55 protein-coding genes (2 of these 55 cut by a window edge) are annotated in these 55220 nt (G+C 70.8%); 29 read left to right on the plus strand and 26 right to left on the minus strand.

Features of this window, described 5'->3' with window-relative positions; genetic code table 11:
* Positions 1–323: the start of an oxidoreductase gene (locus AB0M63_RS23525; RefSeq protein ID WP_366020745.1), read on the minus strand. 541 nt of this gene lie to the left of the window's left edge; only the first 323 of its 864 coding nucleotides appear in the window; it begins with the start codon at positions 321–323; its stop codon lies beyond the left edge, outside the window.
* A gap of 137 nt (positions 324–460) precedes the next feature.
* Here AB0M63_RS23525 and AB0M63_RS23530 point away from each other — a divergent pair, with 137 nt between their 5' ends.
* Positions 461–1354 (plus strand): helix-turn-helix transcriptional regulator, encoded by an 894-nt coding sequence (locus AB0M63_RS23530; RefSeq protein ID WP_366020746.1) that lies wholly within the window; start codon positions 461–463, stop codon positions 1352–1354.
* Positions 1355–1379: 25 nt separating this feature from the next.
* On the opposite strand, the gene AB0M63_RS23535 is transcribed toward AB0M63_RS23530, so the two are convergent.
* Together AB0M63_RS23535 and AB0M63_RS23540 are read right to left on the minus strand one after the other, a co-directional pair.
* Complete coding sequence (locus AB0M63_RS23535) at positions 1380–1757, minus strand: toxin Doc (RefSeq protein WP_355911208.1); 378 nt, start codon at positions 1755–1757, stop codon at positions 1380–1382.
* A gap of 3 nt (positions 1758–1760) precedes the next feature.
* A complete protein-coding gene (locus tag AB0M63_RS23540) occupies positions 1761–2006 on the minus strand; it encodes a hypothetical protein (RefSeq protein WP_355911205.1) in 246 nt (81 codons plus the stop codon).
* A gap of 137 nt (positions 2007–2143) precedes the next feature.
* Between AB0M63_RS23540 and AB0M63_RS23545 the strand changes: the two genes are divergently transcribed.
* Positions 2144–2641 (plus strand): methylated-DNA--[protein]-cysteine S-methyltransferase, encoded by a 498-nt coding sequence (locus AB0M63_RS23545; protein ID WP_366020747.1) that lies wholly within the window; start codon positions 2144–2146, stop codon positions 2639–2641.
* Between the two features lie 29 nt (positions 2642–2670).
* Positions 2671–3360, plus strand: a complete 690-nt coding sequence (locus tag AB0M63_RS23550; RefSeq protein ID WP_366020748.1) for a 2OG-Fe(II) oxygenase — start codon at positions 2671–2673, stop codon at positions 3358–3360.
* Here the strand turns inward: AB0M63_RS23550 and AB0M63_RS23555 are convergent.
* Together AB0M63_RS23555 and AB0M63_RS23560 are read right to left on the minus strand one after the other, a co-directional pair.
* Positions 3357–3968 carry a hemerythrin domain-containing protein gene (locus AB0M63_RS23555; RefSeq protein ID WP_366020749.1) on the minus strand — a complete coding sequence of 204 codons (612 nt, stop codon included), beginning with the start codon at positions 3966–3968 and terminating at the stop codon, positions 3357–3359. The two genes, AB0M63_RS23550 and AB0M63_RS23555, sit on opposite strands and share 4 nt — an antisense overlap.
* Positions 3965–5578, minus strand: a complete 1614-nt coding sequence (locus AB0M63_RS23560) for a DHA2 family efflux MFS transporter permease subunit (RefSeq protein WP_355911192.1) — start codon at positions 5576–5578, stop codon at positions 3965–3967. The genes AB0M63_RS23555 and AB0M63_RS23560 overlap by 4 nt, the downstream gene beginning before the upstream one ends.
* A gap of 168 nt (positions 5579–5746) precedes the next feature.
* On the opposite strand from AB0M63_RS23560, the gene sigJ reads away from it, so the two are divergent.
* On the plus strand, positions 5747–6676 hold the full coding sequence (gene sigJ / locus AB0M63_RS23565) for an RNA polymerase sigma factor SigJ (RefSeq protein WP_366020750.1): 930 nt from the start codon (positions 5747–5749) through the stop codon (positions 6674–6676).
* Positions 6673–8139, plus strand: coding sequence for a cytochrome bc complex cytochrome b subunit (locus tag AB0M63_RS23570; protein WP_366020751.1), 1467 nt, complete (start codon positions 6673–6675; stop codon positions 8137–8139). Before sigJ ends, AB0M63_RS23570 begins: the two co-directional genes overlap by 4 nt.
* A 6-nt stretch (positions 8140–8145) precedes the next feature.
* Here the strand turns inward: AB0M63_RS23570 and AB0M63_RS23575 are convergent, their stop codons facing one another.
* Together AB0M63_RS23575 and AB0M63_RS23580 are read right to left on the minus strand one after the other, a co-directional pair.
* The gene (locus AB0M63_RS23575) at positions 8146–8601 is read right to left on the minus strand and encodes a hypothetical protein (protein WP_366020752.1); all 456 of its coding nucleotides are present in this window, start codon (positions 8599–8601) and stop codon (positions 8146–8148) included.
* A gap of 7 nt (positions 8602–8608) precedes the next feature.
* The gene (locus AB0M63_RS23580) at positions 8609–10852 is read right to left on the minus strand and encodes a glycoside hydrolase family 9 protein (protein ID WP_366020753.1); all 2244 of its coding nucleotides are present in this window, start codon (positions 10850–10852) and stop codon (positions 8609–8611) included.
* 310 nt (positions 10853–11162) lie between these two features.
* On the opposite strand from AB0M63_RS23580, the gene AB0M63_RS23585 reads away from it, so the two are divergent.
* Complete coding sequence (locus AB0M63_RS23585; RefSeq protein ID WP_366020755.1) at positions 11163–11903, plus strand: alpha/beta hydrolase; 741 nt, start codon at positions 11163–11165, stop codon at positions 11901–11903.
* Between the two features lie 48 nt (positions 11904–11951).
* Here AB0M63_RS23585 and AB0M63_RS23590 read toward each other — a convergent pair whose 3' ends face one another.
* Positions 11952–15050, minus strand: a complete 3099-nt coding sequence (locus AB0M63_RS23590) for a glycoside hydrolase family 2 TIM barrel-domain containing protein (protein WP_366020756.1) — start codon at positions 15048–15050, stop codon at positions 11952–11954.
* 256 nt (positions 15051–15306) lie between these two features.
* Here AB0M63_RS23590 and AB0M63_RS23595 point away from each other — a divergent pair, with 256 nt between their 5' ends.
* Positions 15307–17682 carry a SpoIIE family protein phosphatase gene (locus tag AB0M63_RS23595; protein ID WP_355911174.1) on the plus strand — a complete coding sequence of 792 codons (2376 nt, stop codon included), beginning with the start codon at positions 15307–15309 and terminating at the stop codon, positions 17680–17682.
* A gap of 21 nt (positions 17683–17703) precedes the next feature.
* On the opposite strand, the gene AB0M63_RS23600 is transcribed toward AB0M63_RS23595, so the two are convergent.
* Positions 17704–18255, minus strand: a complete 552-nt coding sequence (locus tag AB0M63_RS23600; RefSeq protein ID WP_355911171.1) for an RNA polymerase sigma factor — start codon at positions 18253–18255, stop codon at positions 17704–17706.
* Positions 18256–18301: 46 nt separating this feature from the next.
* Between AB0M63_RS23600 and AB0M63_RS23605 the strand changes: the two genes are divergently transcribed.
* The 4 genes from AB0M63_RS23605 (at position 18302) to AB0M63_RS23620 (ending at position 22342) form a co-directional block, all read left to right on the plus strand.
* The gene (locus AB0M63_RS23605) at positions 18302–19672 is read left to right on the plus strand and encodes a serine/threonine-protein kinase (protein WP_366020757.1); all 1371 of its coding nucleotides are present in this window, start codon (positions 18302–18304) and stop codon (positions 19670–19672) included.
* 124 nt (positions 19673–19796) lie between these two features.
* On the plus strand, positions 19797–20510 hold the full coding sequence (locus AB0M63_RS23610) for a DUF4232 domain-containing protein (protein ID WP_366020758.1): 714 nt from the start codon (positions 19797–19799) through the stop codon (positions 20508–20510).
* Between the two features lie 70 nt (positions 20511–20580).
* Positions 20581–21831 carry an arsenic transporter gene (locus tag AB0M63_RS23615; RefSeq protein WP_366021015.1) on the plus strand — a complete coding sequence of 417 codons (1251 nt, stop codon included), beginning with the start codon at positions 20581–20583 and terminating at the stop codon, positions 21829–21831.
* A 16-nt stretch (positions 21832–21847) separates the two neighbouring features.
* On the plus strand, positions 21848–22342 hold the full coding sequence (locus AB0M63_RS23620; RefSeq protein WP_366020759.1) for a universal stress protein: 495 nt from the start codon (positions 21848–21850) through the stop codon (positions 22340–22342).
* Between the two features lie 2 nt (positions 22343–22344).
* Here AB0M63_RS23620 and AB0M63_RS23625 read toward each other — a convergent pair whose 3' ends face one another.
* On the minus strand, positions 22345–24141 hold the full coding sequence (locus AB0M63_RS23625) for a ricin-type beta-trefoil lectin domain protein (RefSeq protein ID WP_366020760.1): 1797 nt from the start codon (positions 24139–24141) through the stop codon (positions 22345–22347).
* A 577-nt stretch (positions 24142–24718) separates the two neighbouring features.
* Here AB0M63_RS23625 and AB0M63_RS23630 point away from each other — a divergent pair.
* Entirely contained in the window at positions 24719–25498 is a 780-nt protein-coding gene (locus AB0M63_RS23630; protein WP_355911157.1) for a phytanoyl-CoA dioxygenase family protein, read from the plus strand.
* 7 nt (positions 25499–25505) lie between these two features.
* Here the strand turns inward: AB0M63_RS23630 and AB0M63_RS23635 are convergent, their stop codons facing one another.
* Entirely contained in the window at positions 25506–26477 is a 972-nt protein-coding gene (locus AB0M63_RS23635; RefSeq protein ID WP_366020761.1) for an aldo/keto reductase, read from the minus strand.
* A 258-nt stretch (positions 26478–26735) separates the two neighbouring features.
* Here AB0M63_RS23635 and AB0M63_RS23640 point away from each other — a divergent pair, with 258 nt between their 5' ends.
* The 6 genes from AB0M63_RS23640 (at position 26736) to AB0M63_RS23665 (ending at position 33804) form a co-directional block, all read left to right on the plus strand.
* Positions 26736–27701 (plus strand): endo alpha-1,4 polygalactosaminidase, encoded by a 966-nt coding sequence (locus tag AB0M63_RS23640; protein ID WP_366020762.1) that lies wholly within the window; start codon positions 26736–26738, stop codon positions 27699–27701.
* A gap of 10 nt (positions 27702–27711) precedes the next feature.
* The gene (locus tag AB0M63_RS23645; protein WP_366020763.1) at positions 27712–29007 is read left to right on the plus strand and encodes an ABC transporter substrate-binding protein; all 1296 of its coding nucleotides are present in this window, start codon (positions 27712–27714) and stop codon (positions 29005–29007) included.
* A gap of 24 nt (positions 29008–29031) precedes the next feature.
* Entirely contained in the window at positions 29032–29979 is a 948-nt protein-coding gene (locus AB0M63_RS23650) for a sugar ABC transporter permease (protein ID WP_366020764.1), read from the plus strand.
* The gene (locus AB0M63_RS23655; protein WP_366020765.1) at positions 29976–30794 is read left to right on the plus strand and encodes a carbohydrate ABC transporter permease; all 819 of its coding nucleotides are present in this window, start codon (positions 29976–29978) and stop codon (positions 30792–30794) included. The genes AB0M63_RS23650 and AB0M63_RS23655 overlap by 4 nt, the downstream gene beginning before the upstream one ends.
* A gap of 38 nt (positions 30795–30832) precedes the next feature.
* The gene (locus AB0M63_RS23660; protein WP_366020766.1) at positions 30833–32143 is read left to right on the plus strand and encodes an alpha-glucosidase/alpha-galactosidase; all 1311 of its coding nucleotides are present in this window, start codon (positions 30833–30835) and stop codon (positions 32141–32143) included.
* An 806-nt stretch (positions 32144–32949) separates the two neighbouring features.
* On the plus strand, positions 32950–33804 hold the full coding sequence (locus tag AB0M63_RS23665) for a hypothetical protein (RefSeq protein WP_366020767.1): 855 nt from the start codon (positions 32950–32952) through the stop codon (positions 33802–33804).
* On the opposite strand, the gene AB0M63_RS23670 is transcribed toward AB0M63_RS23665, so the two are convergent.
* Both AB0M63_RS23670 and AB0M63_RS23675 read right to left on the minus strand, forming a co-directional pair.
* Positions 33801–34331, minus strand: a complete 531-nt coding sequence (locus tag AB0M63_RS23670; protein WP_355911133.1) for a flavoprotein — start codon at positions 34329–34331, stop codon at positions 33801–33803. The genes AB0M63_RS23665 and AB0M63_RS23670 overlap by 4 nt on opposite strands.
* Positions 34332–34340: 9 nt before the next feature.
* On the minus strand, positions 34341–34799 hold the full coding sequence (locus tag AB0M63_RS23675) for a nuclear transport factor 2 family protein (RefSeq protein ID WP_366020768.1): 459 nt from the start codon (positions 34797–34799) through the stop codon (positions 34341–34343).
* A 98-nt stretch (positions 34800–34897) separates the two neighbouring features.
* On the opposite strand from AB0M63_RS23675, the gene AB0M63_RS23680 reads away from it, so the two are divergent.
* Positions 34898–35449 carry a TetR/AcrR family transcriptional regulator gene (locus AB0M63_RS23680; RefSeq protein WP_366020769.1) on the plus strand — a complete coding sequence of 184 codons (552 nt, stop codon included), beginning with the start codon at positions 34898–34900 and terminating at the stop codon, positions 35447–35449.
* A 2-nt stretch (positions 35450–35451) separates the two neighbouring features.
* Here AB0M63_RS23680 and AB0M63_RS23685 read toward each other — a convergent pair whose 3' ends face one another.
* Positions 35452–36126 (minus strand): NAD(P)H-dependent oxidoreductase, encoded by a 675-nt coding sequence (locus tag AB0M63_RS23685; RefSeq protein WP_366020770.1) that lies wholly within the window; start codon positions 36124–36126, stop codon positions 35452–35454.
* Between the two features lie 68 nt (positions 36127–36194).
* Between AB0M63_RS23685 and AB0M63_RS23690 the strand changes: the two genes are divergently transcribed.
* A complete protein-coding gene (locus AB0M63_RS23690; RefSeq protein WP_366020771.1) occupies positions 36195–37103 on the plus strand; it encodes a sigma-70 family RNA polymerase sigma factor in 909 nt (302 codons plus the stop codon).
* Here AB0M63_RS23690 and AB0M63_RS23695 read toward each other — a convergent pair.
* Together AB0M63_RS23695 and AB0M63_RS23700 are read right to left on the minus strand one after the other, a co-directional pair.
* Positions 37078–37284 carry a ferredoxin gene (locus AB0M63_RS23695; protein WP_355911118.1) on the minus strand — a complete coding sequence of 69 codons (207 nt, stop codon included), beginning with the start codon at positions 37282–37284 and terminating at the stop codon, positions 37078–37080. The genes AB0M63_RS23690 and AB0M63_RS23695 overlap by 26 nt on opposite strands.
* A 13-nt stretch (positions 37285–37297) precedes the next feature.
* Positions 37298–38521 (minus strand): cytochrome P450, encoded by a 1224-nt coding sequence (locus tag AB0M63_RS23700; protein WP_366020772.1) that lies wholly within the window; start codon positions 38519–38521, stop codon positions 37298–37300.
* Positions 38522–38902: 381 nt separating this feature from the next.
* Here AB0M63_RS23700 and AB0M63_RS23705 point away from each other — a divergent pair, with 381 nt between their 5' ends.
* Entirely contained in the window at positions 38903–39352 is a 450-nt protein-coding gene (locus tag AB0M63_RS23705) for a nitroreductase family deazaflavin-dependent oxidoreductase (RefSeq protein WP_366020773.1), read from the plus strand.
* A gap of 78 nt (positions 39353–39430) precedes the next feature.
* Here AB0M63_RS23705 and AB0M63_RS23710 read toward each other — a convergent pair whose 3' ends face one another.
* The gene (locus AB0M63_RS23710) at positions 39431–40414 is read right to left on the minus strand and encodes a cation diffusion facilitator family transporter (protein WP_366020774.1); all 984 of its coding nucleotides are present in this window, start codon (positions 40412–40414) and stop codon (positions 39431–39433) included.
* Between the two features lie 105 nt (positions 40415–40519).
* On the opposite strand from AB0M63_RS23710, the gene AB0M63_RS23715 reads away from it, so the two are divergent.
* Complete coding sequence (locus AB0M63_RS23715) at positions 40520–40822, plus strand: DUF4235 domain-containing protein (protein WP_355911106.1); 303 nt, start codon at positions 40520–40522, stop codon at positions 40820–40822.
* Between the two features lie 6 nt (positions 40823–40828).
* Here the strand turns inward: AB0M63_RS23715 and AB0M63_RS23720 are convergent, their stop codons facing one another.
* Positions 40829–41221: a VOC family protein gene (locus tag AB0M63_RS23720; RefSeq protein ID WP_355911103.1), complete on the minus strand. Its 393-nt coding sequence runs from the start codon at positions 41219–41221 to the stop codon at positions 40829–40831.
* Between the two features lie 171 nt (positions 41222–41392).
* Here AB0M63_RS23720 and AB0M63_RS23725 point away from each other — a divergent pair, with 171 nt between their 5' ends.
* Positions 41393–42832, plus strand: coding sequence for a VCBS repeat-containing protein (locus AB0M63_RS23725; protein WP_366020775.1), 1440 nt, complete (start codon positions 41393–41395; stop codon positions 42830–42832).
* A 7-nt stretch (positions 42833–42839) separates the two neighbouring features.
* Here the strand turns inward: AB0M63_RS23725 and AB0M63_RS23730 are convergent, their stop codons facing one another.
* Positions 42840–43304, minus strand: coding sequence for a pyridoxamine 5'-phosphate oxidase family protein (locus AB0M63_RS23730; RefSeq protein WP_355911097.1), 465 nt, complete (start codon positions 43302–43304; stop codon positions 42840–42842).
* A 16-nt stretch (positions 43305–43320) separates the two neighbouring features.
* Positions 43321–44040 carry a TetR/AcrR family transcriptional regulator gene (locus AB0M63_RS23735; protein WP_366020776.1) on the minus strand — a complete coding sequence of 240 codons (720 nt, stop codon included), beginning with the start codon at positions 44038–44040 and terminating at the stop codon, positions 43321–43323.
* 134 nt (positions 44041–44174) lie between these two features.
* Between AB0M63_RS23735 and AB0M63_RS23740 the strand changes: the two genes are divergently transcribed.
* The 4 genes from AB0M63_RS23740 to AB0M63_RS23755 all read left to right on the plus strand — a co-directional run bounded on the left by AB0M63_RS23740 (position 44175) and on the right by AB0M63_RS23755 (position 49539).
* Positions 44175–45665 (plus strand): APC family permease, encoded by a 1491-nt coding sequence (locus AB0M63_RS23740; RefSeq protein WP_355911090.1) that lies wholly within the window; start codon positions 44175–44177, stop codon positions 45663–45665.
* 19 nt (positions 45666–45684) lie between these two features.
* Positions 45685–47316: an amidohydrolase gene (locus AB0M63_RS23745; protein ID WP_366020777.1), complete on the plus strand. Its 1632-nt coding sequence runs from the start codon at positions 45685–45687 to the stop codon at positions 47314–47316.
* 178 nt (positions 47317–47494) lie between these two features.
* Entirely contained in the window at positions 47495–48526 is a 1032-nt protein-coding gene (locus tag AB0M63_RS23750; RefSeq protein ID WP_355911082.1) for a 7-epi-alpha-eudesmol synthase, read from the plus strand.
* Between the two features lie 167 nt (positions 48527–48693).
* Positions 48694–49539: an alpha/beta hydrolase gene (locus AB0M63_RS23755; protein ID WP_355911079.1), complete on the plus strand. Its 846-nt coding sequence runs from the start codon at positions 48694–48696 to the stop codon at positions 49537–49539.
* A 77-nt stretch (positions 49540–49616) separates the two neighbouring features.
* Here AB0M63_RS23755 and AB0M63_RS23760 read toward each other — a convergent pair whose 3' ends face one another.
* Genes AB0M63_RS23760 through AB0M63_RS23780 form a run of 5 tightly spaced genes read right to left on the minus strand, consistent with a single transcriptional unit; the run spans position 49617 to position 53943 of the window.
* A complete protein-coding gene (locus tag AB0M63_RS23760; protein WP_355911076.1) occupies positions 49617–50870 on the minus strand; it encodes a cytochrome P450 in 1254 nt (417 codons plus the stop codon).
* Positions 50867–51472: an ATP/GTP-binding protein gene (locus AB0M63_RS23765; protein WP_355911073.1), complete on the minus strand. Its 606-nt coding sequence runs from the start codon at positions 51470–51472 to the stop codon at positions 50867–50869. Before AB0M63_RS23765 ends, AB0M63_RS23760 begins: the two co-directional genes overlap by 4 nt.
* The gene (locus tag AB0M63_RS23770) at positions 51453–51824 is read right to left on the minus strand and encodes a DUF742 domain-containing protein (RefSeq protein ID WP_355911070.1); all 372 of its coding nucleotides are present in this window, start codon (positions 51822–51824) and stop codon (positions 51453–51455) included. Before AB0M63_RS23770 ends, AB0M63_RS23765 begins: the two co-directional genes overlap by 20 nt.
* Complete coding sequence (locus AB0M63_RS23775; protein WP_019057749.1) at positions 51821–52231, minus strand: roadblock/LC7 domain-containing protein; 411 nt, start codon at positions 52229–52231, stop codon at positions 51821–51823. Before AB0M63_RS23775 ends, AB0M63_RS23770 begins: the two co-directional genes overlap by 4 nt.
* Positions 52228–53943, minus strand: a complete 1716-nt coding sequence (locus AB0M63_RS23780; RefSeq protein WP_366020778.1) for an ATP-binding protein — start codon at positions 53941–53943, stop codon at positions 52228–52230. The genes AB0M63_RS23775 and AB0M63_RS23780 overlap by 4 nt, the downstream gene beginning before the upstream one ends.
* A 256-nt stretch (positions 53944–54199) precedes the next feature.
* On the opposite strand from AB0M63_RS23780, the gene AB0M63_RS23785 reads away from it, so the two are divergent.
* Both AB0M63_RS23785 and AB0M63_RS23790 read left to right on the plus strand, forming a co-directional pair.
* On the plus strand, positions 54200–54562 hold the full coding sequence (locus AB0M63_RS23785) for a DUF1304 domain-containing protein (protein WP_355911344.1): 363 nt from the start codon (positions 54200–54202) through the stop codon (positions 54560–54562).
* Positions 54559–55122: a TetR/AcrR family transcriptional regulator gene (locus tag AB0M63_RS23790; protein WP_317771495.1), complete on the plus strand. Its 564-nt coding sequence runs from the start codon at positions 54559–54561 to the stop codon at positions 55120–55122. Before AB0M63_RS23785 ends, AB0M63_RS23790 begins: the two co-directional genes overlap by 4 nt.
* A 7-nt stretch (positions 55123–55129) precedes the next feature.
* Here the strand turns inward: AB0M63_RS23790 and AB0M63_RS23795 are convergent, their stop codons facing one another.
* Positions 55130–55220 carry the final stretch of a hypothetical protein gene (locus AB0M63_RS23795; protein WP_366020779.1) on the minus strand. 737 nt of this gene lie beyond the right edge of the window, so 91 of the gene's 828 nt are visible here — the last part of the coding sequence; its start codon lies beyond the right edge, outside the window — the gene reads right to left on this strand; its stop codon occupies positions 55130–55132.

Below are 55220 nucleotides of genomic sequence, written 5' to 3' on the forward strand. Positions count from 1 at the left end.
TCCTCCGGGTGCCGGGACATGATCCAACTGCCGTCGGGGCCACGCCGGGCGCCGACCTTGGTCACCAGGTGCAGGTCGGTGGGGTAGGGGTGGAGGGCCTCCCTGATGATCTCGTTGACGACGACGGGGCCGTAGAAGTCGCTGGTGTCGATGTGGGTGATGCCCCGCTCGACGGCCTCCCGCAGGACGGCCACGGCTTCGGCGCGGTCCTTGGGTGGTCCGAAGGCGTGGGGGCCGGCCAGTTGCATGGCGCCGTATCCCATGCGGGTGATGGTGAGGTCGTCGGCGAGGGTGAGGGTGCCGCCGGAAACGGTGTCGGCCATGAGGGCGCGCCTTTCGATGGGTGTGTGGGGTCCTGTCAGCGACTCTGCGCCCGGCCCGGCCGGACAGGCAGTACCCGGATGTTCCTGGGAGTGACAGGGACACCCACCTGCGCGGATTCGGATCTACGGTGGTGGGTGTGGACAGCAAGAACGCGCTCGGCGAGTATCTGCGGGCCCGCCGTGAGCGGGTCCGCCCCGAGGACGTGGGCCTGAGCGGCGGCGGCCTGCGCAGAGTCCCCGGGCTGCGCCGGGAGGAGGTCGCCCTGCTGGCCGGCATCAGCTCGGACTACTACCTGCGCCTGGAGCAGGGCCGGGACCGCAATCCGTCGGTGCAGGTGCTGGAGGCGCTGGCCCGGGTGCTGCGCCTGGACGCCTCCGCGACCACCCACCTGCTGAGCCTGGCGCAGCCGGAGCGGCCGGCCGTGTCGCGCAGGCGGGCCAGGCGGACCGAGGCGGTGCCGGCGAGCGTCCGTGAGCTGCTGGACACCTGGCCGGGTCATCCCTCGTATGTGCAGAACCGGTTCACGGACTGCCTTGCCTCGAACGCGCTGTGCCGGGCGCTGTCCCCGAACTACCGGCCGGGCGTGAACCTGCTGCGGGCGGTGTTCCTCGATCCGGCCGAGCGCGAACTGCGGCGCGACTGGGAGGAGTTGACCGCCGAGGGCGTGGCGACCCTGCGCGGCCACATCGGACCCGACGTGGACGATCCGCGGCTGGTCGAGCTGGTGGGTGAGCTCTCCGTGCGCAGTGACCGTTTCCGGCTGCTGTGGAGCCGGCACGAGGTACGTCCGATGCTCGGCCGGACCAGCCTCCTCCGTCACCCGCTGGTCGGCGACTTCGAGCTGCGGTCGAACAAGTTCGAGATCCCGGGCACGGACGGGCTGAACGTGGTCGTCTTCCACGCCGAACCGGCCAGCCGCAGCGCGGAGTTGCTGGGTCTGCTGGGCAGCCTCGCCGCGTCCGGCGACACCCCGCGCGAGCAGAGCCCCCGGACGCGGGAGGAGGCCGCCCGCCTCGACGAGGAGGGATAGGTCTCCCCGAAAGACCGTCAGGCCGTCAGATCTGCCAGGACCGCAGCCGGTCGGCCGCGCCGTACACATCCGTCTTGCCGGAGATCAGGTCGCGGGTGAGGTCGACGAGGGCGCCGTAGGGCGGATCGATGCCGACGCCGCTGACGAACATGTAGGCGACCGCGGTGGCACAGGCGAACCGGGCGTTGGCCGAGGGCAGGGGCTTGAGCAGGGCGAGGGTGTGCAGCAGGGCGGTGGCCCGCCAGGCCGGGTCGGAGTCGACGCCGAGGCGGGGCGGATCGACCCGATGCCGGGCGACGGCTGCCACTAACGCGGAGAAGTCGTTGATGGTGGGCTGGTCCGGGAGGACTTCCTCATGGCGCTGGAGCAGCCAGGGCACGTCGATATGGATGGCGGCGGGCATACGTCAGGCGACCCGCCCCTCGCCCTTGGCCGACGGTTCGTCGTCGGGAAACGCGGCGGCAAATTCGTCGGCGTGTGTCGCGAAGAACCGGCGGAAGGCCTCCGCGCCCTCCTGAAGCGCCCGGTGCCGAGCGATGTCGGCCGCCGCCGCCTCCCGCACGAGCGCCTTCATCGACGTACCGCGCTCCTTGGCGATCTGCCGCAGGTCCTCTAGCTCGCGCTCGCTGAACTCCACGTTGAGAGCTGGCATGCGAACACGGTACCGCTCGGGTACTCACCCGTAAATACTGCCAGGTCAAGAGGCATTCCCCTCGGTACCAAGAGGGTTCCAACACCATGTCCGAATCCCGCCGGACCCGGCCGCCTTTCCGGAGCAGACTCGACCGCATGACCACCATCCAGACAGTCATCGACAGTCCACTGGGCGAGCTGCTCCTGACCGGCGAGACCTCGGCGCACGGCACCACACTCACCTCCCTGTCCATGCCGGACCACCCTGCCCTCGGTGCCGGCCCGCGACACGACGACCCGGCCTTCGCCGAGGCCGCCCGCCAACTGTCCGCGTACTTCGCCGGACACCTCACCCGCTTCCAACTCCCGCTCGCCGCCGAGGGAACGGAGTTCCAGCAGCGGGTGTGGCAGGCGCTGGACGAGATCCCGTACGGCACCACGACGACGTACGGCGTGCTCGCCGGGCGGCTCGGGGTGCCGCGCGGCGAGGTCCGGGCGGTGGGCGCGGCGATCGGGGCCAACCCGCTGCTGCTGGTGCGTCCGTGCCATCGGGTGATCGGCGCGGACGGCTCGATGCGCGGGTACGCCGGCGGGGTCGAGCGCAAGGTGCGGCTGCTGACGCACGAGGGCGCGTTGCAGCCGATGCTCGGCTGATGGCCGTCCGGGGCAAGGAGGGAGTAGTCATGGATCGCACCAACTGGTCTGCTGTGGCAGCAGAGTTGGACCTGTACGGCAGCGCGCCGACCGAGCGGTTGCTGACACCGGCCCAGTGCCGCGAGCTGGCCGCGCTGTACGAGAAGCCGGAGCTGTTCCGCACCACGGTCGACATGGCCCGGCACCGGTTCGGCTCCGGCGAGTACCGCTACTTCACGCACGACCTGCCCGCACCGGTCGCCGCCCTGCGCGCCGCGCTCTACCCGCGCCTGCTGCCGATCGCCCGGGACTGGGCGGCCCGGCTCGACCGCCAGGCCCCCTGGCCGGACTCGCTGGAGGAGTGGCTGGAGCGCTGCCACCGCGCCGGGCAGGACCGCTCGGCGCAGATCCTGCTGCGCTACGGCCAGGGCGACTGGAACGCGCTGCACCGCGATGTGTTCGGCGAGCTGGTCTTCCCGCTCCAGGTGGTGATCGGCCTGGACGAGTACGGCACCGACTACACGGGCGGCGAGTTCCTGATGGTCGAGCAGCGGCCCCGGGCCCAGTCCCGGGGCACCGCGACCCCGCTACGGCAGGGCCACGGGCTGGTGTTCACCACCCGGGACCGACCGGTACGGACGAAGCGCGGCTGGTCGGCCGGGGCGATGCGGCACGGGGTGAGCACCGTACGCTCCGGCCGACGACACGCGTTGGGGCTGGTGTTCCACGACGCCGCCTAGCGGACGGCCCACAGCCCCCGGCGCCGGTAACTCCCCTCCCAGAACAGCCGGTTGAGCACCCGCACCGGCGGCGGGAACGCCCCCAGGAACCGGTCCCGGTCCGCCGTCGGTACCCCGTCGACGAGCCACGGCACGAACACCGCGGCCCCGCGCAGCCCTTGGGTCTCCCGCAGCCGCCCGGTGAAGGCCGCCCAGTCCGCGTCGGTCAGCACCTCCCCCATCAGGGGCAGCGCGCTGTCCTCCTCGTGCTTGAGGTGATCGTCGAGGGTGGCCCGCAACGCCCGTACGAGATCGGGGAGTTCGGACGCCCGATCGGCGAGCGCGGCGTCCACCGCGGCCAACAGCGGGTCGATACGGGCGTGCTCCGCCTCCATGTCGTCGAGCATCCCGAGGTCTCGCGAACGCCCCGCGATGCGCGTACGGACGCGTGGCCACAGGTCGCTGTCCTCGGCGGTGTGGTGGATGTGCAGTTGGTGCTTGAAGTTCTCCCACCCGGCGTGGACGGGAGCGGTGTGCGCCCGGTTCTCGGCGACCGCCGCGGCGAGCCGTTCCAGGTCGCGCCGGAAGGCGTCGTGTGAGGCGTACATGGGCGTGAAGTCGATGGTCATCGTGCGGCTTCCTCCAGTTCGGGCTCGGACATGGGCAGCGCGTGCGGGTTGGCGGACGGCCCTTGGTGTCGTCGTACGGCGAGACAGGCGAGCGCGCCGGTCAGCAGTACGGCGGCGGAGACGTACACGGCGGGCCCCATGGCGTCGACGAAGCCGTGGCCGAAGACCTGGCCGGCGAGGGCGCGCATCCGCTCGGCGATGTCGTGCGGGACACCGGACGGCGGGCCGCCCTGCTGCCCGGCACCGATGTCGGACTCCGACTTGGCGAAGCCGGAGACGAACGACTGCCGGTAGGCGGCGGGGAGTTGACCGGCCCGGGCCTGCGCCTGGTCGGTGAGGGAGGTGGCGAGCCGGGCCTGCAGCACCGCGCCGATGACCGCGCCCGCGAGCACCGAACCGACCTGGCGGAGCGCGTTGGTGACCCCGGAGGCGGCACCGGCGAGCCGGGGCGGGACGTTGCGCATGACCTCGGTGGCCATGGGGGCGAAGGTGCAGCCGACGCCCAGACCCGTGAGGAACAGCGGGAGGGCGATGGCCGGCCAGTGCGTGCCGACGTCCGCGACGCCGACGACCCAGACCAGTCCGCCCGCCCAGGCGAGCAGTCCGCCCATCAGGATGAACTTGCCGCCGACCTTGTCCGCGAGGGCTCCGGCGGGCCCGGCCATGACGAACGAGCCGAGCGCCACGGGCAGCAGGACCAGACCCGCCTTCTGGGCGCTGAAGCCGAGCACGGACTGGAGGTAGATCGTCAGCGTCAGGAACATCCCGACCACGCCGAACGACACGGTGACGCCGACGAAGTTGATCAGACTGAAGTTGCGGTCCCGGAAGAGCGAGAAGGGGACCAGGGGTTCGCCGTCCTGCTGGCCGCGCTCGTGCAGCAGGAAGGCGGCGAAGAGAGCGGCGGCCGTCCCGAACAGGGTCCAGATCCCGGCGTTCCAGTCGTACCGCTGCCCCTCCGTCAGTCCGAAGGCCAGGCAGAACAGGGCAGTTGAGGCGAGGGTGACCCCGAGGGTGTCGAAGCGGCGCCGCACCGTGCGTCGGGTGCCCGGGATGATCGCCATGGTCAGCACGAGCACCAGGGCGCCGATCGGCAGGTTGACGAAGAAGATCCAGCGCCAGGACAGATGGGTGATCAGCACCCCGCCGAGGATCGGACCGAGTGCGCCGGACACCCCCGCCACGGCGCCCCAGATGCCCATCGCCACGCCGCGCCGGTCGGCCGGGAACACCTCGGCGATGATCGACAGGGTCTGCGGCATCAGCAGCGCCGCGCCCAGCCCCTGCACCGCGCGGAACCCGATGAGCTGCGCCGGGTCCTGCGCGAGGCCGCAGGCGAGGCTGGCCAGGGTGAAGAGGGTGACTCCGGCGGCGAACAGATTGCGTTTGCCGCGCAGGTCGCCGAGGCGTCCGCCGGTGATCAGCAGAACGGCCAGCGCCAGGGTGTAGGCGTTGACGATCCACAGGATCTCGTCGAGGGACGCGTCGAGGTCTGCTCCGAGCTGTGGGATCGCGATGTTCACGATCGTCAGGTCGAGGAGGGTCATGAAGAACCCGAGCGAGAGCGTGACGAGGATCGCCCAGGGGTTGCCGTGCCACTTCTTGAACACGATGTCGGTCTCCTTGCGTAGGACTCGCGTTCAAGAGGGCGGTGCGACCGGCCGGTGTGACACCGCGCCCATTCGCCGAGACGTACGTCACATTCCGCCCGTCGGCTGTCACATTCCGGCCCCCGCCGCCCCTCGCAGTAGTGAGCACGCCACTGGGGAGGCGCACCTATGTCCGAGATCGCTGTCACCGAAGAGGCGACCGATGTCTTCATGGACCATCGGGAGCTGTTGTTCGGCCTCATCTACAACATGCTGGGCAGCGTCGCCGACACCGACGACGTCCTCCAGGAGACCTGGCTGTCCTGGACGGCCCGCGCCCGGCGCGCCCCGCTCGACAGCGTCGCCAACCCGCGCGCCTATCTCGTCCGCATCGCCGTCAACCACGCGCTCCAGCGCCGCGCGACGGTCAACCGCCGCCGCGAGACCTACGTCGGCCCGTGGCTGCCGGAACCGCTGGTCGACCAGGCCGACGACACCGAGGACCCGGCCCTGCGCGCCGAGTCCGTGTCACTGGCCATGCTGGTCGTCCTGGAGTCGCTGAGCCCGCTGGAGCGGGCGGTCTTCGTCCTCAACGAGGTCTTCGGGTACGCCCACACCGAGATCGCGGACGTCATCGACCGCACCCCGGCCGCCGTACGACAGCTCGCGCACCGGGCGCGGGCCCATGTGCACGCGCGGCGGCCGCTGTACGAGGCGCATCCGCGGGTACGGCGGGAGGCGACCGAGCGGTTCGTGCGGGCCGCCGTCGGCGGGGACATCGCCTCGCTGATGGAGATCCTCGCGCCGGACGTCACGGTGTGGACGGACAGCGGCGGCAAGCGCAGGCCGGCCGGACTGCGCCCGGTGCACGGCCGGGACAAGGCCGTCCGCCTCATCAACTCCTTTGCGGCCAGGCACCGTCCGCAGGACCTGGAGCTGCGGTTCCGGCGGGTCAACGGCGACGACGCGGCGGTGCTGTTCGAGGGCGACTCGCCGTACGCGGTGATGGTCATGGACCTCACGCCCGAGGGCGACCAGGTGTCCGGGGTGTACATCGTGACCAACCCCGAGAAGCTCACGCACGTGCACAAGGACGAGGACGAGGAGGAAGAGGCATGACCGCCACTCCCGAAGTCTCGCGGGGCGAGCGCGTCGCCGACTGGTTCGACGGCCGGCTCGGCATCTACTCCCTCGGCAAGCAGTACCTGCGCAAGGTGTTCCCGGACCACTGGTCGTTCCTGCTCGGCGAGATCTGCCTGTACAGCTTCGTGGTGCTGATCCTCACCGGCGTGTATCTCACCCTGTTCTTCCATCCGTCGATGAACGAGGTGACGTACCACGGGAGTTACGTCCCCCTGAACGGCATCCGGATGTCCGACGCGTACGCCTCGACGCTGCACCTCAGCTTCGACGTGCGTGGTGGGCTGTTGATCCGGCAGTTGCACCACTGGGCGGCGCTGGTGTTCATCGCCGCGATGCTGACGCACATGATGCGGCACTTCTTCACGGGCTCGTTCCGCAAGCCGCGCGAGATCAACTGGCTGTTCGGCTGGACCCTGTTGTTCCTCGGCCTGTTCGAGGGCCTCTTCGGCTACTCACTGCCGGACGACCTGCTGTCGGGCACGGGGATGCGCTTCGTCGACGGCGCCCTGCTCTCGGTCCCGATCGTCGGAACGTATCTGTCGATGTTCCTGTTCGGCGGCGAGTACCCCGGCCACGACATCGTGTCCCGCTTCTACTCGCTCCACGTACTACTCATCCCCGGCATCATGGCGGCCCTCGTGGTCGTCCACGTCCTCCTGGTCGTCTACCACAAGCACACCCAGTTCGCGGGCCCCGGCCGTACCGAACGCAACGTGGTGGGCGCCCCGTTCATGCCGGTCTACCTCGCGAAGGCGGGCGGCTTCTTCTTCCTGGTCTTCGGCACCCTCACCCTCGTCGCGGCGGTGGCGTCGATCAACCCCGTCTGGTCCTACGGCCCCTACCGCGCCGACCAGGTCTCCACGGGCGCCCAGCCCGACTGGTACCTGGGCTTCGCGGAGGGCCTGGTCCGTGTCATGCCGGGCTGGGAAGTCACGCTGTGGGGCCACACGTTGGTGCTGGGGGTGCTGATCCCGATCGTCGTCTTTCCCCTCCTGCTGGTCTTCATCGGCGTGTACCCGTTCCTGGAGTCCTGGCGGACGGGCGACAAACACGAACACCACCTCCTGGACCGCCCCCGCAACCGCCCCACCCGCACAGGCATCGGCGTGGCCTGGATCAGCCTCTACCTCGTCCTCCTGGCCGGCGGCGGCAACGACATCGTGGCGACCCGCCTCCACCTGTCCATCAACACGGTGACGTGGGCGGTGCGGGTGGCCGTGTTCGCCGTCCCCGCACTCGCCTTCGTGATCACCCGCCGCATCTGCCTCGGCCTCCAACTCCGCGACACGGACCTGGTGTTGCACGGCCGCGAGACCGGCGTGATCAAACGCCTGCCGCACGGCGAGTACGTAGAGGTGCACGAGCCACTCGACCAGGCCGAACTGCACACCCTGACCGCACACAAACGGCCGAGGGAGCTGGTCGAGCGCGAGCCCTGACGGCCGCTACCAGGCGGGCCGCGGATCCCGGAGGTGCTCCGGGGTCTGCCGGGGCAACTCGCGGCCCTGGTCCGTCCGTAGGAGATATCCCGGGTCGGGCGGGAACTCGTCGGTGGGCGGGGCCGGTTCGTGGAATCGGCGGGTGTGCGGCAGGAGTGTCTCGACCAGCTTTCCGTCGTGGAACATCCACAGGCCGAAGCAGTCGTCGTCCTGGTCGTGGATCAGGACCTGCACGCTCTCCGGATAGGGCCACGGAAGCGATTCCAGATGCTTCAGCAGCCCTTCCCTCGGGCGCATGCGCTCGAACTCCACGGCCCAGCCGACTCCGAACGACGTACCCCACTGGCTCTGGATCGGCACGAAGCGGCCCCGCCAGGTGCGCTCCGGATCGTCCCGGGTCAGCGGCTCCATCACCTCGTGCGCGTGGAGGGCCAGCACGACGACCTCGGCGAATCTGCTCATCCACGGATCATCCCTGATCCGCCACGAACGAAGCCATCCACGCCAGCGCCGCGTTCCAGTTCACCGCCGTCTCGTTCGTCGACCAGGACTGGATGTCGTCGATGTAGCAGAACTGGCCGACGCAGCCGGTGAGTTTGCTCTGTGCGTACGGGTCCTGGATGGAGGAGTTGGCGCCTCCGGCAAGGGTGCCCGGGGGTGGGTTCGGAAGGTTCGGGTCGAGTTTGTGGGCGTACCAACGGCTGTGTTCGTTGTGAGAGTTGGCCTCGCCGTAGCCGGTGACGTACGACATGTTGAGGGCGTTGCGGCCGAGGATGTAGTCCATGCTCTGGAGTGCGCCGTCGCGGTATTTCGTGGCGCCGGTGAGGTCGTACGCGGTGGCGACGACGTGGGCGTTGTTGAGGATCTGGCTGTTGGAGCCCCAGTCGTAGAGGTTGCCGGGCGGCGCGTACGGCATGCCGTAGGGCTGGGTACGGAGGGTGGCCAGGTAGGTGTCCGCGGCTTCGGTCACCGAGCGGCGGATGCGGTCCCTGCCGGGCAGCCTGCTGGGGACGGTCGCGAGGTCGAGGCGGGCCGGTGCCGCCGTGCGGGCCCAGTCGAAGCCGAGGCTGCCGAAGACGTCCGCCGTGTTGAGCGGGGAATTGACGACGTGGTCCGCGAACTGCCGTTCCCCCGTGGTGAGATACAGCTCGGCGGCGGCCCAGTAGAACCCGTCGGTCGCGTTGTCGTCGGGGTACGCGCCACCGCCGATGCCGTCGTTCGGGTCCGGGTACACCGTGGGGTGGGCCAGCGCCGCCGCCCACGCCTTCCGCGCCGCCTTCAGCGCCTTCGCCGCGAACTCGCGGTCGTAGGGCCGGTACAGGCGGGACGCCTGCGCCGCCGTCGCGGCAAGATTGAGCGTTGCCTGGGTGGTCGGCGCGTGCAGCTCACGCTTCTGGGGGTCCTGGCTCGGCAGCAACGGGAGCCCGGTCCACTGCTCGTCGTGGACCTTGTCGTGCGCCATACCGGCCAGCGGCTGCCCGTCCGGGACCTGCATCTTCAACAGGAACTCCAGTTCCCAGCGGGCCTCGTCGAGCACATCCGGGACCTTGTTGCCGCTCTCCGGGATGGCGAGCGTCCCGTCGCGCAGCTTGCCCGGCTGTCCGGTGCGGGCCAGCAGTGAGCGCTCGTAGGTGCTCAGCAACTCCCAGGTGGAGATACCGCCGTTGATGACGTACTTGCCGTGGTCCCCCGCGTCGTACCAGCCGCCGGTGACGTCAAGTGTGTAATCGCACAGGCCGGGTTGGCAGGGTACGTTCGCGTCGCCCTGGTTGGGGGCGACGTTGAGGTGACCGGCCGGGCGGGCGTAGCCGGGGCGCAGGTCCTCGCGTATCGCGATGCCGCTGCGCTGTGTGTAGTAGTACTTCAGCGAGTCGAGCCGCAACCGCTCGTAGGCGGCGGCCCCGATGTCGAAGGGACGGCTGGTCTCCCCGTCGGCCACCAGCGTGAAGCCCTCGCCGCTCCCCCGGTAGGAGCCGAAGTCGATCGACTGCACGTTCTGCCCGGAGGCCACGTCGGTGCCGCGCGGCACGGTCCGCCCGTGTGCGACCACCGCACCGGCCGCGTTCTTCAACTGCCAGGGCAGCACGGCCGTCGAGCCGGTCACCAGCGTGGCGTTCTTCGGGCCGCCCGGCAGATAGGCGACCTGGTTCACCCGCACACGCGGTCCGGTGTCCGGCTGGTACACCTCCGGCGGCACCCCGCCGAGCAGTGACACGTCGTCCATGCAGAAGTGCCAGGCCGTGCTGGAGCCGCCGAGTTGGAAGGCGACCTGCCCCTGCGTGGTGTCGACGGGCGAAGTGAACGTGTACGCATAGGAGTTGCCGGACACGCTCAGCTCGGGACTGATCTCGTAGTAGGTGTCGTACGGCGACACGGACAGCCCGACGATCGCCCGCGCCACCTGCCCCTCGGGCGAACCGGACGCCGTGAAGGCGAACTTGTACGACTCGCCCTTCACCAGCGTGATGTCGTTCTGGCCGACGGCGGCGTCCCAGCGGTTGGTCGTTCCGCCCGGCACGTCAGCGCAGAGCTGCCCGTCGGACAGGCCGGCGGTGACATTGCTCGTCGTCCACCAGGGTTCGGTGGTGGTGTCGAAAGTGCCGTTCCTGATCTGCTCGACCTCGTCGGCCCCGGCCGGGCCGGCGGGCAGGGTGGTGAGCGCGGCCGCGAGGAGGACCGTGGCGGCGAGCAGGGTCGTTCTGCGTCGTTTCACGTCTGGGCTCCTCGGGACGTGGGGGCATGTGGTGGGAGCGCTCCCAGGTGCGGACGGTGGCCATGCTGTTCGAGACATGACATTCCGTCAACGGTCCTGACCGGACAGAGTTGCGGCGGCTCGGTGGCGCTCCGCGAAAACCCGTTGGCGGGCCCCGGCGGCCGCAGCTATCCTTCCGGAGGCCGTGCGAGAGAAAGAGGAGGTGGTACCCGTGAACACAGAATCGACATGGGTGCTCTCCTCCGGGGTCACGGTCGGACGCTAGGTCGTCCGGGAGCGCCGTACAGCAGCTCTCCCGAAAGGCACGACCATGCAGTTCACTTCTGAACGGCGTATCGACGACGGCGTCCTCGAACGCGACTTCACCCTCGACGAGATCCCCGGCACCCTCTGGACGCCCGAATCCGCGTCCGCGTCCGCACCGGTGCCGCTGATCCTCCTCGGCCACCCTCCCCTCGGGCTGCGCAGGATGTACCCCCGGCTGGTGGGCCGAGCCCTGCACTCCGCGGCGGAGGGCTTCGCCACGGCCACCATTGAGCTGCCCGGAAGCGGCGACCGGCCCCGCTGGCCCGTCATCGAGCAGGCCCGCGCCGACCTGCGCCGGGCGATGGAGGCCGGCGAGCCGGTCGGCGAGGACATCGTCGAAGCCCTCGTCCACCCGCTGGTCGACAAGGCGGTCCCGGAATGGCAAGCCGCCCTGGACGCCCTCCTCGCACTGCCCGAGATCGGCGGCCCGGTCGGGTACTCGGGCGGAGTGATCTCCATCGGCATCCGGCTCGCGCTGGTCGAGCCGCGCATCGCGGCCGCCGGTCTCTTCGCCGGGAGCCTCGTGCCGCGCAGCATGTTCGAGGAGGCCCGGCAGATCACCATTCCCCTGCACGTCCTGTTGCAGTGGGACGACGAGGGGAACGACCGGCAGGCGGCCCTGGACCTGTTCGACGCCTTCGGCTCCAAGGAGAAGTCCCTGCACGCCAACATGGGCGGGCACACCGGCGTCCCGCAGTTCGCGGGTGACAGCGCGGGCCAGTTCTTCAGCCGACACCTGAAGTAGGGGGAACGGGGGAGGCACCGGCCCACGCGGCCGGTGCCTCCCGCCACGCTATCCGGCCGGAGCCTCCAACTTGCCGATCCGCACCGCCCCTTGGGCCGTCCCCGGATGTGCGCTCGTCAGCGTGAGGCGCACCCGCGATCCGCGCACGGCGTCGAAGGTGATGACGGTCGGGGCGTCCGAGGTCGTGGCCCAGTCGACGGCCGTCCCCTCGACCGGCACCCACACCCGGCCGTCCCACACCGCGACCGTCACCGCCGAGGGCAGGCTGTGCAGGGCGTCCACGGTGAACGACACCTCCACCCGGTCGAAGGAGCGCGTCCTCCCCCAGTCCACCGACACCCAGTCCTTCGCGCGGGCACCACTGAAGGCGGGCAGCAGGGCCGTGGCCGACTTGGCGAAGGCGTTGGACCAGCCGGTGGCCGGGTCGCCGTCGAGCATGGCGGCGGGGAGCGTGTCGGGGCGCCCCGAGTAACTGGCGTCGGCGTACGGGTAGTTCGGCGGCCCCGGGTGGTCGGCCGCGAAGTCCGGCGCCGGAGTCGCAGCCGTCGATCGGGCCGGGGTCGTCCGTACGGTCACCGTGCCGGTCCGCAGTCCCGGCGCCCGCGCGGTCACCTTCAGCGCGCCCGACTTCGTACGGGACCGTACGATCGCAAGTGCCTTGCCGTGGAAGGCGGTTCGGGTGCTCGACTGATAGCGCTCGGCGCTCTCCTCCCGCCCGTTGTCCAGTCCGGCCAGGGACCCGCCCTTCACCTCGAAGGCGATCAGATGCTCGGCGTCGGGCACCACCACGCCATGGGCGTCGACCACGTCCGCGGTCACGAACACCAGTGAACGCCCGTCCGCCGCAAGGGAGTCGCGGTCGGCCGTGAGGCGCACGGAGTGGGCCTCCCCCGCCGTGCGCAGCACGTCCGTCGTCACCTTCTTGCCGCCGCTGCTCGCGACGGCCTTCAACTCGCCTGGCTCGTAGGGGACTTGCCAGGTCAGGTGGAGTTTGCCCGCGCTGCCGTTCGGGCTGGTGTAACTGCCCGGGTAGGGGCCGGTGGTGAAGGTCTTGTCGTCGCCGGTGGCCTCGGTGGTCTCCAGGTAGGTGCGGCCGTCGGTGGTCTTCTTGGTGTCGAACGTCCGCGTGCCGAGGGACTTTCCGTTGAGAAACAGCTCGACGCTGTCGACGTTGGCGTAGGCCCAGACCTCGACCGTGTCCCCCGGCTCGTGGTTCCAGCTCATCGGCACCAGGTGAACCATCGGCTCGTCGATCCACTGGCTGCGGAAGAGGTGGTACATGTCCTTCGGGAAGCCGGCCGTGTCGACCGCGCCGAAGAAGGACGCCTTGACCGGGAAGACGTCGTAGGGCGTGGGCTCGCCGATGTAGTCAATACCCGACCAGAGGAACTGTCCCGCGAACCACTTCCGGTCCCGGTCCTTCTTGTGGCCGTACTCGCCGCTCATCGTCCAGGAGGCGAGGTTGTTGTCGTACGAGGAGGTGTCCCGTCTGCCCGGGGTGTAATTCTCGCCGGTGTTGAGGTGCTCCGGCTCCTGGTAGGCGCCGCGCGTGGAGGTCTCCGAGGAGGACTCCGACTCGAAGAGGAAGAGGTTCGGATAGGCCGCGTGCAGGGCGTCGACCGACTTGGCGGTGTTGTAGTTGAGGCCGAGTCCGTCGAGCTTGGCGAGCATGAGGTCGGCGGCGGAGCCCTTGGCGGGTACGCCGTGGTATTTGTTCGACCCGATGACCACCGGCCGGGTGTCGTCCGCCGCCTTGATGGCGCCGATGATGCGGTCGGCCATGGCCAGTCCGGCGGTGGAGGTGGAGTCGGGGATCTCGTTGCCGATGGACCACAGCACCACGGCGGGCGAGTTGCGAGCGGCGAGGACCATCTCGGTGGCGTCCCGCTCGCACCAGTCGTCGAAGAACCGGTGGTAGTCGTAGGTCGTCTTGCCGGTGTGCCAGCAGTCGAAGGCCTCGACCATCATCACGATGCCCAACTCCTCGCAGGCCTGGACGATCTGCGGCGAGGGCGGGTTGTGGGAGGTGCGGAAGGCGTTGACGCCCATCGACTTCATGATGCTCAACTGCCTGCGGACCGCGTCGAGGCTGATCGCGGAGCCGAGGGCGCCCTGGTCGTGGTGGAGGTCGACGCCCTTGATCTTGGTGGGGGTGCCGTTGAGGGAGAAGCCCTCGTCCGGGTCGAAGCGGTAGGTGCGGATGCCGAAGGTGGTGCGGTGGGTGTCGACGGTCCGGCCGGCCACGCGCAGTTCGGTCTCCAGGGTGTAGCGGTGGCCGGGAGTGTCGATGTCCCACAACTTCGGCTCGGGGACGATGAGTTCATGGGTCTCGGTGGCGCGGTCGGCGACGGTGACGGTGGTGGTGGCGCGGGCCGCCGTCCGGCCGCCGGGGTCGACGACCCGCGATCGGATCTCGACCTCGCTCGGGGTGCCCGACTCGTTCAGCACGGACGTCCGCACGCTTACGACGGCCCGTTCCGCGGTGATGTCCGGGGTCGTGACGTAAGTCCCCCAGCGCTCGACGTGGACCGGTTCGGTGATCACCAGCCGGGCCTCGCGGTAGATGCCGCTGCCCGAGTACCAGCGGCTGCTGGGGAGCTGGTTCTGGACCTTCACCGCGATGACGTTCTCCGTGCTGCCGTCGGTGTGCACCAGGTCGGTGAGGTCGAGGGCGAAGCCGGTGTAGCCGTAGGGGTGGCGGCCCACCTCGGTGCCGTTGCAGTGGACGTAGGAGTCCATGTAGACGCCGTCGAACTCCACCGAGATCCGCTTGCCCGCGAAGGCCGGCGGCAGGGTGAAGGCGATGCGGTACCAGCCGAGGCCACCGGGGAAGAACCCGGTGCCGCTGGTCGTGCCGTAGGCCGTGGTGGGGGTCTGTTCGATGCTCCAGTCGTGCGGGACCGCGACCTGGCGCCAGGCCGAGTCGTCGTAGTCCGGTGCGGCGGCGTCCGCGTAGACGCCGGTCGGGTCGGTGATCCCGCCAGGATTGACCAGCGCGAAGCGCCAGCCGTCCCGGAGCGCGACCGTGTGGCGGCCGGTCGTGCCCGCCGCGGTCCCGGCGGCGCGTGCGGCCGGGGCGGCCAGGAGCGAAGCGGCCGTCGGCGCGGCCGTAGAGGCGATCAAAACCGATCTGCGAGTGACCGTCATGGCGGCTCTCCCTCATCAGGGCCCAGAAGTACTCACAACTGATCGTGACCGAACAGATTCTGACGGAGTGCCACGCCGGGCCGTCAAGGGTGCGGCGGCGGTCGGCCGTCCCGCGGGGTACTTCGACCGGAATTCGCCCTTGACCACCACTGCCCCCGGCTCTGGGGGTTTTCGTCCGCGCGGGACCGTGACGCACTAGGCTGGAACACAAGTGACGTGTTTGTTCACTGTGAGTGTGCGCGATGGAGTGGCGACGATGAGACCGGTGTACCCGTTCGACGATGCCGCGACGGCGCGGGTTGTCATCGACGACGCGGGCACTCTGGTGGAGTGGAACGACGGGGCCCGGCGCCTCCTCGGCCACACCGCCGACGAGGTCGTGGGCCGACCGGCCGTGCGGCTGCTGGCCGACGGCGCCGGGGCCCTGCCGGACATCACCGGCGCCCGCTGGGACGGCACCGTTACTTTGCGCCACCGCGACGGCAGCTCGGTGTCCGTGTGGCTGCTGGCCCACCACCAGCACCCCCCGGAAGGCGGCCCGGGCCGGTGGCTCGTCGTGACGCCGTTGGAGGGCGGCGGCCCGGACTCCGACGAGGACCCCCTCGCCACCGCGGCGCTGACCCAGTCGCCGTGTGCCATCGCGGTCTACGACGAGCGGCTGCGGTTGAGCCGGGTCAATGACGCCATGGGCGAGGTGATCGGCCTGCCCGAGGAGCGCATCCAGGGCCTGCGGGTCACCGAGATCGGCGGCAAGGCGCAGAGCGAGGACCTGGAGCGGTACATGCTCCAGGTGCTGACCTCGGGCACCGCCCAGGACTTCCAGATCTACATGCGCACCGGCGGCGAGGACGCCGCGCACGCCTGGCTCGCCCGGATGGCGCCGCTCACCGACGCCGAGGGCCGGGTGCGGGGCGTGTGCTTGGCCGCGCACGACTTCACCGAGAACTACCTGGCGCGCGAGCGGCTGCAGATCGTCAACGAGGCGAGCGTGCGCATCGGCAGCACCCTCGACGTCACCCGTACGGCCCAGGAGCTGGCGGATGTCTGTGTGCCGGCGCTGGCCGACTTCGTCAGCATCGACCTGCTGGACCCGCAGGAGCACGGCGGCGAGCTGCCGACGGCGATCACCGCACCGGTCAGACTGCGCCGGACCGCCCACCGGTCGTGGCAGCAGGGCAACCCCGAGGCCGTCGTCAAACCCGGCCAGTTCGACCTGTACCCCGAGCAGTCCCCGCAGGCCGACGCGCTGGTCGCGGGCCGTGCCCTCGTCGCCTCGGGCCGGGACCTCGAACTCTGGCTCGCCTGGGACCGGACGCGTACCAAGCGGGTCCACGAGTACGGCATCCACTCCTCGATGGCCGTACCGATCCAGGCCCGCGGTGTCACCCTCGGCGTGGCAGTCCTCACCCGGTACCGGCGCATCGACCCGTTCACCGACGACGACGTCCTCCTGGCCCAGGAGGTCACGGGCCGCGCCGCCGTCTGTATCGACAACGCCCGCCGCTTCTCCCGCGAACGTGAGACGGCGCTCGCCCTCCAGCGCAGCCTGCTCCCCCGCAAACTGCCGCGCACGGCCGCCCTGGAGGCGTCCTCGCGCTATCTGCCGGCGGCCCGCGCCGGGGTCGGCGGCGACTGGTTCGACGTGATCCCGCTGTCCGGGATGCGGGTCGCCATGGTCGTCGGGGACGTCGTGGGCCACGGCATCCAGGCCTCCGCGACCATGGGCCGGCTGCGCACCGCCGTCCGTACCCTCGCCGACATCGACCTGGCCCCCGACGAACTGCTGACCCACCTCGACGACCTGGTCGTACGGCTGTCCGCGGAGGCCGGCAACGACGGCAGCCCGGGCGAGGTCGGCGCGACCTGTCTGTACGCGGTGTACGACCCGGTGTCCCGGCGCTGCACACTGGCCCGGGCCGGGCATCCGCCGCCGGTCATGCTCCGGCCGGGCGGCCCGCCCGAGCACGTCGACCTGCCCGCGGGACCGCCGCTGGGCCTGGGCGGACTGCCCTTCGAGTCGGCCGAGCTGGAGCTGCCGGAGGGCACCGTGCTCGCGCTGTACACCGACGGGCTGGTCGAGAACCGCGAGCGGGACCTCGACGACAGTCACCGGCTGCTGTTCGACGCCCTGTACGCACCCTCGGACTCGATGGGCGAGACCTGCGACCGGATCCTGCACGCCGTGCTCCCGCCGGGCGGCGCGGCCGACGACGTGGCCCTGCTGCTGGCCCGTACCCAGGGGCTGCCCCCCGAGCAGGTCGCGACCTGGGACATCCCCGCCGACCCCTCGCTCGTCGCCCCGATCCGCAAGCAGGTCGTCGAGCAGCTCGACACCTGGAACCTCAGCGAGGCCGGGTTCACCGCCGAGCTGGTGGTGAGCGAGCTGGTCACCAACGCCATCCGGTACGGCGCGCACCCCATCCGGCTGCGGCTCATCCATGACGCGGAGACGCTGATCTGCGAGGTGTCCGACACCAACCACACGGCCCCGCACCTGCGCCGCGCCAAGACCTGGGACGAGGGCGGGCGCGGACTGCTGCTGGTCGCCCAGCTCACCCAGCGCTGGGGCAGCCGGCACACGACCGACGGCAAGACGATCTGGGCCGAGCTGTCCCTCTTCGACCAGGACTGATTCGACCAGGACCGAGCCGGGTCAGGAGGCGTCGGTCAGCCAGGGCCTGACCTGGCGGCGGGCCTCGTGCAGCCGGGACTTGAGCGTGCCGAGCGGGATGCCGATGCGCTCGGCGACATCGGCGTATTCGAGCTGGCAGATGTCCCGGTACACCAGCGGCGCGACCAGGTGCGGATGCTCCCGCTCAAGGCGCTCCAGCGCCTCAAGGAGGTCGATCTTCGACCCGGCGATGACACTCGTGGTGCGCGGGTCGACCTGCTGCGTCACGTCGATCACCGCGGGCTGCTCGGCGGCCCGCCGCTTCAGCTCGCGGTACTTCTGCCGGGAGCCGTTGGCGACCACCGTGTACAGCCAGGTGCTGAACAGGCTGCGGCCCTCGAACGTGCCGATCTTCCGGGCGACTTGCAGCAGGACGTCCTGGGCCGCCTCCTCGGCGTCCTCACGGCACGGCAGGAACCGCGCGCACCGCCGTACGACCTCCGGCTGGATCACCCGCAGCAGCGTGTCCAGGGCGGCCGGGTCACCCGCCGCGGCAAGTCGGGCCAGGTCCTCGGTCGGCGCCGTTTCGCGCACGGGCTCCACTCCTCCGCCTCGATCTACGAGCAGGCATGATAGTCCCATGCACTCCGTCGAACAGATCGGCCGCTACCGCCTCGAACGCCGCCTCGGCAGCGGCGCGTTCGGCACGGTCTGGCTCGCCCACGACGACGAGCTCGAGGCCCCGGTCGCGGTGAAGGTCCTCGCCGAGAACTGGGCGCACCGTCTCGACGTCCGGGAGCGCTTCCTGTCCGAGGCCCGGCTGCTGCGCAGGGCCGGTTCGAACCGGGTGGTGCAGGTCTACGACATCGGTGAGCTGCCCGACGGACGGCCGTACTTCGTGATGGAGTACGCCGACGGCGGCACCCTCGCCGACGTCCTCGCCGCGGGCCCGCTGCCCGTCGGCGAGGCGCTGCGGCTGACCGCGCTGGCCGCCCGGGGCGCCGCCGCGCTGCACGAGGCGGGGATCGTGCACCGGGACATCAAGCCGACCAATGTTCTGCTGCGCACCGCCCCGGACGGCACCGGCCGGATCCTGCTCGCCGACCTGGGACTGGCCAAGAGCCTGGCGCACGCCTCGGGCCTCACCCTGGCCGCGGGTTCGGCGGGCTACCAGCCGCCGGAGCAGGCGCAGGCCGGCTCGGGCATCGACGAGCGCGCCGACGTGTACAGCCTGGGCGCGGTCGGCTACGAGCTGGTCACCGGCACGGTCGCGGGGGCACCCGGTCAGGTCGTACGGCCGGACCGGCTGCGACCGGACGTGCCCCCGGAGGTCCAGCGGGCCCTGCTGCGCGCGCTGGAGCCGGACCGGGAGCGGCGCTGGCCGACGGCGCGGGCGTTCGCGGAGGAGCTGGAGCGGCTGGCCGCCGAGCTCACGGTGCGCAAGCCTCGGAGTCGGCACCGGGGCGTCGCGCTGATGGCGGGTCTGTTCGTCGTCGTGGCCGCCGGGACGGCCGTGGCGGTGCTCAACCTGCCGTCGTCGTCCGGGAGTTCGGACCTGCGGGTGAAGGACAGCACCGGGCGGGTGGTGGCCGAGGTGCCCGCCGCGTGGGGCCGTCAGTTGCGCGACTCGGGCTGGGATCCGCACGCGATCGGGCTGACGGCCGGGAACGAGCCGGGGCTGGCCGTCGCCGACGACCTCGCGAAGTGGCCGGACCTGTCGGCGGACGTGAACGGCGTGTTCATCGGCCTGAGCGAGCACGGCAGCGTGACGACCGAGGTGGACGGCATCGCCCACTCCGGCTGCCACTACGACGGCAGCCGCGCCTATTCGAGTGCGAGCTGGCGTGGCACGATCCGCACCTGGAGCGACTGCGCGAGCGGCACGGGCACTCTGTCGGAGACCGCGCTCCGCATGGTCGGCGGCTCGGCGCAGCCCCAGGTGTACGTCCAGATACGGCAGCACAGCGGTGACGCGACCGCGCGCATACTCCGCTCGCTCCGGGTCACCTGATCACTGTCGGCATCACCGTCGGAAAAAAATCCACTGATCCCGCGAACCTTTCGGCACGCACGCGCATCGGACCTCTGTGACGGCGCGCGAGGCGCTGCGCGGTTCACTTCCAGGAGTGTCGAAGATGGTCAACACGTCTCAGTCCCTGCGCCGGGCGGCCCTGCTCGTGAGCGCGGTCGCCGTCCTGGGCCTGACGACCGCCTGTGGCAACGGCAGCGGTACGGCGAGCAGCCCGCAGACCGAGTCGGGTACGGCGGCGCCCGCGGGCGGCGACGCCTCGGCCGACGGGTCCGGCACGCCGGTCACCTCGTCGAGCGGCACCGACACCGCCACCGGCTCGGACTCGACCTCGTCCGGTTCCGCCTCATCCCCCTCTGCCTCCTCGGCGAGTTCCGGTGGCAGCGGCGTCACCAGCAGCAGCCGGTGCCACACCTCCGAGCTGAAGGCGAAGGTGGGCGGCAACGACCCCGGCGCCGGGCAGGAGAACTTCCCGATCGTGCTCACCAACAGCTCCGGCCGTACGTGCACGGTGCGCGGCTTTCCCGGCGCCGCGTTCGTGAACGCCTCGGGCACCCAGTTGGGCCCGGACCCCCAGCGCGAGTCGGGCAGCACGGCCACCACGGTCACGCTGAAGCCGGGGCAGAGCGCCTGGGCGGGTCTGACCTTCTCCAACCCGGAGATCAGCGGCGCGAAGACGGCCACCCCCACCACGCTGGTGGTGACGCCGCCCGACGAGAAGGATCCGCTGAAGGTTGCGTGGACGGCCGGCGCGGTGCCCGTGTCGGGCAACTCGTCCTCGGTGCGCCTGTCGGTGTTCAGCGCGGGCACGGGCGCCTGATCGCGGACTTGTCCGCGCAGCCTGGTTTCATGGGGCGGGCACCACTGCTCGCGTCCCGGAGGACCGTCCCCTGAACACCCCGCTCGCCGAAACACTGTCCGTCGTCCTGCTCGCCGCCGTCCTGGTGTGGGCCGTCGTCCGGCCCTTCGGGTGGCCGGAGGCGGTGATGGCGGTTCCGGCCGCCGGGATCGCCGTGGCCACCGGGGCGATCTCGCTCGACCACGCGCGGGCGGAGGCCGAGCAACTCGGACCAGTGGTCGGGTTTCTGGCCGCGGTCCTGGTGCTCGCCCATTTCTGCGACGTGGAGGGGCTGTTCAGGGCCTGCGGGGCGTGGATGGCCGAGTGGGCGAAGGGCAGCCCGGGACGGCTGCTGACGGCGGTGTTCGCGCTGGCCTCGGCGATCACGGCGGTGCTCAGCCTGGACGCCACCATCGTGCTGCTGACGCCGGTCGTGTTCGCGACGGCGTCCCGGATGGGGGTCAGGCCCAAGCCGCACGTCTACGCGTGCACGCATCTGTCGAACACGGCCTCGCTGCTGCTGCCGGTCTCCAACCTGACGAACCTCCTCGCCTTCGCGGCGAGCGGGCTGAGCTTCACCCGCTTCGCCGGGCTGATGGCCCTGCCCTGGCTGGTCGCGATCGGCGCCGAGTACCTGGTGTTCCGGAAGTTCTTCGCCCGTGACCTCGCGGCAGCGGCTCCTCAGCCTGCCTCCGGGGACACGCCAGGGCTGCCGGTGTTCGCGCTGGCGACCGTCGCCTGCACCCTCGCGGGCTTCGTGCTCACCTCGGCGGTCGGCATCGACCCGGCGTGGGCCGCGTTCGCGGGCGCGCTCGTCATGGCCGGCCGGGGACTCCTGCGACGGCAGGCGACCCCGGTGACGGTCGTGCGGGCCGCCGCACCCTCCTTCCTGGCGTTCGTGCTGGCGCTCGGGATCGTGGTGCGGGCCGTGGTGGACAACGGGCTCTCCGACGCGCTCGGGCACGTCCTGCCCGGCGGGACCGGCATCGCGGCCCTGCTCGGGATCGCCGCACTGGCCGCCGTACTGGCGAATCTCATCAACAACCTGCCCGCCGTGCTGGTCCTGCTGCCGCTGACCGCGCAGTCCGGGCCCGGTGCCGTGCTCGCCGTGCTGCTCGGGGTGAACATCGGGCCGAACCTGACCTACGCCGGTTCGCTCGCGACGCTGCTGTGGCGGCGGATCGTGCATCAGCACGAACACGGCGTGGATCTCAGGGAGTTCACGAAGCTGGGGCTGCTCGCCGTGCCGTCGGCGCTCGTCCCGGCCGTGGTGGCACTGTGGGTGTCGCTCCAGGTTCTCTGATCCCGAGGGAGGCCGAATGCGTGTGATCGCCTGGCTGGTCGAGGGCACATGGCCCGCCTGCGTGGACGCCGTACGGACGCACGCGCCGGAGGATTCCGAGGTGGTGCTGCTGCATGTCAGCGGGCCGGACGTGCCAGGTCTCGCGCACGGGGCCTTCGCCGGGCTGCTGGGCCGGGGCGCTCCGGGGCGTGATCCCGGGACCCGGCTTGAGGATCTGGGCAGTACGTCGGCGGCGGAACTGCTCGCCGCGGCCGCCGAGCGGCTGGGGCGGCCGTGCGTCCCTGTGGAGCGGGCCGGGCGGGTCGAGCGTGAGGTGGTGGCCGCCGCCGGGGACGCGGATCTGCTGGTGCTGGCCCGCGACGGCGACCGGGCCCGGCTGGGCCCGCACAGTCTCGGGCCCGCCGTACGGTTCGCCGTCGATCACGCGCCCTGTCCGGTGCTGCTGGTGTGGCCGGAGGCGGCGCCGGGCATCGCCACACTGCCGCCGCCACCGCCGCACCCTCCGCACTGAGGTCAGCGACCGTGCCCGCCGTAGCCGCCCCCGTATCCGCCGCCACCGCCCCAGCCACTCTGGCCGCCACCCGAGCAGTAGGACGGGTAGTAGTCGCAGTAGTCGGGGGTCGGGGCGGACGTCGTCGGTGTGGACTGCGGGGTCGACGCCGTCGGTGTCGGAGTGGGTGTGGCCGTCGGCGTCGGTGATGCCGACGGGCCGGCCTTCTTGGTCGTGGGGGTCGGTGACCCGGTGGTGTCGGTGTCCCAGTTGACGACCTGCATCTGCGGGTCGGCCTTCGAGGTGTCGAAGACCCACCGCTGGGCCGAGCCGTCCGCCCGGGTCTTCAGGACGAGCGCGCCGCCGCCGTCGGTGGAGGCGGGGGTCAGCGCCAGGTCCTGGTTCCAGCGCGGTACGAGGATGCCCTGGAGGGTGAAGTCGTAGCGGATGTTCTTGGCCGTCGACGAGGACGCGCTGGTGCAGGGGGCGAGTTGTACCTCGAAGGCGAGGTGCGAGTCGAGGCACAGACCGGGGTCGGCGGTGCTGCGGAGCTGTCCGTCGGTCTCGTACGACCACTGCTGGCCGGCCGCCGAGGAGCAGGCCTGCAGTGCGGCCTCGGCGCCCTTGAGGGGCTTGTTGCCGGCGATGCCGATGCAGAGGCCGGACTCGACGTTGTGCAGACGGCCGCTGAGCGTGCCCTGGGTGGTGTCGTTCTTGCCGACCCAGGAGGGGTTGGCGGATTCCTTGCCCGTGCCGGTGGCGCCGGCGGCCTGGTTCCCGGTCGTGGACTTCGCGTCGTCGGAGCCGCCGTTGGCCCACAGGACGAGCGGGAGGACCACGAGTCCGCTCACGGTCAGCACGGCCACGGCGAGGTTGCGGCGGCGGACGCGGCGGGCCGCCTTGTGGGCCGATCTGAGTTCGCCGCGGCGCGGGCCGGAGCGCACGTCCAGTGCGGTCGAGGCGGTCGACATCTCGGCGGGCAGGTTGCGGCTGCCGGCCCTGACCTCCAAGTAGGCCCGCGCGCCCCAGCCGAGCACGCCTTCGGCCAGTGCCACACCGAGTCCGGCGTTGAACTGGTTGAGCTGGTCGGCGGTGTGCCGGCAGTGCTTGCAGACCGTGAGGTGCATGGCGAGGTCCGGGTCGACCTCCGCGCCACCGCGCCGGAAGGTGACGTCCAGCAGCCGGATGTAGAGCTGGCACTCGTCGTCGTGGGCGAGTTCGCGATGGACCTGGAGGCACTCCTCACGCAACCGCGTGACGGCACGCCCGAGTTCGATGCGGGCGCCCTCTTCGTCCAGGCCGACCAGTCCGGCGGCTATGGAGACCGGCTCGGACTCGACCTCAAGGTGCCAGAGCAGGGTGCGGGCCGTCTGGGGCAGCCGCTGGAACGCCCGGGAGAGCAGCCGCCGTTCGGGCACCGGCAGCAGCCGGGCCGCGACCCGGCCACCGTCGCCGGCCGGCGAACGCAGCTCCGGGTGGAGCATTTCCTGCCGGCGGTCGGTGTCCCATTCGGCGGCGATACGGCGCACGGTGACCAGCACCTGGGGCCGCCAGGCCGCGCTCGGTCCGGACTGCCGCAGGGATTCTCCGAAGAGCCGGGTGAAAGCGGCCGTGGTGAGCATTCCGGCGTGGTGCGGTCCGTCGGTGCACAACCCCGCATAGGCGAAGGCCGCTTCCCAGTGCCGGTCCAGCAGTTCGCCGACGGGTTGCAGCGCTGGCGTCGTCCCCGTCCACTTCTTCAGCTCGGCGCTGAGCTGTTCGTCGGTCACTTCGAAGTGGTGAGCGGAAGTCGGGGAATTCGAGGGACCTGAGTCCGTCACGGCTGCATTCCTCCAGGTGAAACGCGGGATTTAGTCCATACCAACGGGTATGCGACCGTGCCGACGAGCCGACAGGGTCTGCGCGTCCGATTTACGGCATCCCTGACATCCACCGGGGGCAGCTCTTTTGAAGCAAGGGGGGTGGCGTACGGGAGCGGCCTCGTGCGCGCAGAGGGGAATCATCTATATGCCTGCGCACCGACAGGCACACCTTTGCACAGGTCAGCGAGACGGAACAAGGTCTCCCACGGTTTTGCGGTTTGCGTTCCGGCCCCCGCCAATTGACGATTCGTCAATCGGGTCCGTTATGGGATTGCCACCGTATCCGCACGGGAAATCCAGAAACCATTGGCCGGAGGCCGCCCGGTGCGGCGCCCGGCCGGGCGGGGAGACCGTCCTTCTCGCCGTTTTCCCTGGTCATGTTCGAGCAAAAGACACCGTTGCCGGGCGGGACGGTCTCGTCACAGGAGTTGACGACTTCATGACCCGGCCGATGACGGAGTTCGTGTGCAACCAATAGGCGGGCGGCCCGGCCTCCTGAGACGGTGGTCGTGACACCACATCGAGGAGGTCGGGCATGTCAGCCACGAACATCGGCGCGTTCGAGGAGGACGGCTTCACCGTCGCACGCGGACTGTTCGGACACGACGAAATCGACCGGCTGTGCGCGGAGTTCGCGGCACTGCACGCGTCCGGTCCGGTGCCCGGGCACTTCGAACCGAGCACGTCCGGCGATCCGCTGCGGATCCACCCGAGGGTGATGCACCCGCACGAAATCAACCGGCTCGCCCTGAGCTTCCTCCTGGACCCGCGGCTGCGGAGCGTCCTGGAGACCCTGTTCGGCGAGGAGGTGCTGGCCGCGCAGAGCATGTTCTACTTCAAGCCGCCGGGGGCGCGCGGCCAGGCGCTGCACCAGGACAACTTCTATCTGCGGGCCGAACCCGGCACCTGTGTGGCCGCGTGGATCGCCTGTGACGAGATCGACCGGGACAACGGCGGCCTGGAGGTCGTGCCCGGCACCCACCGGATGGGCCTGTTCTGCCCGGAGGAGGCGGATGCCGGGGTGTCCTTCGCGCGCGAGTACGTGCCACCGCCGCCCGGGCTCTCGGCCGTACCGGTCGACATGGCTCCCGGGGACGTCCTGTTCTTCAACGGCAGCCTGGTGCACGGCTCGCAGCCCAACCGCAGCGCGGACCGCTTCCGGCGCTCGTTCATCGGGCACTACGTGGGCCGCTCGGCCGAGCGCGTGGGGAGGTTCTACCGCACGATCTCGATGAGCGGCGAGCGGGTGCCGCTGGCGGAGAGCGCCGGGGCGGGGCCGTGCGGCACGGAGTTCGCACCGCACGGCCCGCACTGACGGTCCGTCAGGAGTGGCCGCTGATCGCGTGCGGCGTGTAGGGCTGCTCCAGTTCCGCCAACTCCTTGTCGCTCAGCTCCAGTTCGACGGCGGCCACCGCGTCCTCGATGTGCTGGGGCTTGCCCGCGCCGACGATCGGTGCGGCCACCGTGCTCTGGTACAGCAGCCAGGCGAGGCCGACCTGGGCGCGCGGGACGCCCCGGTCGCCGGCGATGCGGGTGACCGCCTCGACGATGGCGCGGTCGCCCTCCTGGTAAAGGCGGCTGCCGAAGTTGTCGTTGCTGCTGCGCTCGGTGGTGGTGCCCCAGTCCCGGGTGAGGCGACCGCGCGCCAACGGGCTCCAGGGCAGGACGCCGACGCCCTGGTCCGCACAGAGGGGCAGCATCTCGCGCTCCTCCTCGCGATAGAGGAGGTTGTAGTGGTTCTGCATGGACACGAACTTGGTCCAGCCGTGCCGCTCGGCGATGTGCTGGTGCTTGGCGAACTGCCAGGCGTACATCGAACTCGCCCCGATGTAGCGGACCTTGCCCGCCTTGACGAGGTCGTGCAGCGCCTCCATCGTCTCCTCGATGGGGGTGTGCGGGTCGTAGCGGTGGATCTGGTAGAGGTCGACGTAGTCGGTGCCGAGACGGCTGAGGCTGAGGTCGATCTCGGACAGGATCGCCTTGCGGGAGAGTCCGGCGCCGTTGGGTCCTGGGCGGGTCCGGCCGTGCACCTTCGTGGCGAGGACGACCTCGTCACGGCGGGCGAAGTCGCGCAGCGCCCTGCCGGTGATCTCCTCGCTGGTGCCGTCGGAGTAGACGTTGGCCGTGTCGAAGAAGTTGATCCCGGCCTCCAGCGCCTGCCGGATCAGCGGGCGGGACGCCTCCTCGTCGAGGGTCCACTCGTGGACGCCGCGGTCCGGGAGGCCGTAGGTCATGCAGCCCAGACAGATCCGCGAGACGTCCAGGCCCGTAGAACCGAGCTTCACGTACTGCATCGTTGCTGCTCCTGCCTTCGGATTCGGTACCTCTGGGGAGCGTACGTCGGGCGGCCACTCCCCTTCACGTACGTGGCACGCACCCTTGACGGGCGGGGTCGCGGGCGCTTTGATCCTGGACGTGCCCGCGCGTGCGGCGCGGTACGCAGAGGTGCGCCCAGCCGGTAGCGGACAGGTTCCAAGCCCGGCCACAGTCGCCAGGACCGCGAGGCCATCCGGTCCGAGGCGGGGTCGTACCCGCGATTGATGGAGCCGGACATGCCCGCCAAGGGTGTCTCCCGCGTCGGAGGTCTCGGGACGGCCGCGGTCCTGAGCGCCGCCGTCGTGGCCACATCGGCACTGACCTCCTGCGGAGCCTCGACGGATACACCGCCGGAACGACCGTCGCGCCCGGTGTCGGAAGCTCCGTCGCGCTCGGCGCCGGCCGGCACGACACCACCGAGCCCGTCCCGCTCCGCGCCGGCGAGCCCGTCGGGTTCGGCGCCTGCGAGCCCTTCGGCTTCAGCGGCCGAAAAGATCCAACTCCCGTCCCGGCACGCCGACTTCGACTACCAGATCGGTGGCGCCTATCCCCCGCCGTCCGGCGTCCGGATCGTCAGCCGCGACCGTACGGCGTCGCCCGCGCCCGGCCTCTACAACATCTGCTACGTCAACGCCTTCCAGGCCCAGCCCGACGAGCGCGCCTCCTGGCCGGCCGACCTGCTGCTGCGTGACGCGCAAGGCGATGTGGTCGTCGACGAGGACTGGGGCGAGGCGCTGCTCGACATCGGTACGGCGGCGAAGCGGGAACGGATCGCGGCCCGGGTCGAGCGGTGGATCGACGGCTGCGCGGCGAAGGGCTTCGACGCCGTCGAGCCGGACAACTACGACAGCTACACCCGCTCCCACCACCTCCTGACGGCGAACGACGCGACCGCCTTCATCACCCTGCTCTCCCGCCACGCGCACGTCCGTCATCTCGCCATCGCCCAGAAGAACACGGTGGAGTTGGCCGGGATCAGGAAGCGGACCGGGCTCGACTTCGCGGTGGCGGAGGAGTGCGCGGAGTACGACGAGTGCGGGGAGTACGCGAAGGCGTTCGACGACCGGGTCATCGTCATCGAGTACTCCGACTCCGGTCTGCGCAAGGCCCGTTCGGGCTTCGGGAACAGGCTCTCCATCGTGCGCCGGGATGTCGACGTGTCGACGCCGGGCAGCGCCGACTACGTCCGCAAGGTGCGGTGAGGGGGTCGCCATGACGAAGGGCATGTCACGCCGCGGGGTGCTGCTCGGGGCGGCGGCGATCGGTGCCGCGAGTGGGTGTGCGGGCGGTGCCTCGGACGGGGTCGGCGCGGACGGCCGGGTGACCGTGGAGCTGTGGCACGGGCAGTCCGACACGGGCCGCAAGGCGGTCCAGGCGCTGGTCTCCGAGTTCAACCGGACCCATCCGAGAATTCGCGTGGACGCGGGCGGGGGTGGGGTGTTGGCCGACGCGATGCTCCAGAAGGTGACCGCCGCGCTCGCCGCCGGCTCCTACCCGGACATCGCGTACATCTTCGGCTCGGATCTGGCGAGCGTGGCGCGCAGCCCGCGGGTCGTCGATCTGACGTCCGCGATGCGGGAGGGTCCGACGCCGTGGGACACGTTCTGGAAGCCGGTGCGCGACGCGGTGACCGTCAACGGGCGGATACGTGCGGCGCCCGCGGTGCTCGACTCGCTGGCCGTCGTCTACAACAAGAGGCTGTTCCGGCGGGCGGGGCTCGACTATCCGAAGCCCGGCTGGAGTTGGGAGCAATTCACCGACACCGCACGGCGGTTGACCGACCACGCCCGGGGCGTCTTCGGCACCGGATGGCCGGCCGTCGGCGACGAGGACACGGTGTGGCGGCTGTGGCCGATGCTGTGGGATCTCGGCGGGGAGGTCGTCGCGCCGGACGGCAAGCACATCGGCTTCGCCGACCAGGGCGTCCAGGCTCTGCGGACGGTCGGCCGGCTCGGCCACGACAAGAGCGTGTACCTGGACACCAAGCCCGGCAGCGAGCAGCTCTACCAGGTGTTCCTCAACGGCCGGATGGCCATGGTCGCCACCGGCCCCTGGGAACTCCCCGACATCGTCACCGCGAAGGTCGACTACGGGGTGGTGCCCCTGCCGACGTACAGCGGGCACGCGGTGACCATCTCCGGGCCCGACACCTGGACGGTCTTCGACAACGGTTCGGCGCGGTCCCGGGCCGCCGTGGAGTTCGTGCAGTGGCTCAACGGGCCTGTCCACGACGTCCGTTGGGACATCTCGGCCGGCGGCCTGCCGCTGAGCAAGGGGACCGCCGCTCGGCCGGAATGGCGGGAGCACAGTGCCCGCACCGTCGGCCTCGACGTCTTCACCAACACCCTCCGCTCGGCGCGCGTCCGGCCCGTTCATGCCGCGTATCCGCAGATCTCCCAGGCGTTGGGCGAGGCGATCGTCTCGGTGCTGCTCGGCCGGGACTCCCCCGAGAAGGCACTCCGTACCTGCGCCGAGAAGGCCGACGCGGCCCTGCTGATCCCCAGGTGACTTCCCCCCTTTCCGGGAGCCCCGATGTCCACACTGCCCCGCGCCCTCACCCTGCCCGCCCGGCCCGTCACCGCTCCGGCCGCACGCCGTCGGGCCCGTCAAGAACGCTCCACCGCCTGGGCGTTCATCGCCCCGTCCGTCGTGGTGATCCTCGGGCTGAGCGTGGTGCCCGTCGTCTGGTCACTGCTGCTGTCGTTCCGGGCGGACGACCTGGTCACACCCGGCCGCTGGGTCGGCCTCGACAACTACCGGGCCCTCGCCCAGGACCCCAACTTCCGTACGGCGGTGGGCAACACTCTGTTGTACGCCGCGCTGTACGTGCCGCTCAGCCTGGTCGGCGGGCTGGCGCTGGCCCTGGCGCTCAACCGGCGGATCCGGCTCATCGGCCTGTACCGCACGCTGGTGTTCATCCCGTTCGTGGTGTCGGCGACCGCGCAGGGGGTGCTGTTCTCGTTCATCCTCGACCCGGAGTTCGGCGTCGCCAACGCGCTGCTGCACCATCTCGGCGTCTCCGCGCAGGGGTTCCTCGCCGACCCGGACCAGGCGCTGTACCTGCTGGTGCTGATCTCGTTGTGGAGCGGGGTCGGTTTCTGTGTCGTCGTCTATCTGGCCGCGCTGCAGGACGTGCCGCCCGAACTCGTCGAGGCGGCCCGCATCGACGGCGCGGGCCGGGCTCAGGTGCTGCGCCATGTGACGCTGCCCGCGCTCACACCGGTGACGGTGTTCCTGCTGCTGTGGCAGTTCATCACCTCGCTCCAGGTCTTCGACCTGATCTATGTGACGACCAAGGGCGGTCCGCTCGGATCGACCACGGTGATCGTCTACTTCGTGTGGCAGCAGGCCTTCCAGATGTTCACCGCGGGCTACGGCGCCGCGTCCGCGTACGTCCTCGCGCTGGCGCTGCTGGTCGCGGGCGGTGCGCTGCGGGTCGTACGGCGGCGGCAGGGCCGTACGGAAGGAGCGGCGCGATGAATACACGTCGGGTGAGTGCGTGGCATCTGGTGCTGGCGCCGCTGGCGTTGTGCTTCGCGTTGCCGTTCGTGTGGCTGCTGCTCAGCTCGGTGATGTCGAACGCGGAGATCAACCGGTTCCCACCCGCCTTGTGGCCCAAGGGAGTTGACCTGGGCGGCTACCGGTATGTGCTGGGCAACGCGATGTTCCCGCGCTGGTTCGCGAACTCGCTGATCGTGGCGTCGGTGGCGGTCGTGTCGAATCTGCTGTTCGGGTCGCTGGGCGGGTACGCGTTCGCGCGGATGCGGTTCGCCGGGTCGCGGCTGCTGCTGGGGCTGATGCTGGCGACGATGGTCGTACCGTTCCAGCTCACGATGATCCCGACGTTCCTGGTGATGAAGTGGCTCGGGCTGATCGACACGCTGGGCGCGCTGACCCTGCCCTCGCTGGTGACGCCGTTCGCGGTGTTCCTGTTCCGGCAGTTCTTCCTCGCGCTGCCGAGGGAGATGGAGGAAGCGGCCTGGATCGACGGGTGTTCGCGGCTGCGGGTGCTGTTCTCGATCGTGATGCCGCTGGCCCGGCCGGCGTTGGCCACGGTCGCGGTGCTGACGTTCCTGTCGACGTGGAACGACCTGTCGTGGCCACTGATCGCGATCAACCACGACTCGCGCTACACCCTCCAGTTGGGCCTGACGACCTTTCAGGGACAGCATCACACCCAGTGGTCCGCGGTGATGGCGGGCAACGTCGTCACGGTGGTGCCGGTGCTGGTCGCGTTCCTGCTGGCGCAGAAGACCTTCATCCAGTCGCTGACGTCCAGCGGCCTCAAGGGATGAGCCGCGCACGGTACTTGACCGGCTCTCAGAGGAGCCCGATGACCGACGTCAGGATCGCCTTCGTGGGCGCCGGCAGTGTGGTGTTCACGCAGGGCCTGCTGGCCGACCTGTTCGCCTTCCCCGAACTCGCCCGTGTCCGGGTCGCGTTGCACGACATCGACCCGGAGCGGCTGGCGACGGCGGAGGGCGCGGCCCGGCACATCGCCGAAGTACGCGGCGCCAAACCGGAGATCACCGCGCACCTCGACCGCCGGGCGGCACTGGCGGACGCCGACTTCGTCATCAACATCGTCCAGGTCGGCATGAACGAGGCCACCCGCACGGACTTCGCGGTCCCGGCCCGCTACGGCCTGCGGCAGACGATCGGCGACACCCTGGGCATCGGCGGCATCTTCCGCGCGCTGCGCACGTTCCCCGTGCTGCGGTCGCTCGCCGAGGACATGGCCGAACTCTGCCCGGACGCCCACCTGTTGAACTACACCAACCCGATGGCGATGAACCTCCTCTACCTGAGCCGGATCGCCCCCGCCCTCAAGGCGACCGGCCTGTGCCACTCGGTCTACTGGACGATGCACGACCTCTCCCAGCTCGTGGGCGTCCCCTTCGAGGAGGTCTCATATCTCGCCGCGGGCGTCAACCACCAGTCCTGGGTGCTGCGTTGGGAGCGCGGGGGCCGGAGTCTCCACCCCCTCCTGGACGAGACGATCGCCCGCGATCCGGGACTGCTGCGCCGGGTCCGCGTGGACATGTACCGCCGGCTCGGCCACTACCCCACCGAGACCAGCGAGCACTCGGCCGAGTACGTGCCCTGGTATCTGCGCCACACCGAGGAGATCGAGCGGCTACGGCTCCCGGTCGGCGCGTACCTGGAGATCATCGAGGAGAACACGGCGAGCTACGAACGCACTCGCGAGGCCCTGGCCTTGGGAGCCCCGCTCCCGGTGGAGGGCACACTGGAATACGCCCCGCAGATCGTCCACAGCATCGTCACCGGCACACCCCGCACGATCTACGGCAACGTCCCCAACCGGGGCCTGATCGACAACCTCCCGGCCGACTCGGTCGTCGAAGTCCCGTGCCTGGTCGACGCGTTGGGTGTCCAGCCGACCAGGATCGGCGCCCTGCCGCCACAGTGCGCGGCCCTCAACAGCGCCTACCTCTCCGTCACCGACCTGGTGGTACGCGCGGCCACGGACGGCGACCCGCGCCACATCCGCCACGCGGCGATGGCCGACCCGGCGACGGCGGCGGCGTTGCCGGTCGAGCGGATCTGGGACCTGTGCGACGACCTCGTGCGGGCGCACGGGGAGCTGTTGCAGCCGGAGCTGCGGGGGCGGCTGGGGCACTGACGGGCGTGCGGGCGAAGGGCGCGCCCACCCCGGCTGCCGGGTGCTGCCCCGCAGCCGGGGGCGACGCTGCGCCGCTCACCGGCGCCGGCGTCGCACGACCCTCCGCTGCCGCCCGACGAGAGCACCGGAGCCGCGGGCGCCGCTGGGCACTGACGGACGTCCGAGCAAGGAGTGACCACCCGTGACCACCGGGCACGGACCGGAACCGGGAGCAACGCCACGCCACTCACCGACACCGGCGTCAAACGACCGCCCCCGGCCGCCCGACGAGAGCACCGGAGCCGCGGGCGCCGCTGGGCACTGACGGACGTCCGAGCAAGGAGTGACCACCCTTGACCACCGGGCACGGACCGGAACCGGGAGCAACGCCACGCCACTCACCAGCACCGGCTCCGCACGGCCCTCTGGCCACCCGACGAGGGCACCGGAGCCGGGAACAACCCCGCACCACTCACCGACACCAGCGTCAAACGACCGCCCCCGGCCCACCCGACGAGCACCCCGGAACTGCGCGCGGCTGCGTCACCGACGACCATCCGAGCGCGCGGCCCCTGCCTTCGGCCGCCGGGCACGGAACCGGAGCCGAACCATGACCAACGCCCTGCCACTCACCGGCGCCGGCGTCACACGACCACCCCCCGCCGCCCCGGAGCTGCAAGCAACACCGCGCCACCCCCGGACATCCGGCGTTGGTGTGACCGCCCCCGCCCGACCGGCGTGGGAGCGGCCGGGCCGCCGCCGGGGTCCCGCATCCTCGGCGCAGGCGACCGGCGTCCGGCTGGTCGTGGCCGTACGGGAGGAACGCGGTGCCGAGACGTTCGACCAGTCTGAGGATCCTGATGGGGGCGGCCGTGCTGCCGCTGGCCCTGGTGTCGCCCGCGTGGGGGGACACGGACCCTGCGCCGCCCGCGCCCGAGCCGCCGTCGACCCTGTGCGCGACGGCGGGCGTGCTGCACGGGGATCATGGGCAGCGGGCCGCCGTCAGCCTGTGTGCGGGCAGCGGCACTCCCACCATGGCGGTGTCCGCTCCCGCGACCTGCCGACGGCACTCGGCGGTCGTCCGGTTCGCGTGCCGGACCTCGGGCACCTGGACCGCGCGGCGCGCCGGCGAGACGGTCGCGTCCGGCACGCTGCCCGGGTCGGGCCAGTATCCGGGGCCGGGGACATACGACTTCACGGCCACCGTGCGCGTCCGCTCCGCGCCCGAGGGAGTGGACGTGCGGGGCACTGTCCACGCCACGCTGACGTTGACGGCGCCCAGGCCGAAGGCGACGCACGGGATCGAGGTCGACCGGAGCGCGCTGCGGCCCGACTCGGTGACGACCCTGACGTACACGGTCCGGCGCGACAGCGACGAGGGCGACGGCAGCGCGCGGTTCGGGCTGATCGCGGAGGAGGGGACGGGGGCGGAGCTGACCACCTCCGACACCCGGTGCGTCAATCCGCTGGTCGGCCGCCACCCGTCACAGGTCCGGCTCCCGCACGCCCTGGACTGCGCGCTCACCGATCTCCAGCCGGGGCACCCGGACACCGTGGTGGTCCGCGTCGCCCTCAAGTCCCGTTGTTCCACGGTGGTTTCGAAGCTGGGCTACTGGATGCCCCAGGGGCAGACGCTCTACACCGGGGGCATGCTGGCGGGTCCGACAGTGCGCTGCTCCTAGAGCAGGTCGAGTCCCCGCTCCCAGCCGAACTCCGGTCGGACACCGTCCTCCTGGACCTCGCCGGAGTACGGCTCCCCGAACCGGACGCCCATCCCGCGCAGCCGTATCAGACTCGCCTGGTAGGCGGGATGGGCCGCCAACGCCTCGCCCACACACGGGAGTACGGCGGTCGGGACGCCGAGGCCGTGTGCCTCGCAGAGGGTGCCGAGCGCGAGGGTGTCCGCCGTACCGGCCGCCCATTTGTTGATCGTGTTGAAGGTGGCGGGCGCGACGAGCACGGCGTCCGGGGGCGGGAACGGGCGCGGATCACCAGGGGTGCGCCACGCCGAACGTATCGGGCGGCCCGTCCGTGCCTCGACGGCGGCCGTGTCGAAGAAGCCGCCCATCGCGACCGGGGTGGCGATGACTCCGACCTCCCAGTCCCGCTCCTGCGCGGCGGTGATCAGCTTCGTGATGTCCGCGGCGATACCGGCGGCGCAGACGACGACGTAGAGGAAGGCCTTCGACTTCGAGTCCTGATCGGTCACCCTGGGAGCCTACTGAAGCGGGAACGACCGCCCTCGCTCCGCCTCGGGCCGCGTCCCGAACACGCGCCGCTCCTTCTCCTCGATGGCCAGGTCGTTGATGCTGGCCTCGCGCCGGGTCATCAGCCCGTGCTCGTCGAACTCCCACAACTCGTTGCCGTACGACCGCCACCACTGCCCTTCGGCGTCCCGGCACTCGTACTGGAAGCGGACCGCGATGCGGTTGCCGTCGAAGGCCCACAGGTCCTTGCGCAGCGCGTACTCGTGCTCGCGTGCCCACTTCGCGGTGAGGAACTCGACGATCTCCGCGCGGCCGGTGACGAAGGTGTCGCGGTTGCGCCAGACGGAGTCCTCCGAGTAGGCGAGCGCCACCCGCTGCGGGTCGCGGGTGTTCCAGGCGTCCTCGGCGGCCTGGACCTTCTGCGCGGCGGTCTCGCGAGTGAAGGGCGGGAGGGGAGGGCGGTCGGCCATGGTCGTCTCCAGAGCGGCGATGGGTGGAGAACGTGCGTTCTCGCGGTGACTGCTAACGTAGAGAACGCACGTTCTCAGGTCAAGGAGGGGTCGGTTCGATGGACAGCGCGGTCGCCCGTGAGCAGGCGCTGGACGCCGCCGAGACGCTCTTCTACGCCCGGGGCGTCCAGGCCGTCGGCATGGACGCGGTCCGCACCGAGTCCGGGCTGTCGCTGAAACGGCTCTACCAACTCTTCCCCACCAAGGAGCAGTTGGTGGAGGCGTATCTGGAACGGCGCGACGTGCGCTGGCGCGGACGCCTCGCCGAGCATGTCGAGCGGCACGATGATCCGCTGGAGCGGATCCCGGCCGTCTTCGACTGGCTGGAGGAGTGGTTCGGCGAGGCCGACTTCCGCGGGTGCGCGTGGATCAACTCCTACGGCGAGCTGGGCGCGTCCTCGGAGCGTGTGGTGGCCCAAGTGCGGGCGCACAAGCGGGCGTTCCGCGAGTATCTCGCCGGTCTCGTGGCGGACGCGGGGCTGCCCGCCGTACTGGCCGGGCAGCTCTTCCTGCTGGCCGAGGGTGCCATGGTGACGGCGGGCATCACCGGGAGCGCCGAGTCGGCGGCACAGGCGCGCGAAGCGGCCCGGTCGCTGCTGCGGGCTCGCTGAGATCAGGCGGTGGCGAGTGCCGTGAGCGTGGCGCGGGCCCGGGCGAGGGAGGCCGCCGCCAGGTGCTCCAGGCCTGCCAGTTGGGGCAGGACGTCGACCCGGGTCAGTTCGGCGGCGACGAGGTGGAGGTTCTCCGTCGGCACTCCGAGATTCCCGAAGTAGGCCTTCAGATAAGGCGTTTGGAAGTCGAAGTGTTCACGCGGGGTGCCGGGGCCGTATCCGCCGCCGCGTGCCATGACGACGACCACGCGGGTGTGGCGCAGCAGGCTCTCGCCGGTGTCCGGGTCGGTGAGCGCGCCCGGGAAGGTGACGCGGTCGATCCACGCCTTCAGGGACGCGGGGATCGAGAAGTTGTACATCGGGACACCGAGCAACAGCGTGTCGGTGGCGAGCAGTTCGGTGATGTACGGGTGTGTCAGGTCCCACTCGTGCTGCTCGGCGGCGGTCTCGATCAACGCGGGAACCTTGGCCGGCGGGGCGAAGCCTTCGCGTTCCACTCGGCGGCCGAGGGTGGTGTAGGCGGGGGTGATCGGCTCCACCGGTGCGGCGGACAGGTCGCGGTGCCGGTGGTCGGCCGTGCGGTGTGCGGTGTGCCAGGTCCGTACGAAGGTCTGGGCGAGTTGCCTGGTCACGGAGTCGGCGGTCGTGTCGGCGCTGGAGTCGATGTGCAGCAGCATGGTGGGGTCACCTCGGTCGGTCCGGGTTCGTCGGAGAGGTGACGGAGCACGGCAAGGAAAGGTGACCCATGCGGCGGCACGACGAGTTGGCGGAGCGGTTCGAGGAGCGGCGCGGGCAGTTGCGGGCGGTCGCCTATCGGATGCTGGGCTCGGTCGCCGAGGCGGAGGACGCGGTCCAGGAAGCCTGGCTGCGGCTGAGCCGAGCGGGCGGCGACGACATCGACAACCTGGCCGCCTGGCTGACGACGGTCGTCTCCCGTATCTGCCTGGACATGCTGCGCTCGCGCGCGTCCCGGCGGGAGGACCCGTACGGCGACGACGTGCCCGAGGCGAGCGCCGGTGAGGTGCCCGAGGACGAGGCCGTACTCGCCGACTCGGTGGGGCTCGCGCTGCTGGTGGTGCTGGACAGGCTGGGTCCGGCCGAGCGGGTCGCGTTCGTGCTGCACGATCTGTTCGCGGTGCCGTTCGACCGGATCGCGGCGATCCTGGACCGGTCCCGGCCGGCCGCGAAGAAGCTCGCCAGCCGGGCCCGGCACAAGGTGCGGGGCACGCCGGTGGTGCCGGAGGCCGAGCTGGACCGGCATCGCGAGGTCGTCGAGGCGTTCCTGGCCGCCGCGCGCGGCGGTGACCTCGGCGCGCTGCTCGACGTACTCGCGCCCGACGTGGTCCGCCGCGCCGAGCCCGCCGCGCTGCCGCCCGGGGTGCCGGCCGTGTTGCGGGGAGCCCGGGCGGTCACGGAGGGGACGGTACTGCTGCGGGACCGGACCCGGTTCGCGGCCCTCGCCCTCGTCGACGGGGACGCGGGCATCGTGGTCGCTCCGGGCGGACGGCTGGTGCTCGCCCTCCGGGTGACGGCGGAGGGCGAGCGGGTCAGCGCGTACGAGGTGATCGCGGATCGGGAGCGGCTGCGGGAGATCGAGGTGGGTGTGCTGGTTACGGCCGGTCGACCGCTCAGCCCACCGGGTCGGACACCGTGATGGCGCTCACCGGGCAGGCCCGGGCCGCCTCCCTCAGCATCGGGTCGTCTCCCCCGTCCTCCCTTCCGGGAAGCACCGTGCTGTAGCCGTCGTCGTCCTGGGTGAAGACGCGCGGGGCGGCCAGGGCGCACTGGCCCGCCCCGATGCAGACGTCCTTGTCGATGTGGATTTCGGTGTGCATGGAGCGCAGCCTCTTACCAGGTCACGGGGAGTTCCAGCATCCCCTGGATCGTGTCGCCGGGTTTGAAGGGGATCTCCTCCGCCGGAGCGGCCAGACGCAGCGTCGGCAGCCGGTCGAAGAGGCTGTGCAGGGCGATCTCCAGCTCGGCGCGGGCCAGGTTCTGGCCGAGGCACTGGTGGATGCCGAAGCCGAACGAGACATGGTGGCGGGTGGGCCGGTGCCAGTCCAGGGTGTCCGGGGCGGTGTAGACGCCCTCGTCGCGATTGATGACGGCGGTCGAGAAGAGCACGCCCTCGCCGGCCCGGATGGTCCTGCCGTCCACTTCGATGTCCTCGGCGGCGAGCCGCATCAGCCCGTCCACGATGGACAGCGACCGCATGAGTTCCTCGACCGCGTCCGGCAACAGGCTTGGATCGTGGCGGAGTTCGGCCAGTCGCTCGGGATGACGCAGCAGGGTGAAGGTGCCCAGGGAGATCATGTTGGCGGTCGTCTCGTGGCCCGCGACGAGGAGGATGACCGCGAGGGAGAGCAACTCGGTGCGGTCCAGGGCCCCTTCGCGCAGTTGCTCCCGGACGAGATCGTCGAGCAGCCCTTCGCCCGGATCCTGTTCCTTGCGGTCGATCAACTCACCGAGATACAGGTCCAGTTGATCACGTGCGTCCTGGCTGTCCTCGGGCTTCGGGCCGCGCAGCAGCCGCCGGGACTGGGCCTCGAAGAACTCGTGGTCGGAGTACGGGACACCGAGCAGCGCGCAGATCACCATCGACGGTACGGGCAGCGCGAACGTGGACACCAGGTCGGCGGGCGGACCCTGGGCGATCATCGCGTCGAGCCGTCCGTCGACGATCCGCTGGATGCCGGGCCGCATCGCGGTGGCGCGCTTGACGGTGAAGCCGGGGATCATCATGCGCCGCTGGGTGCGGTGCTTGGGGTCGTCCTCACCGAGCAGGGCGACTCGCCGGTTCCGGACCGCGTTGAACCGTTCGTTGATCACGGGGAAATCGGGATGCGTACGGTCCGTCGACAGGCGCTGGTCGGCCAGCAGCGCGCGGGCGACGGCATGTCCGGTGACGATCCATGCCGTACGACCGTCGTAGAGCGTGACGCGGGTCAGCGGGCGGTCGGCGCGCAGGGGGTCGTAGCCGGTGGGCGGGTGGTAGGGGCAGGTGCGGTCCTGCGGGAAGGCGACGGGTTCGGTTCGGTCCTTCGGTTCGGTCAGATCCGTCAGATCCGTCATGGAAGACCTCGCAGACGAAGAGTGCGTCTTGCCGATCTTCATTAGATGCCCGAGGCACCTATGGAGCCACCTTAAGTTCGGCCAGATCGGTGGTACCTACAATCTGGCTGAAGCTGATGGTCCGGTTCGCTCGATCCCAGGTGACGGGCGATCAGTACGCAGCACACGGTGGGGCGGAGTGCGAACCTGGCCCGATAAGGCCGTCCGGCGGACCTCATGGTCAGCCGGATCTCGCCGCGCTGCGCAGGATCGTCGCCGTCCAGGTCATCACCCGGCAGAGGGGGCATGGCCGAAGAGTGTCGCGGTATGGATGAATCACGTACCGGGCGGTGTTGAATCCCGGTGCAAGACAGTCGTGAAACGCGAGATGGGACGGATGCCATGCCTCTTGAGGGTGAGTACGAACCCAGCCCGGCGCAGTGGGTGCGCGATCAGGTGGAGCTGTACGAGAGCTCCGGTGGCACCAAGGGGACGACGTTGATGGACACGGGGATGCCCGTGATCCTGCTGACGACCGTGGGTGCCAAGAGCGGGAAGATCCGCAAGACCCCGCTGATGCGGGTCGAGCACGACGGACGCTACGCCGTGGTCGCCTCGCAGGGCGGTGCGCCCAAGCATCCGGTCTGGTACTTCAACGTCCAGGCCGATCCCCGGGTCGAGCTTCAGGACGGGCCGCAGAAGTGGGACATGACGGCCCGCGAGGTGACCGGCGAGGAGAAGGCCGAGTGGTGGGAGCGGGCGGTCGCCGCGTATCCGCCGTACGCCGAGTACCAGACGAAGACGGACCGGCAGATCCCCTTGTTCGTCCTCGAACCGGCCGACGGCAGCTGATCGTCCGACCCCTTCCCGGGCCCGGAAAAATTTCCGGTTCCGGGACGCATGGACCGGTGCCCGCCGGGCATCCGACGTTCAGGCCCCGCCGCGCTCCCCCGTCGCGGCGGGGCTTTCCTCTGCCTCCCGCGCCGGCCGGTCGGTGATGTCCAGGAAGATCTCGCCGGCCTCGGACACGGCCCGGCCGAGCGACCGCTTGATACGGACGGAGACCTCCTCGACCCGCTCGCTGTCCATGCCGGGCACCAGGTCGATCCGGGCGGCGACCATCGTCGAGTCGAGCCCCATCCGCATCGTGTACAGCGCCTCCACGCTGTCGATCTCGGGCTCCGCCGCCAGCAGGGAGCGGATCCTGTCGCTCAGCTCCGGGTCGACGGCCTCGCCGATGAGCTGGTCACGGGCGTCGCGGCCCAGACGGTAGGCGACATAGCCGAGCAGCACCCCGATCGCGAGCGAGGCGGACGCCTCCCACACCACCTGCCCGGTGATCATGTGCAGCGCCATGCCGATGATGGCGAGGGTCACGCCGAGCACGGCGGTGCCGTCCTCGGCGACGACGGTGCGCAGCGCGGGGTCGCGCAGGGCGTCCTTGCCGCCGCCCTGGGCGCGGACCTGGAGCAGGGCCCGCAGCAAGGAGATTCCCTCCGTGACCAGGGCCACGACGAGCACGATCAGGCCCACCACATAACCGGTGGACGTCTCCTCCGCGCCGTTGCGCAGGGCCTCAACGCCTTGGAACACGGAGAAGCAGGCGCCCATCACGAAGATGCCGACGGCCGCGAGCAGGGACCAGAAGAACCGCTCCTTGCCGTATCCGAAGGGGTGCTTGCGGTCGGCGGGGCGGCTGCTGCGGCGCAGTGCGGCGAGAAGGAAGACCTCGTTGAGACTGTCGGCCACCGAGTGCGCGGCCTCCGACAGCAGGGCGGGCGATCCCGCGATCACACCACCTACGGCCTTGGCGGCCGCGATCACCAGGTTGGCGGCGAGTGCGACGAGGACGGTGACGCGGGTCTTCCGGTCGGTACCGCCGTCGGATGCGTGGTCGGAGGCTGTGTCGCTCATCTTCGCCGACTGCCCCTGAGGGTGCCGCTCACACCCCCTACCGAAGCCCCGGTTTCGATGACACCGTCGGAGTGCCGACCCGCTCGCCAGCAGATGGAGGCCCCCGTGGCCAAGAACAAGAAGAAGCAGCTCCCCCTCGTCTACAAGCCCGTCGGCATCGTCCTGGGCCTGGTGAGCGGCGCCCTCGCGGGACGTGCCTTCCGTGCCACATGGAAGGCGATACGGCATGAGGACAACGCCCCCGACCCGCTGGACCGGGACCGCGGCTGGGCCGAGATCCTGCTCGCCGCCGCGCTCCAGGGCGCCCTGTTCGCGGTGGCGCGCAGCGCGGCGGACCGCACGGGCGCGAAGGCCATCGAGCGCTCGACCGGGATCTGGCCCGCGCAGGACAAGGGCGGCCGGGAGTGATCCGGCTCAGCCCTGTTCGGTCGCCGCGGGCGGCACCGGCCGGAGGGTGAAGGAGTGGCCGGCCGGGTCCGCGTACACCCGCTCCTCGTACGGGCCCGGCATGTCCTTGGTCTCCAGCGGGCGTCCGCCGAGGCCGACGATCCGGCGCTCCGCCTCGTCGAGGTCCTCCACCAGGAAGTCGAGGTGGACCTGCTGGTTGTTCTCCGCGCGGGGCCAGCTCGGCGGGGTGGCACTGACGTCCCGGCGGAACGCCAGCCGGGTCCCGTCGGCACCCCTGATCTCCACCTGGTCGAGTGTGATGTCCGTCTGTTCGCCGTCGAGCAACTCCGTGTAGAACACGGCGAGTTTCTCCGGCTCGATCGCGTCGAGCACCACGAAACTGGCGTTCACGAGTGCCATGGGTCAGTCCTCCGAGGGTTCGTGCGCGCAAGGATCGAGTCCGGTGCCACGCACCCAACGGATATCCCCGTTCGGCGAGTTGATGCCGACGACCGGTTCCGATCGACGAACGGGCAACAAGTGCACGGCCGTTCTGATACAGGTGTGACGCCGGATGCGAGAGTGGGGCGGATGAAGCCCCGTACCGCCCTAGTGGCCCTCGCCGTCTGTACCGTGCTCGCCCCGCTCAACGGGTGCGGCAGCGGCACCACCGCCCGAGAACCCTCGCCCTCCCCGACGAAGCCGACAACGGCCGCCACGAGCAGAACGCCCGTTCAGGGCAAGGGTTCCAAGGACCCCGACGACCTCAACGGCGACGGGCATCGCGATCTCGTGGTGCCGGTTCTCCTCGGCGGCGACGGGGGCTACACCGTCGACGAACGGGTCGGTGTGGTCTACGGATCGGCCAAGGGCCTCGACCCGTCGACGCGCACGGTCCGCGGGAGCGACGACCTGGGCCTGCCCGCACCTGGCAAGCAGATGTCCGCGCCGAAGAACTCGGTGGCGGTCGCGGACGTGACCACCGCCGATCTGGACGGCGACGGTTTCCCGGACTTCGTCACCACCGTCCAGGGCGCGATGACGTCGGACAACCATGTCACCGCCCCGCGCACCGCCCCGTACATCACCTGGGGCGGGTCCACCGCGCGGACCTCCGCCACACCGGTTCAACTACCGCGGAGCGCGACGGCGTTGGGCATCCGCTCCGTGGTGCGCGGCGACTTCGACGGCGACGGGCACCACGATCTCGCCGGGCTCGCCTACAACCAGTCCTCCCTCGTGGTGCTGTACGGCCCCTTCACACGCTCGGGTGTGCCCGCCCGCACCGATACGAGCCTCCCCTGGGCGGACGGCGAACTCATCGCCGATGCCATCGTTCCGTCCGGCACACCCCGCGCCACCTCGCTGCTGCTGCACGCGGTGAGCGACGGCGAACAGTCCGGCAACACGCTCTACACGGCCCACCGTGGTTCTCAACTGTCCATGCCCGGACGGGAGTTGCGGCGCGGTAACGCCCACGCGTTCGGCGACTTCGACGGCGACGGACAGCGCGATGTGGCCGTCGGCGACGACGGCGGCCGCAACGACGAGCCCGGCTACGAGACCGAGCCGGCCGAGGTCGACGGCTCGCTCGCCGTTTATCCCGGCGACGGCGGCGCGCCGGTGACATACCGCCTGCCCGAGGCACCCGAATCTCTGCGCACCGACTACGGGCCCGGCGGCTACACCGCCGCCGACCCGGACGGCGACGGCCGTGACGGCATCCTCGTCGCCACGTACGAGGGCGCCACGCTCATCGACGGCACCCGGCGCACCACCGTCCTGCGCAACGGCCCCGCCACCGCGTCCGGCAAGAAGATCCCGGCGAAGTGGCGGCACGCCCGGCCCGTGGGAGCCGCCGACTTCGACGGGGACGGCAAGGACGAACTGATCCTGAACTGGGGCGGCGACGCCAGGTTCGGCCTCTACGGCGAGCGCCCCACGCACTGGTGGATCACGGACGGCACGGCGTCCGAGGACGAAACGTCGTTCACGACGACGGACTTCGCCCCACGTTCCTCGTCCAAGTAGAACGGGGTCAGTCGGCCACCAGCCACTCCCCGTCGCGCATCAGGTCGCGCCCCTTGAGCTCATTCGCCTCCCGCCAAGCCTGCACCCGCTGCGGAAGGACCCTGAAGTAGCTGTACGCCGTGGTCAGTTGACGCGGGTCGAAGCCGGTCTTCGAGGCGAAGATCTCGGCGTCCTCCTCGGGCAGGTCGGCGGCCGTCAGCATCGTGACGGTGCCCTCGATCATCACCAGGTCCCGAGTGGGCCCGATGCCGAGCCGCGCGACGCCGGTCGCCGCGAGGTTGCGGCCGGTCGGACTCGCGGTCGGGGTGGCGAACAACAGGGTGGAGCCGTCCCACACGAACGACAGCGGCACGAGATAGGGCGCTCCCCCGCCCTCCCCGGCGGTGGCGACCCAGGCGTCCTCATCGTGCTCCAGCCGACGGAGAGTGTCCTGCTTGCGCTGCTTCGCGGTGCGTGCGGGCTCTTGAGTCATGGGCCCAGTCTGCCGCTCAGCCCTCCCGCGCCGCACGGATCTCGGCGAGCCGCGCCGCCGCCGCGCTCAGCAGCAGGTCCAGGGCCGCCGGGTAGGAGCTGTGCCGCATGGTGGCCACGAGATGGCGGGACGTGGCCGCGATATGCGGGTGGGTGTCGGCGGGCAGCCGGGCGTACATCGCCTGCCACACGGCGGCCTCCGCCTCGCGGGCGGGCTTCGGCAGCACGGTGTTCGCGGAGTCGAGGGCGCCGAACGCGAGGGCCTGGTCGACGTAGGCGTGGTAGATCCGTACCGCCTCGGCATCGGGGAAACCGGCCCCGCGCAGCACCCCGAGGATCGTCTCCACGGCCTGGATCTCGTGCTCCCGCCCGGTCACCCGGTAGGAGCTGAGCACCGCCGCCCCGGGGTGCGCGAGCGCCCCGGCGTGCATGCGCAGGCCCAGGTCCCGCAGGTCGGCCCGCCAGTCGCCGGTGGGACGCCAGGTGCGCAGGGTGCGGCCGATCAGCTCGTCGGCGACGGCCAGCATCAGGTCGTCGGTGTGCCGGAAGTAGCGGTACAGGGAGCTGGGGTCGGCGCCGAGGGCCCGGCCGAGGCGGCGAACGGAGAGAGCGTCGGCGCCGTGTTCCTCGATCAGCCGGAGGGCGGTCTCGACGATCAGTTCCTCGGACAGCACCACGCCCTGCTTGGTGGGGCGTCTGCGCCGCCGATCGGCGGCCGGGACGACACGGTCGCCCATACGGCACCTCCTCGCTGCTCGGGTCCGGGTGCCCGCACCTTATGACAACACCGTTGACCTGTTAAGGGCGCGGGCAGTTTCATGTGCGTTCACCGGGGCCGTCCGGGCCCCCCGGTGCGAGCGGAGAGCACGCCATGATCGACACGCCACCCCCGTCGGGGCCCGCACTGCGCAAGTCCCTCGGTCTGCTGGACGGCGTCGCCATCGCCGCGTCCAGCACGGCCGCGACCACCAGCATCGGCATCGGTCTGGGCGTGACCGCCGGAGTGGTCGGGCTGCATCTGCCGGCCATCATGCTGCTCGCGTTCCTGCCGATCCTGGGCATCGCGGGCGCCTACTCCCGGCTCAACAAGGTCGAGCCGAACGCGGGCAACGGCTATGTGTGGGTGGGTCGTTCACTCACTCCGTGGCTCGGCTTCCTAGTCGGCTGGGTGAACATCGTCGCGACGATCGCGTTCCTCGCGTACACCACGGCGGTCACCGGCTCGGCCATGATCCAGCTCGCCGGGGAGGCCGGACTGCACCGGCTGGCCGGGCTCGCCCTCGACCCGGGCTCGACGGCCCAGACCACCGCCGTGGGCATCGTGGTCCTGGTCGCCGTCACCCTGACCGCGGTCACCGGCGTCCGCACCGCCGCCCGCCTCCAGACCGGCCTGCTGGTCTTCGAGTACGTCGTCCTGCTCGGCTTCTGCGGCTACGGCATCGTCACCGGCCCGCATGCCTTCAGCCTGAGCTGGTTCGACCCCTTCGCGATCCCCTCGGCGTCCGCCCTCGCACAGGGCCTGCTGCTGTCGGTGTTCTGCTACTGGGGCTTCGAGGCCGCGTTCACCGTGAACGAGGAGGTGCGCGACCCGCGCGACGCGTCCCGGGCCGGGCTGATCACCCTGGTGACGATGCTGGGGCTGTTCCTGCTCGGCTCGATCGCCTTCCAACGGGTCCTGTCCGAGGGCGAGTTGGCGGGCCACGGCGCCGAGGGCCTGGCGTACTTCGGCGACCGGCTCGCCTCCCAGCCGCTGGCCGCGCTGCCGCTGGTCGCGCTGATGTTCTCGGCGGTCGCCTCGCTCCAGGCCGGTGTCATCCCCACCGCCCGCGGCATGTTCGCGATGAGCCGGGACCGCACCCTCGGGCCGGTCTGGTCCAAAGTCAGCTCCCGCTACGGCACTCCGGCGGCCGGCACCCTGCTGATCGGCGCGCTGGCGGCGGCGGTCGCGGCACTGGCGCTGGTGATCCCCCGCCTCGCCGACATGATCATGGCCACGGTGAACGCGGTGGGGATCGTCGTCGCCCTCTCCTACGCGCTCACCGCCCTGGCCGCCGCCGTACGGTTCCGCTCGCTGCTGCGGGAGGACTGGCGGCAGGGCGTGCGCGCGGTGGTGCTGCCCACGCTGAGCGCGCTGGCCCTGCTGGGACTCGGCGGCTACCTCTGCTGGTCCTTCTACACCTCCACCGACCACCTCGAACTCAGCGCGGACAACGGCTGGTTCCTGCTGCTCACCCCGGTCGCGATGATCGTGTCGGGTTTCGTGGCCGCCGCCTGGGCGAAGTGGGTACGCGGGTCGTCCTACTTCCACTCCGGGGAGGGCACCGACGCCGACGCCCCGCACCTGCTCGCCACCTCCGGCTGAACCCCCAAGGAAACGGATCATGCACGCAGATCTCCTCTTCACCAACGGCCCCGTCCTCACCCCCGGGGGCCGCACGGCGACCGCCGTGGCCGTCACCGGCGACCGCATCACCGCCGTAGGACACGACGAGGTGCACGACCTCGCCGGGCCGGACACCCAAGTCGTCGATCTGGCGGGGCGGTTGCTGTTGCCCGGGTTCCAGGACGCGCATGTGCATCCGGTGCCGGCGGGGCTGGAGCTGACCCAGTGCGATCTGACGCGGGCGAAGACGGCCGAGGACACGCTTGCCGCCGTGCGTGCCTATGCGGACGCGCATCCGGAGCGGAAGTGGATCACCGGGGGCGGGTGGTCGATGGAGGCGTTCGAGGGGGGTACGCCGACGAAGGAGCTGTTGGATTCGGTCGTGGCGGACCGGCCGGTGTATCTGCCCAACCGGGACCATCACGGTGCCTGGGTCAACAGCCGTGCGCTGGAACTCGCGGGCATCACGCGGGACACGGCCGATCCGGCGGACGGGCGGATCGAGCGGAACGCGTCGGGGGAACCGTCCGGGACGCTCCAGGAGGGGGCCATGCAGTTGGTCGGCCGGCTCACGCCGCCCACCACCCCGGCCGACCGACTGGCCGCACTGCTGCACGCACAGCGGCATCTGCACGCGCTCGGCATCACGGCCTGGCAGGACGCGATCGTCGGGAAGTTCGCGGGGATGGCCGATCCGTCGGACGCGTATCTGACGGCCGCGCGCGACGGCTCGCTCACCGCACGGGTGGTCGGCGCGCTGTGGTGGGACCGGGAGCGTGGGGCCGAGCAGATCCCCGAACTCGTCGAACGGCGGGCCGCGTTGAGCCACGGCCGGTTCCGCGCGGGCAGTGTGAAGCTGATGCTGGACGGGGTCGCCGAGACCGGTACCGCCTCCCTGCTGGACCCCTATCTCGACAAGTGCGGCTGCACCACGGCCAATCGGGGCACCGACTTCATCGACCCGGAGCAACTGCCCAAGTACGTCACCGAGTTGGACGCGCTCGGTTTCCAGTGCCACTTCCACGCACTGGGCGACCGGGCCGTACGCAACGCGCTGGACGCGGTCGAGGCGGCGCGGGAGACGAACGGGCCGAGTGACACCCGGCCGCATCTGGCGCACCTTCAGGTGGTGCACCCCGACGACGTGGCGCGGTTCGCGCGGCTCGGCGCGGTCGCGAACATCCAGCCGCTGTGGGCCGCGCACGAACCGCAGATGGACGAGCTGACGATTCCCTTCCTGGGGCCCCAACGCGCCTTGTGGCAGTACCCGTTCGGGGCGCTGCTGCGCTCCGGTGCCACCCTCGCGGCGGGCAGCGACTGGCCGGTCAGCAGTCCCGATCCGCTCCAGGGCATCCATGTCGCGGTCAACCGGGTCGAACCCGGAAGCGCGGGGCCGGTGTTCCTGCCGGGCGAGCGGCTCGGGCTCGCGGAGGCCCTCACGGCGTACACGGCGGGTTCGGCGTACGCGAACCATCTGGACGACACCGGCCGGGTGTCGGCGGGGGCGTTGGCGGATCTGGTGGTCCTGGACCGCGACCCGTTCGCCGCTCCGCCGGAGGAGATCGCGGAGACGAGGGTGGCGCTGACCTATGTGGGAGGGGTGGGAGTGTACGCAGCTCAGGAGGCGTGAGCAGTAACGGAGATCACGACCGGGGCACCGCGTAGATCATTTACGCTCTGGGCAGCCTCGTACCGCTTCTCGGTCCAACTTTCGTACCACGAAGCGTAGTTCGAGGTCGCGGGCGGTCGTACGGACCGCCCGCTCGCAGTGGGGGGACTCCCGTGTTCCGTCTCCCGAAAGGAAGCGCATGCCTCAGGACGTCACCTTCGATCTCCCCTTCGACACTCCCGTCAGCGATCATCTGGAGTACGCCCGGGCCCGTCATCTGCGCTGGATCTGGGACATGGGTCTGGTGCGCAGCCAGGCCGGGTTCGAGGAGTACCGGTCGTGGGACCTCCCGCAGGCCGCGGCCCGCACCTATCCGCACGCGTCGGCCGCCGACATGGTCGTCCTGATGAACTGGTTCTCGCTGGCGTTCCTCTTCGACGACCAGTTCGACGCGAACCGGCCCGACCGCGCTGATCGAATACTGGAGGTCGCGCGGGAGCTGATCGTGACGCCGCTGCGCCCGGCGGGCAGCAGGCCCCGGGTGGTCTGCCCGATCACCGTGGCCTGGGCCGAAGTGTGGGACCACCTCTCGGACGGCATGTCCCTGACCTGGCGGACCCGGTTCGCGGCGTCCTGGGGGCGGTTCCTGGTAGCGCACTGCGAGGAGGTCGACCTGGCGGCCCGGGGTATCGCCGGCACGCTCGACCTCGACGAGTACACGGAGTTCCGGAGGCGCACGGTCGGCATCCACCACAGCATCGACGCCGGGGAGCGCAGCAGCGGCTTCGAGGTGCCGGCCCAGGTGCAGGCGCATCCGCTGATGGAACGCATGCGTGACCTCGCCGCCGACACCATCGGGTTCATGAACGACATCCACTCCTTCGAGCGCGAGCGGCGCCGGGGCGACGGCCACAACCTGATAGCCGTGCTCCACCGCGAACGCGGCTGCTCCTGGGAGGAGGCGGCCGAGGAGGCGTACCGGATGACGAACGCGTGCCTCACCGAGTACCTCGAACTGGAGGGCCGAGTCCCGCGCATGTGCGAGGAGTTGGGCCTGGACGAGGACGAGCGGATCCGGGTGCGGAAAGGCGTCGAGGCCATCCAGCACTGGATCAACGGCAACTACGAGTGGGCGCTGGTGTCGGGTCGGTACGCGGCGGGGAAGGAAGGGCCGGCGGTCGCGGCGGAGTTGGCGGGGAAGGGCTCGGTGGACGACCTGCTGGCGGTGTGAGGTGAGGGTGCTGCCCGGCCGTGCCGTCCGGTCGGGCAGCACCCTCAGGATGTCGTCGCACCCGGCGGCCGGGCCGCCGGCCCCGGAATCTAGGTCACATGACGGATGCCCCCGCGAAAGCGCTGCTCATAGGGTCCAGAGCAAGCCACACCGACCTGAGGAGCCCCATGAGTACCGATGTTTCCCGGCGTCACGTACTGGCCGCCGGAGCGGCGCTGGCCGGGTCGGCGGCGCTGATCGCGGGAGCGGAAGGAACAGCCGCCGCAGCCCCGGGCGGTGCCGGTGAGGAGAGGCCGAAGGTGAAGCCCACGATCGTCCTGGTGCATGGCGGGTACGCCGATTCGTCCTGCTGGAACGCCACCGTCGAGGAGTTGCAGGAGAAGGGCTACACCACGGTCTGCGGGTCGAACCCGCTGCGGGGAATTCCGACCGACGCCCCGTACATCGCGAGTCTGCTGGACTCCGTCAGCGGACCGGTCGTCCTCGTGGCGCACTCCATGGGTGGCACGGTCATCACGAACGCCGCCGCCGGGAAGGCCAACGTCAAGGCGCTGGTCTACATCGCCGCGTTCGTTCCCGACGTGGGCGAGACGCAGGGCGAGCTCATCACCAAGTTCCCCGGCAGCGAGGTCGGGCCGGTGAGCGTGCCGGTCCCGTACACGAAGGCCGACGGCACGACCGGAACCGATCTGTATCTGGGCAAGGACGGCCAGGCGGCCTTCGCCGCCGACCTGTCCACCGACGCCTTCCGGGTCCTGCAAGCCACACAGCGGCCGTTCGACGCCGATTCCTTCACCTTCCCGACCACGGCCGCGGCATGGAGGACCATCCCGTCGTGGGGGCTCGTCGCCGGCCAGGACAAGGCGATCCCGCCGGCCTGCGAGCGCTGGATGTACAGCCGTGCGAACGCGCGAAAGATCGTCGAAGTGCCGCGCTCCTCCCACGTGGTGATGATCAGTCACCCCAAGGCCGTCGCCGATCTCATCCTGGACGCCGCCAGGACGGTCGGCTGACGCTCACGACGAGTGCCCCGGCCCACCGCCATGGACCGGGGCGCTCGCCCCCGGTGCGCGAGGCCGTGTCGGCGCCCTCACACCGTGAACTCGACCGGCAGACCGTCCAGTCGGGACTCCCACGTCGACGCCGTGGACGTCAGTTCCTCCGCCTCTACGGCGAGTCGCAACCCCGGCAACCGATGCAGCAGCACATCCACGCCGACCTCGATGATCGCCTGTCCGATCCCCTGCCCGGGACACTCGTGCGGCCCCGAACTGAACGCCAGATGCGACTGGTTGCCCTGCACGGACACCTCCGCGTCGGGCCGGACCTCCGGATCGACGTTGCCCGCGGTCAGGCCGAGGACGAGCAGATCGCCCTCCTCGACACGGTGGCCGCCGAGTTCGAGATCGGCCGAGGCGAAGCGGCCCGGCAGGACGGCCAGCGGCGGGGTGTCCCACATGACCTCCTCGACGACGGCCGAGATGGTCAACTGACCGCTGACCAGGCCGGACAGCCGCGAGGTGTCGGTGAGGATCCGCTCCAGCACCCGCGCCAGCAGATTGCTGGTGGTGGTGTGCGCGGCGATCAGCACCAGCCGCAGATGCATGACGACCTCTTCCGCGTCGAGTCCCGCGGGGTGCCCGAGGAGCGCGGTGGTGAAGTCGGAGCCGGGCTCGGCCCTTTTGCGGTCGGCGAGTTCACCGAGGATCTCGATGATGCGGTCATTGTGCAGCAGGGCGTCCTCGCCGCCCTTGAGGACCTGCGCGCTGGACTCGACGAGCCGGTTCCCGTCCGCCGCGGGGAGCCCCAGGATGCGGGTGAGGACGAGCATCGGGAGGTACTCGGCGTAGTCCGCCACCAGATCGGCGCGGCCGGTGCCGGCGAACGCGTCGATCTGCTTGTTCGCGAAGTAGGTGGCGTGCCGCCGGACGCCTCGGCCGGACGCGGCGAGCAGTCCGTCGGTCACCGCGCCGCGCAGCCTGCGGTGCGGCTCGCCGTCCTGCGAGACGCAGTCGGGACGCCAGCCGACCATGGGGATCAACGGCGAGGTCTCCGAGACCCGGCCCTCCCGCCACTCCCGCCACATCCGAGCGTCCCGGGTGAACTGGCGGGGGCTGTCCAGCACCCGCCGGTTGTCGCGGTAGCCGAGCACCAGCCAGGCGGGCACGTCGCCTTCGAGCAACACCGGTGCCACGGAGCCGTGTTCCTTGCGCAGCCGCTCGTAGATGCCCCGCGGGTCGGTCGCCGCCTCCGGCCCGTACAGCCGGGTGAGATCCTCGCCCGAGCCGTGGTCGACCGGGCAACCGCGCGGGGCGTCGGGGCCGTTTAAGGTCTGGTCGTTCATCGGCTCTCCAGTGCGACGGCCGAGCGGTCCTTCAAGTGCCGTATCAGCGCGACCAGTACGTCACGGCTGGAGGAGCGGTCACGGGCGTCGCAGGCCACGACCGGGATGTCCGGGGCGATGTCCAGGGCGTCGCGGATCTCGTCGACCGGGAACCGCGGGGAGTCGGGGAAGACGTTCAGCGCGATGACGAACGGCACGTCCTGCCGCTCCATCTCCTCGATCGCCCGGAAACTGGAGGCGAGCCGGCGGGTATCCACCAGGACCACCGCGCCGAGCGCGCCCTTGAACAGCCCGTTCCACAGGAACCAGAACCGCTCCTGGCCGGGCGTCCCGAACAGGTACAGGACCAGTTCGTCGTTGATGCCGATCTTGCCGAAGTCCAGGCTGACGGTGGTCTGCGTCTTGTCGGCCACCCCGATGAGGTGGTCGACGTCGACGCTCGCCTGGGTGAGGGTCTCCTCGGTGGTGAGCGGCTTGATGTCGCTGACCGAGCGGACCATCGTGGTCTTCCCGGTGCCGAAGCCGCCGGCGATCATCACCTTCACCGAGCGAACACCGTCACCGGCCGCCGAGCCGGGTCGGTCAAAGCCTTTGAAGTCCACTGAGTACCTCCTCAAGGAGCGCGAGGTCGGGCCCGCGGCCGGCGCCGTGCGCCGGGATGGGGTCACGGGCTTCGACGCGGTCTGCCTCCAGCAGATCCGCCAACAGCACCGCGAGAATGTTGAAGGGGAGCCCGAGGTGGGCGCCGAGTTCGGCCACCGACAGCGGCTCGCGGCAGCGCCGGAGGATCTCCTCGTGCTCGTGCTGCATGCCCGGTACGGGTGCGGTGCGGGAGACGATGAGGGTCGCCACGTCGAGGCTCGACGCCGAACCGCCCGGTCCGCTGCGTCCTCCGGTGAGGACGTAGTAACGCTCAAGGCCGGACGGGTCAGTGGGCCGGCGGGGAGCACTCATCCAGAGTGCTCCTCCAGGCGGGCGGTGGTGCCGAGGAGTTCACCCATCCTGCGGGCCAGGTCCCGCATCTGGTGTCCGAGCAGGCCCTGGTCGAGGCCTTCGCGGGCCAGTACACCGAGATAGGTCTCCACACCCGCGCGGACGACGAAGAGATGGCCGCCGTCGACCTCGATCATCGCCAGCCTCAACTGCCCCGCGTACTTGGGGAACTGCTCGGCCACCGGCTGGGCCAGCGCCTGCAGGCCGGCCACCACGGCGGCGAAGCGGTCCACGTCGTCGGGGTCCTCCGCGCCGAAGGAGGTGATCGCCTTGCCGTCGCTGGAGGCCACCAGGGCGAAGCGGATCTCCGGGATGCTCTCCACCAGATCGCGGAGCGCCCAGCTCACGTCGGTTCCCTGCTGCGTCATGTGGACTTGTCGCTCTCTTCAGTGCTGTGCTCGGTGGACTCACGGCCTGCGGACGCCGTTTCCTCCGCTGTCCCTGTGGTCTCCCGTCCGGCGGTGGCGAAGGCGGCCAGGCCGGTGAAGGAGGCGTCGGGCGGGACGACGGAGACGGCCAACTCCCCAGTCCGCCCGGCCGGTTGGGCCCGCGCCGTCTCGCCGCGTTTGCTACGGCGCCTGGGCAGTCCGCCGGGTGTGGTGTCCTCCGCCGGGACGGTTTCGGCCGGAGTCCCGGCGCCGTTCCGCACACGTGTCACCGCGGCGGTCGCGGCGGCCTGGAACGACGGGGTGCCGGTCACCGCGGCCGGGGGCAGTTGGCTGAAGTACTTGTGCGGGACCACGACGACGACCGAGGTGCCGAGCCAGGGCGAGTCGGCGAAGGTGACACGGATGCCGTAGCGGCGGGCGAGGGTGCCGACGACGCGGAGCCCGATGCTGGCGTCCTCCGAGATACCGCCGAGCCCGGATCCGCCGCCGGTGCCCGCCAGGGCGTGTTCGGCCTCGCGCTTGGACTCCTCGCTCAGGCCCTTGCCGGAGTCCTGGATCTCGATGCCGACGCCGTTGGGCACCTCCTTGCCGGAGACGATCACCGGCTCGGTGGGCGGGGAGTAGCGGGCCGCGTTGTCCAGGAGGTGCGCGAAGATCAGCGTGAGGTGGTCCACCAGACCACCGTCGACGCCGAGTTCGGGCAACTGGCGTACGTCGACCCGCTGGAAGTCCTTGATCCGGCCGATGCCCCCGCGTACCACACTGAGCAGTCGCTGCGGTTCCTGCCACTGCCGGCCGGGGCGGTCCGAGCCGCCGAGCACACCGACGCTCGCGGCGAGACAGTCGGCGGGGCCGATCTCCTGGTCCAGCTCCATCAGACCGCGTGCCACGGCGGGCAACCGCCCGTGCTCGCCCTGCAGTTCGTGCAGCCGGCCGCGGAGCTTCCCGGTCAGTACGTGGATGCGGTTGCCGATACTGATGACGGCCTGCTCGGCGGCGGTGGAGCGGTTGAACTCCTCCTCCACGCCGATGAGCGAGATCCGCAGCACCTTGCGGAGTTCGGCCTGCAGCTCGGCGCTGACCTTCGCGCACTGGTTCGCGACCGGCAACAGGTCGTCGATGGCGTCGCCCGCACGCAACTGCCGGAGCGCCTCGGGGAGTTGCTCGTCGGCGAGCCTGGCCACCGCGCCGAGCTGGTGGGCGAGGCGCTCCTGCCACACCTCGTCCTGGTCGGCGAGCCGGGTCTCGAAGGACTCGGCCTGCGCGGTCAGCCGCTCCTCGTACGCCCGTGCCTGCTCGGTGAGTTGTGCCTCGTAGGCATCGGAACGGTCGGCGAGCTGGGCGTCGTAGGCGCCGGCGTGCTCGGCCAACTGCGCCTCCAGGGTGGCGCGTTCGGCGCTGAACTTCCGCTCCAGGCCGGTCACGTGCTGCTGCCACTGCTGGGAGTGCTCGGCCTGCGCGGTACGGAAGCCGCTCTCAGAACGGCGCAGTTGAGCCTGGGTCCGGACCAGCAGTCGTACGCACACGGCACTGGCCGCGGTCGCCGCCGCTCCGGCGACGGTCTCGGTTATTCGCTCCGGGCTCATGAACGTGGCGGCGACGGTTCCGCCCCCTAAGGCCAGTGGCATCAGCCACCAGCCGTACCAGGCGCCAGGGGCCCGCGCCGCCGGTGGCGGAGTGGCGAGTTCCATCTGCATCCTTCGAAGCGACACGAACGAACAGGGGTGTGCGAGGACAGACCGCACTCAGGAGGACGACCACGAGCCGACCGGTCACGATCACGTCAACTCGCTGCGCCGCAGGGGAGCTTATCGGGTTTGAACCGTAAAAGATCAACCTCACGGCCCTGTGGAAGTGAGGGTTCCGTCACTCTCCGGAAAGTCTGAACATGGACATGTGTCCAGGTACAGTGGACACCTGTCCAAGACGACGAGGGGTCTGCTGATCATGGAAACGCTCGCGAACGTGCTGGTGGGGCTGGTGGCCGCGCTGCATCTGTACATCCTGGTGCTGGAGATGTTCCTGTGGCAGAAGAAGCCCGGGCGGGGTCTGCACGGTTTCGACCCCGAGATGGCCAGAGCCACCGCGCCCATGGCCGCCAACCAGGGCCTGTACAACGGCTTCCTCGCCGCGGGTCTGATCTGGGGCCTGATCGCCGCCGATCCGACCGGCTTCCGCGCCCAGGTGTTCTTTCTGAGCTGTGTCGTGGTCGCGGGTGTGTACGGCGCGGTGACGGCGAACCGGCGCATCCTGTTCGCGCAGGCGCTGCCCGGCGCGCTGGCCCTGGCCGCCGTCCTGATCGCCCGGTGAGCCGCGCCGAGCCCGAGGACCGGCGGGCCGCCCGCACCCGGGCACGGCTGCGTCAGGCGCTCCTCGACGAGTGCGCCGAGCACCCCTTGGAGGAGGTCGGCGTCGCCGCGCTGGCGCGCCGGGCAGGGGTCGGCCGGGCCACGTTCTACGTCCACTACGACGGCCTGGAAGCGCTTGCGGTCGACGCCTGCGCCGATGTCGTACGGGAGGCGGTGGAAGCGCTGCACGCCTGGCGCGGCCGGCCCGACCCGGTGCACGCGCCGCCCGCGCTGCCGGAGTTCTTCGCCGGGCTGCTCCCCCACGCGGCCCTGTACCGCGCCCTGTTGAGCCCGGGCGGCGGCGGTCCGCTCGGCCGGGTGCTGCACCGGGACCTGCGCGCCTACAGCCTGCGCGAGCGTGAACTCGCGGGTGCGGCGGACGCCCCGCTGGTCGCCTCGGCGGTCGCCGGGACCTTCGGCGGGGTCCTGGCCGACTGGCTGCACGGGCTGTTGGAGGGCACGGCGGAGGAAATCGCCGACCAGGTATGGCAGTTGCTGGTCGCCCTGCACATGAGCCGGTGACAACGGCTCACTGACAGGCCACGCCGGTCTTCACCAGCGGCCAGGCCTCCACGCCGTCGGGAGTGCGGACGTAGGCCTTCGACGCGTCGGCCGTGAGC

Origin of the sequence: Streptomyces sp. NPDC051576 (assembly GCF_040681835.1) — a bacterium.
Lineage (GTDB): Bacteria > Actinomycetota > Actinomycetes > Streptomycetales > Streptomycetaceae > Streptomyces.

Coding starts and splice junctions, on each gene's coding strand:
- AB0M63_RS23535 (WP_355911208.1), bottom strand. CDS start 1,757: ATGCCCGCCGCCATCCATATCGACGTGCCCTGGCTGCTCCAGCGCCAT.
- AB0M63_RS23540 (WP_355911205.1), bottom strand. CDS start 2,006: ATGCCAGCTCTCAACGTGGAGTTCAGCGAGCGCGAGCTAGAGGACCTG.
- AB0M63_RS23545 (WP_366020747.1), top strand. CDS start 2,144: ATGACCACCATCCAGACAGTCATCGACAGTCCACTGGGCGAGCTGCTC.
- AB0M63_RS23550 (WP_366020748.1), top strand. CDS start 2,671: ATGGATCGCACCAACTGGTCTGCTGTGGCAGCAGAGTTGGACCTGTAC.
- AB0M63_RS23555 (WP_366020749.1), bottom strand. CDS start 3,968: ATGACCATCGACTTCACGCCCATGTACGCCTCACACGACGCCTTCCGG.
- sigJ (WP_366020750.1), top strand. CDS start 5,747: ATGTCCGAGATCGCTGTCACCGAAGAGGCGACCGATGTCTTCATGGAC.
- AB0M63_RS23570 (WP_366020751.1), top strand. CDS start 6,673: ATGACCGCCACTCCCGAAGTCTCGCGGGGCGAGCGCGTCGCCGACTGG.
- AB0M63_RS23575 (WP_366020752.1), bottom strand. CDS start 8,601: ATGAGCAGATTCGCCGAGGTCGTCGTGCTGGCCCTCCACGCGCACGAG.
- AB0M63_RS23585 (WP_366020755.1), top strand. CDS start 11,163: ATGCAGTTCACTTCTGAACGGCGTATCGACGACGGCGTCCTCGAACGC.
- AB0M63_RS23590 (WP_366020756.1), bottom strand. CDS start 15,050: ATGACGGTCACTCGCAGATCGGTTTTGATCGCCTCTACGGCCGCGCCG.
- AB0M63_RS23595 (WP_355911174.1), top strand. CDS start 15,307: ATGAGACCGGTGTACCCGTTCGACGATGCCGCGACGGCGCGGGTTGTC.
- AB0M63_RS23605 (WP_366020757.1), top strand. CDS start 18,302: ATGCACTCCGTCGAACAGATCGGCCGCTACCGCCTCGAACGCCGCCTC.
- AB0M63_RS23610 (WP_366020758.1), top strand. CDS start 19,797: ATGGTCAACACGTCTCAGTCCCTGCGCCGGGCGGCCCTGCTCGTGAGC.
- AB0M63_RS23620 (WP_366020759.1), top strand. CDS start 21,848: ATGCGTGTGATCGCCTGGCTGGTCGAGGGCACATGGCCCGCCTGCGTG.
- AB0M63_RS23630 (WP_355911157.1), top strand. CDS start 24,719: ATGTCAGCCACGAACATCGGCGCGTTCGAGGAGGACGGCTTCACCGTC.
- AB0M63_RS23635 (WP_366020761.1), bottom strand. CDS start 26,477: ATGCAGTACGTGAAGCTCGGTTCTACGGGCCTGGACGTCTCGCGGATC.
- AB0M63_RS23640 (WP_366020762.1), top strand. CDS start 26,736: ATGCCCGCCAAGGGTGTCTCCCGCGTCGGAGGTCTCGGGACGGCCGCG.
- AB0M63_RS23645 (WP_366020763.1), top strand. CDS start 27,712: ATGACGAAGGGCATGTCACGCCGCGGGGTGCTGCTCGGGGCGGCGGCG.
- AB0M63_RS23650 (WP_366020764.1), top strand. CDS start 29,032: ATGTCCACACTGCCCCGCGCCCTCACCCTGCCCGCCCGGCCCGTCACC.
- AB0M63_RS23655 (WP_366020765.1), top strand. CDS start 29,976: ATGAATACACGTCGGGTGAGTGCGTGGCATCTGGTGCTGGCGCCGCTG.
- AB0M63_RS23660 (WP_366020766.1), top strand. CDS start 30,833: ATGACCGACGTCAGGATCGCCTTCGTGGGCGCCGGCAGTGTGGTGTTC.
- AB0M63_RS23675 (WP_366020768.1), bottom strand. CDS start 34,799: ATGGCCGACCGCCCTCCCCTCCCGCCCTTCACTCGCGAGACCGCCGCG.
- AB0M63_RS23680 (WP_366020769.1), top strand. CDS start 34,898: ATGGACAGCGCGGTCGCCCGTGAGCAGGCGCTGGACGCCGCCGAGACG.
- AB0M63_RS23685 (WP_366020770.1), bottom strand. CDS start 36,126: ATGCTGCTGCACATCGACTCCAGCGCCGACACGACCGCCGACTCCGTG.
- AB0M63_RS23690 (WP_366020771.1), top strand. CDS start 36,195: ATGCGGCGGCACGACGAGTTGGCGGAGCGGTTCGAGGAGCGGCGCGGG.
- AB0M63_RS23695 (WP_355911118.1), bottom strand. CDS start 37,284: ATGCACACCGAAATCCACATCGACAAGGACGTCTGCATCGGGGCGGGC.
- AB0M63_RS23700 (WP_366020772.1), bottom strand. CDS start 38,521: ATGACGGATCTGACGGATCTGACCGAACCGAAGGACCGAACCGAACCC.
- AB0M63_RS23705 (WP_366020773.1), top strand. CDS start 38,903: ATGCCTCTTGAGGGTGAGTACGAACCCAGCCCGGCGCAGTGGGTGCGC.
- AB0M63_RS23710 (WP_366020774.1), bottom strand. CDS start 40,414: ATGAGCGACACAGCCTCCGACCACGCATCCGACGGCGGTACCGACCGG.
- AB0M63_RS23720 (WP_355911103.1), bottom strand. CDS start 41,221: ATGGCACTCGTGAACGCCAGTTTCGTGGTGCTCGACGCGATCGAGCCG.
- AB0M63_RS23725 (WP_366020775.1), top strand. CDS start 41,393: ATGAAGCCCCGTACCGCCCTAGTGGCCCTCGCCGTCTGTACCGTGCTC.
- AB0M63_RS23730 (WP_355911097.1), bottom strand. CDS start 43,304: ATGACTCAAGAGCCCGCACGCACCGCGAAGCAGCGCAAGCAGGACACT.
- AB0M63_RS23735 (WP_366020776.1), bottom strand. CDS start 44,040: ATGGGCGACCGTGTCGTCCCGGCCGCCGATCGGCGGCGCAGACGCCCC.
- AB0M63_RS23740 (WP_355911090.1), top strand. CDS start 44,175: ATGATCGACACGCCACCCCCGTCGGGGCCCGCACTGCGCAAGTCCCTC.
- AB0M63_RS23745 (WP_366020777.1), top strand. CDS start 45,685: ATGCACGCAGATCTCCTCTTCACCAACGGCCCCGTCCTCACCCCCGGG.
- AB0M63_RS23750 (WP_355911082.1), top strand. CDS start 47,495: ATGCCTCAGGACGTCACCTTCGATCTCCCCTTCGACACTCCCGTCAGC.
- AB0M63_RS23755 (WP_355911079.1), top strand. CDS start 48,694: ATGAGTACCGATGTTTCCCGGCGTCACGTACTGGCCGCCGGAGCGGCG.
- AB0M63_RS23760 (WP_355911076.1), bottom strand. CDS start 50,870: ATGAACGACCAGACCTTAAACGGCCCCGACGCCCCGCGCGGTTGCCCG.
- AB0M63_RS23770 (WP_355911070.1), bottom strand. CDS start 51,824: ATGAGTGCTCCCCGCCGGCCCACTGACCCGTCCGGCCTTGAGCGTTAC.
- AB0M63_RS23775 (WP_019057749.1), bottom strand. CDS start 52,231: ATGACGCAGCAGGGAACCGACGTGAGCTGGGCGCTCCGCGATCTGGTG.
- AB0M63_RS23780 (WP_366020778.1), bottom strand. CDS start 53,943: ATGGAACTCGCCACTCCGCCACCGGCGGCGCGGGCCCCTGGCGCCTGG.
- AB0M63_RS23785 (WP_355911344.1), top strand. CDS start 54,200: ATGGAAACGCTCGCGAACGTGCTGGTGGGGCTGGTGGCCGCGCTGCAT.